Raw genomic sequence first — 56,403 nt, forward strand, 5'->3', positions numbered from 1 at the left:
TGACGCCCTAGTCAGCGTCCAGCTTTGGGCCGATCCGCACGCCAGGCGGCGGTGAGCTCTCCCGGATGCGCAGCTCCGGTTCAATGACAATCGGCTTGTTGGGAACACGGTCTCCGGCGATCTGCCGAAGCAGTGTCAGGGCCGCCAGCCGACCGATCTTCTCAGGCTGATTGGCAACCGTGGTGAGCGCCGGCGTACGCGCATCGGCTCCGTCGATGTCATCGTAACCGGTTATCGCGATATCGGGCCCCGGCTCGATGCCCGCCCGTCGCAACGTCGTCATCATGCCGAAAGCGACCAGGTCATTAAAACCGACGATGGCGGTGGGCCGGGGATCAGCTTCAAGGATCGTCGGCACGGCAGCCCGCCCGTCGGCCTGGGTCATGAGTTCCGGCAAATCGACCTGTCTGTCCGGATCCAGACCCGCTTCGTTCAACGCCTTGCGCCACCCTTCGTTGCGCAAGCGGCCCGTGGAACTGTCCCGGCGACCGCCGATCATGGCAATGTCGGTATGGCCCTGCTCGATCAGATGCTTGGTGGCAAGATAGGTTCCGTTCATGTCGTCGCCGCGCACGCAAGGCGCCCACACACCCGGCAACTCTCTGGCGACCAGGGTGACCGGAATTCCCTGATCCACCAGCCTGTTGATCTCCTCCACGGTCGTCCCAACGGACGGACACAGGATCAGACCGTCCGCACGGTGCTGCAGCAGCGTATTCACAAAAGCGCGCTGACGCTTGGCGTCGTCCCTGTGGTTGCAGATGAAAATCATCTGCCCCTGTTCTTCCAGAACATCTTCGAGCGCGGAGAAGACCTCGGCGAAATAGGGATTGAGAATGTCGTGAACAGCGACGCCCACAATCTGGCTGCGCGAGGTGCGCAACGAGGCTGCGGAACGGTTGTAGATGTAACCGATTTCCTGCGCCGTCTGCTTGACCTTTTCCCGGGTTTCCTCTGCAACCAGAGGACTGTCTCTGAGAGCGAGAGAGACTGTGGCGGTGGAAATACCCAGTTGATCGGCAATGTGCCCGAGCGTCAGCCGTTTTCCGGGTTTGGAGGGCAATTCCGGTGACGGTGGCTTGGGTCCGTTGTCTTCAGACATTCACTATTCTCAATACCGCGGCGCGACAGGAGCACTCGTTATAGCTCTCTCCCATCGAGGTAAACAGATAATTGTTTTTGTCCAAACCGATACGTTGATTGGATCAGACTGAAATCAGCGTTGCTGCGGAGCAGATTCGTCGAACTCTTCCCGCAGATTGACCACCACTCGGCGGTTCTGGGACTGACAGGTGATATCGTCGCAATCCGTAACCGGACGTTCGATGCCATAGCCCTTGACCCACATCCGGTTGGGGCTCACGCCAAGGGTTATCAGTTCTGTCATGACAGCATTGGCCCGTTGCGTGGACAACGATTTCGCAGCAGCTTCACTGCCGCCATCGTCCGCGTGGCCTTGAACCTTGACCAGCCATTTCTTGTTGTCCTTCAGCCACTTCGCCTGATTTTCGATGGTCATGCGGGCTTCGTCGGTTACGACGGCAGAGCCTTTTTCAAAATAGACGCGTCGTCCGACGTCAATGATGAATTCCTCCTCAGATCCCGGACCGACATTGACGAACCCCGCCGCGGTCGCGTTGGTCACGTCCGGCGTGGTCAGCCCACCAGCACTGTTACAGGACGCAAGTCCCATCCCACAGATGAGCGCGACACCCACGCCCTGGCCAATCCGGCCGAATATATTACCCAAGGAATCCCCCAATTACCTTATGTGGCATATCCAGGGCACCGGCCTTACCCGGCGCTGGCGCCCAGATGCTCCAGAACCAGCACTGCCGTGCCTTTCGGGCAGCGTTGATAAAGGTCGATGACGTCTTCAGGCAGCATTCGGATACAACCGCTGGATACGTCATGACCGATACTCCACGGCTCAAGCGTACCGTGCAGCCTGTAGCCGAGGTCGCGTCCGTCCCTGTAGAGATATAGCGCTCTCGGCCCCAACGGATTGTTCGCAGCCCCGCCCTCAACTTTGCGCGGCAAATCGGGTTGGCGTTGCAACATTTCCGGCGGCGGCACCCAACGTGGCCAGAGCGCCTTTCGATCGATCCGCGCCCGGCCGTACCATTTGAAACCCTCACGACCGACACCGACACCGTATCTGAGCGCCGTGTTGTTTTCCCAGATCCAGTAGAGAAAATGATTGCTCGTATCGACCACAACCGTTCCCGGCCGCTCCGGGCTGAAATACTTCACCATCTGCCGGTGCCATACCGGCTTTATCCGGTTCAGGTTGGTGCGGCGGTACTGAAATCCGTTGTCCGGCTGATAGCCATTGAAATACGCATCCGCAGCCGCGCTGGCCTTTGCCACATGAGGCAATGCAAGCGTACCGGCAACAGCGGCTGCTCCTCCCAAAAACTTGCGGCGATCAAGTTCCATCCCATTCCTCCTAAACAGGTTGGCGACCAAAAAACTGAGGCGGCCCGACGCCAGGCGGTATTAAGACTGAAAGTCGCCCGGCCCGTCAACAGCTGTCCAGGCATTGTCATGAGAAACACCCTTCCAGAACAAATTCCGCCGCCACAGGGTCTAAACTCCGCGCACCCGCTCCCGATAAAGGATGTAAAGGCCTGAACTGACGACAATCGCTGCCCCGATCAGCGTGGTCATTGTCGGCACATCGGCAAAGATCAGGAAACCGAGCGCAATCATCCAGACAATCTGAGTGTAGATGAAGGGAGCCAGGACAGGAGCCGGAACCATCCGGTGCGCCATGATGAACAGGAAATGCCCACCACCACCGAATGCGCCGGTCGCGAAAAGGAGCCCCCAGGTCCAAAGGTCCTGAGGCATTACCCAGACCGAAAGCCCGGCAGGCGCCATGGCGATGGCGGCAACGATCCCGGAAATGATCAACATGCCGGCTGAACTGTCAGTCGCCGTCAGCTGGCGGGTCAAAAGTGCATAGATGGCGTAAAAGGTCATTGCGGCAACGGAATATATCGCCGCCCAATGCATCCCGCCCATGCCCGGCTGCGTCACGACGAGCACGCCGGCAAATCCGACGATGATGGCAATCCAGCGCCTGAGTCCCGCCCATTCTCCCAGCATCGGTCCGGCAAGTGCGGTAATCACGAAGGGGGCGGCAAACATGATCGACATTGTTTCGGCCAATTGCAGGTAGCGAACCGCCAGGAAGTTGAAAATCGTCGTGCCCAGCAGACAGAGCGCCCGAATCCCTTGAAGAAACGGACGTCTGGTTTTCAGCAGAGAAGGCGTCTTCCAGACCTGGAACAGAACAAACGCCAGCAAAACGTGACTGACAAAGCGCATCCAGACAATCTGCAGCGTTGGCAGGCTTGCAGAAAGGTACTTTGCAATAGCATCCAGCACCGAGAAGCACAGGCATGCCAGAACGATAAGTGCGATACCAGCAAAGGGAGCCACCGAAACGGTGGGCCCCGCGGCCGGGCGTTCCCGACTGTACTGCGCCATTGGCGACGGCCCTTTTCCAAGATCATCCGCGGATGAATGGATTGAGAATTGGACTTTTCCGGCTGAAAATGTCCGGTTGCGATAAGATTGACCACCCGCTACTGATGACACAGGAAGGCAGGGACAAAGATGCCAGTTGCAGAGATTGAAACGTGGCTGGGGCGCCTGACCATCCATGAAACGGAAGGCGCAATTACCCAATTACAATGGAACGGGCCGTCAGGCCAAGAAGAAACGCCATTGCTACAGGAAGCCATAGCGCAACTCCAGGCCTATCTCGATGGCCGACTGAAGGAATTCGACCTGCCCCTGGCACCGAAAGGCGGAAAGCTTCATCAAGCCGTTTTCCAGGCGATGCTCGCAATTCCTTATGGTGAAACCAGAACTTACGGCGATGTCGCAAAGGAGCTGAACACCTACGGCCAGCCCGTCGGGCAGGCCTGCGGTGCCAATCCGATCCCGATCATCATTCCCTGTCACAGGATTCTTTCGGCAAACGGACTGGGCGGTTATTCCGGCGACGGAGGAACCGATACGAAAATCGCCCTCCTGAAAATGGAAGGCGGCTTCCCGTTTCTGCTTTGACGATCAATGTCGAGTTTCGACCGTCTTGAGCCCTGTCAGGTATCGTCGCTCTCAGGATCCGGCAGTTTTTTCGCCCATTCCTTGGCCCACGCTCCCAATGGCACAAGCTGGTCGTGAAGCTCTTTCCCGAGCGGTGTGGACACGTAGCCATCCGAACTGCGCTCGATCAATTGTGCCAGTCTTAGTTCCTTGATCCTCTGGTTCAGGACAGCGGGTGAGATCGTTTCGCATTTTTCCTGAAGCTCTCGAAACGTGCACGGCTCGTTTTCACGCAACGTCCACAGCACACCCATGGCCCATCTGCGCCCCAGCAGGTCGAATAGGGCCATGATCGGCGCACCGGTCCTGGACCCGCGAACCGGTTGGCCGGGATATGGGATTTTCGTCATGTCGTCCTTGCTATGTTTTTTATAGCGATCATTCATCAGATCTGCTATGCATTGAATAGCACGCTTTTCGCACCCGGGGAATTGGTGATGAATCTTGAACTTTGGATTGCCTTTGTTGCTGCAAGTGCTGCCCTGCTTGCAATCCCGGGACCGACCATAACCATCGTGGTCGGATACGCACTCGGCAGTGGCAGGTCCGCGGCCTGGGCGACAGTTCCCGGTGTTGTCCTGGGTGACTTCACCGCAATGACCGCATCCTTGCTGGGGGCAGGCGCGGTCCTGGCAACATCCGCGACACTTTTTACATGCCTCAAGCTTGCCGGCGCCATCTATCTGGTCTGGCTCGGCGTCAAGCTCTGGCGCGCAAAGCCACGCCTGAACACGGAGGCAAACTCAGGCGCGCCGCAATCAAAGCGGTCGATTTTCTGGAACTGTTTTCTTGTGACCGCCCTGAACCCGAAGGACATCATGTTCTTCATTGCTTTTGTTCCGCAATTCATCAACGTCAGTGAATCGGTTCTCCCGCAGCTCCTCATCCTTGAGTTCACGTTCTTGGCGATGGTCGCCGCAAACATTGCACTCTGGACGGTGTCCGTCGGTCATCTGCGGTCGAGCATTGTCACACCGCGCCGCATGAGCCTGATGAACAGGATAGGAGGAAGTTTTCTGATTGGTGCCGGCGTTCTGACGACCGCCGCACGCTAGGGTGCGGAGGCACCCTTATCAAGTGGCGCAGCGTGGCGCCACTTTGAAGATACATGATTGAAGCAACTCCGCTCCGGAGGCGCCTCTCTTAGAAAATGATGAACCCGAAGAAGACCACGATAGCCGCCATGGCACTCCAGATCAGGAACTCCCTGAACTGCGCCTGACGCGACTTGATTTCCACCCAGCTGCGCTGCCGCGTGGAAGGCCACAAGCCGAACTGCGGACGATTGAAGGATACCTTTGACGCCTGCCGAAACCGGCGACGTAGCTCAGCCGCCTTTTGGGCACCACGTTCCTCGTTAATCGTCTGATACCTCGTAACCATCTCAAACATCTCCATTCTTGCTGTTTGGGATGCCAAAAGAGGTAGTTTGCCCCTACGTCCATTACAAATGAGCAATTTGTAATCTTCCGGCAATGCAATTGCAGATGGCAGTACCGGGGAAGGAAACCCGTCTTGCAGCATTCACAAAGACCACGTAGGAAACAGGGTCTTCTGAAAGCGGTTTTTCTTAATGCAAGCACCACAGGCCTCGAACGAAACCGTCCTGGACGGGGAAAGCGCCCAGCCTTCTCTCACTGAAATGACCAAAGTCTCACTGAAGGTCGGCCTTTTGTCCTTTGGCGGACCTGCAGCACAGATTTCAGTCATGCACCAGGAATTCGTCGAAAACCGCAAGTGGCTTTCGGAAGACCGGTTCCTGCACGCCTTGAACTACTGCATGCTGCTTCCCGGACCGGAGGCTCAGCAGCTCGCAACCTATTGCGGATGGCTAAGCGGCCGCACGCTTGGCGGACTGATTGCGGGACTGTTGTTTATCCTGCCCGGTGCGCTTGCCATGGGTATTGTCAGCTACGTCTACGCAGCTTTTGGCGACACTACCATCATTTCGGCAATCTTTTACGGTGTGAAGGCCGGTGTCCTGGCAATCGTGCTTCAGGCCCTGTCGAAGATTGGCCGGAAGGCTCTCAAGACCAGACTTTCTTGGCTGATCTGCGGTCTTTCCTTCTGCGCCCTGTTTTTCTTTTCCATCCCGTTTCCCTTCGTCATCATCGGCGCGGCGCTGATCGGTCTCTTTTTTGCCCGCGCACCGGAAAGCGCACCTGAAGAGACCGCGTCACATGCAAAGCGCGCCTCGCTCAAAGGAACGATCCGGACACTCCTCACAGGTGCTGTTATCTGGGGAACGCCACCGCTTGCCGCTGTTCTGCTTCTGGCTCCCGGCAATGTGTTTGCCGACGTTGCCGAGTTCTTCTCCTTACTGGCGGTCGTCAGCTTTGGTGGTGCCTATGCGCTTCTCAGCTACATGGCCCAGGTCGCAGTCGAAACGAAGTCATGGCTTAGCGCGGGTGAAATGCTCGACGGACTCGGCCTTGCCGAAACCACTCCCGGTCCACTCATCCTCGTGACACAGTTTGTCGGCTTTCTTGCCGGGTGGCGCGACCCCGCACCGTTTTCGGCACCCACCGGCGCCCTATTGGCGGCTGCAATAACGACGTGGGTAACCTTCACTCCGAGCTTTCTTTTTGTTCTGGCCGGTGCTCCCTGGATGGAGAAGCTGCGCGGCAACAAAAGGCTGGCCAAAGCGCTGTCAGCGATCACCGCTGCAATCGCGGGAACCATCCTGAACCTCGCAATCTGGTTCGCGATCAATGTCTTGTTTGCAGAGACAAACACGCTTCAAGTCGGGATGCTCGACCTTCTTTGGCCAAATCCCCAAAGCCTCGATCCGATCCTTGCCGGCATCGCGATACTCGCAGCCGTGCTGGTGTTTGTTGCCGGACGCGGCATGGCAACGGTGCTGATAACAACAGCCATACTCGGGTTTCTGGTCAAGATGCTCCCGCTCTTGACGTAAATTGATTTCTGAAGGGAACGTGGAGCCCCTGTCTTAAGCTCCGCTCAGGCAGCAGTGAGTTCTTTTTCCTTGCCGCTCGCCTCGACGGCATCCTCCTCAAGATCGGCTTCATGCTCCGGATCGTCATCAACTGCGATCGAAAGGTTTTTCTCCACCTGCCGCAACAACTTCCGCAGCTTCTTGCGGTCCTTGTCATCGAGGCCGGACATGGCCTCTCGCTCCAGCCGCTTCCAGGCCTTGTCTACGGAGGTCACCAGATCACGGCCTTCATCGGTTAGGTAAACACGCGCCAGACGACCGTCAGTATCGGAAACGCGGCGACTGACATAGCCCTGACTGGACAGCCGTGTCACCATTTTGGTGACGGTTGGCGGCTGAACACCAAGTGCCAGTGCGAGCTGGCTCATTGTCCGTCCGTCGGAATCTGCCAGCACCTTCAGCACCAGTTCCTGCCCCGGGTGCAATCCGATCCGCATCAGGTGCGCTCCCGAACGGGCACGTTGCGCCTTGGCCGCCTGCACCAGACGAAAAGTAATGCTCTTCTTGTAGTTAAAAGCCATGGCCCTTACCCGTACCCAATTCAATTCGAATCAAAAACTTCTTTAATGTGGCGCAACCCTAGCGGGGTTATTTAACCGTCAAATGACAGTTCGCGGAAAATGCTCGATTTTTGAAACCTGCCTTCGGCCTGAAGACATTTTCCCATCTAAGAAACCCGGAAAGAATGACGTTCAGGCTCGCACTTTCAGCGCAGACGCCAGGAATGGCAACGCCAAGGTCAACAATGCGACCACGCCGAAGGATACCCGGAGCGAAAACGCGTCCCCGACGAAACCCAGCACAGGCGGCCCGAACAGGAAGGCTCCGTAGCCAAGCGTCGCGACAGAGGCGAGCGCCACCCCTTTCGACATGTGCTGATCACTTGCCGCGCGAGACATGGCCAAGGGAAACAGAACCGCATAACCGAGCCCCATGATGAAGCACCCGGCCCAGACCGCCCAGATATTGATGCCGGAGATCAGCAGCAAACATCCTGCAAACGCGACCACACCACTGATGCGGGCAACGGGAACCGGACCAAAACGGGCGATCACCTTGTCACCCGACAATCGCATGATCACCATGGCAATGGAAAAGACGGTGAACGCCGTCGGAGCGATCGCTTCGGAGTAGCCAAGGTCTTCTATCTGGTAGAGCGCTGCCCAATCGGTGACTGCCCCTTCGCCAAGAGCAGCGCACAAGGCCATGAGCCCGACCAGAACAAGTGCGCCCTTGGGTACCGCAAAAAGCGGCGCCTTTTTCTTTGTTTCGCTTGCCGTCTCTGCTTTCGGCCAGGGCTGACGGTAAAACCAGACCAGAAACGGAGTGGAACAGGCAGCCCACAGGCTGAAATGCTCAGAAACGGTGAGACCGAATTCAATTGCAAAGCCACCCGCGGCTGCCGCAAGCCCGGCCCCAAGGCTGTAAAGTCCGTGAAACGACGACATGATCGGACGGCTGAGGCTCGTTTCAACTTCCGCCCCCCAACCGTTCATGGAAACATCCAGACCGCCAAAGGAAAATCCGGCCAGGAAAAGCGTGAAGGTCAGGAGCGGTGTTGTCGGAGCCAGCCCGACGGCCAGGAAACTGGCAGCGGTAGCGGCCGCCAGGAACTTGGCAACAGGAGCCGCCCCCAGACGATCGACCCAATGCCCTGTAAATGGAAATGCGACAAACGCACCGCAAGCCATTACGAGCAGCAACACCCCGAATCCGCTTTCATCCAGGCCGGTCGCTGCCTTGATGTCCGGAATGCGGGAGGCCCAGAGACCCACGAAGGTTCCGCACATGAAAAAGATCGCCGAGACGACCCGGCGTGCGGCTTTAGCTTGCATGTCATGACCTGAATTCAGGGGCACTCGGAGCCCGGTAAGGCGTTCCTTTTGTCATGCCTTTCCGGCTTTCTCAAGCGCAATCAGGCGACAAGGGTGTTCAGCAGAGACTCGGCGTCGCCTTCACTGTTCGCAGCTTCCCGGTAGGCAGCGATCGCATTTGATCTTTTCAGGGACTCGTCGGATTTGCCTTCTTCGGAGGAAGCCGACGAACTTGTGGAAGCGCCTTCTTCTGCCTCGCCGTTTTTGGCTTGCGCCTCGGACCCATCATCAACCGGCTTTCCTCCAGCCTCCGGCGAGGCCGGGACGGCGCTGTTCTCGTCTTCGCCTTTCAGCTCCCTGGCTTTTTGCTGTCGCAGTTCAGCTTGCGCCTCGCTCAGCTGCGACCGGGCCTGCTGAGCCACCTTCAGGTCCTGGGAGGAAGGTTCGGCCGGTGCCGTTGCCGCCCGTATGACGATCTGCATCTTGCGGATCGTTGCCTCTGGCGTCCGCTCCTTAGCGGTATCTATCTGCACTTCTCCGCCAATCGCGTAGCGCTTGCCGTCCGGCCCCTGTTGGAACGTGTAAGTGGGCGCACTGGCATAGGCGCCCCCCACACGCGCATGCGCCTGCTCATGTGCACGGACTTCGCGGTCCCGCTTTGCAAGTTCCTTGACCTGCTTTTCCTCGGCCTCGTTCAGACCATCACCATCGGAGTCCTCTTCCTGGTCAGAGCCCCCCTCTTGCGCAGACTGAGCAGCAGCCGCACTCTGGCCACCACCGCCTCCGGCGACACCGGAGGCCGGTTTCTGCTCTGAACCCGCGTCTTCAGCATTGTCATTGTCAGATTGTGCTTCGGCTCCCGAAGCAGCCGAACGGCCTTTGGAAGTTTCCGATTGGTCGGCTTCCTGAAGTGCCAGCACGGCTTGAGGCGTCAGAACCGGAACATTGCTTGCCTGACGAGCAGAGTTGCGCGGACTGGCCAGGCTTTCGCGCGCACTTGTCCCTTCCCGGGCAGAGGAAGTTTCTCCAGCACCAGGTTCCGTCTCACCGGCAACACCGCTGCCTCTCAACAGGTTGGCCGGTGTATTGGACAAGAGTGCGCCAATCATCTCCGGCATTTTCGGGAAAAGACGTCAGCAATTTCTTAACGTTGATTAAGACATCCCTATCATATGTTCGTGATCATGCACCGCAGCTGCAGGTCGATCGCTCCTCTTGTCAGTGACCCGCTGCTGTGCCAAGCAAATCCTGAAAACGCTCCCAAGACAGGATCAAGCAATGCTGCCCAAGCGCTTCTGGCACGACATGACGACAACCGACTTTCAGGACCCGTCCCGCGAGAACTGGATCGCGGTCCTGCCGGTGGCAGCAATCGAACAGCACGGTCCGCATCTGCCTCTCTCAACCGACACCGCGATTGCGGAAGGTCAGATCAACCGCGTACTTGAGTTGCTTCCCGAAAACCTGCCTGCCACTTTTCTTCCTGTTCAGGCTGTCGGAAAATCGGATGAACACATCTCCTCCCCGGGTACACTTACCCTGTCCTGGGACACTGTCACCCGCTGCTGGATCGAAATCGGCGAAAGCGTCCGCCGCGCCGGACTCCGCAAGATGGTGCTGATCAATTCCCATGGTGGCAACGTGCCCATTCTCGACATTGTCGCCAGGGAACTCCGGGTCAAGCACGACATGCTGGTCACGGCGACAAACTGGCTGCGTTTCGGCCAGCCTGAAGGATTGTACCCGGAAGAAGAGTTTTCCTACGGAATTCACGGCGGGGACATAGAAACTTCCTTGATGCTGCACCTGCGCCCGGATCTCGTCCGCATGGATCTTGCGGATGACTTTGTATCCGAGCAGCAGCGGTTCCTGGAGGAATTCAGACACCTTCGGGGCCACGGCAAAGCGCAATTCGGCTGGAAGGCGCAGGACCTAAACCCGACCGGAGCTCTCGGCAACGCAGCCTTGGCAACCGCGGAAAAGGGACGCAAATCGCTGGACCATGCCGCAAAAGGCTTCATAGAGCTGCTTGAGGATGTTGCAGCTTATGATCTGGACCGGCTCTGGCAGGAAGAATAGCGCAACAATTGACCGGATGGACAAAATAAATTCTGCTCCCAACGATGCAAGCTTACCGAAACGTAAGCAGAAAAACGCATCACACTCGCAACAGAACAGAAATGAACGCAGTAAAAAACGACCGATTGTCGCTTTATTCTGCATCAGACCAAATCCTATATTTCACGCAGTTGACCTCGCCTCGATTAAGAGACACAGTATTCACGATTTTTTCCGGAGAACGGCTCTCGTCCAACAATGAATTTGTCAATTCGGCAACTGGCGACTTTTCGCGAGGTGATGCGCAGTGGATCGATTTCTGAGGCAGCCCGCACTTTGGGCCGGACCCAACCGGCTGTCAGCTCGACCATTGCCGGGCTGGAGACCGAGCTTGAGCTGAAGCTGTTTGTCCGCGAGCAAGGCCGCCTGGTTCCGACGCCGGAAGCTGAGTTTTTCCTGGAAGAAGCCGAAGCGATCCTGCGGCGGCTCGAAATTTCGAAACGCACGCTGCGTGGACTGGCCAATCGCGAACACGGACAGTTGCGGATCGTTGGCACTCCGGAAGCGGTTGTCAGTTTTCTGCCCGATAGCCTGTCTCGATTCCTCGCCGACAAACCGAACGTAAAGGTTGCTCTGGTCAGCCGGGCGCCGTCCGAAATCGAAGAACTCATCGCCGCCAGACAGTTTGATATCGGGTTTTCCGAAACGCCCCTGGTCCGCAACTCCTTTGACCAGATCGATTTCGACCTGGAATGCATGTGCGCGGTTCCCGCGACCGATCCACTGGCATCAAAAGAAGTCATTACCCCTGCAGACCTCGACGGCTATCCACTGGCAATGCTCCATTCCGAACACAGGAGCCACAAGCAGGCACTGGCCCGCTTTCACGATGCCGGGGCGAATTTTAACCAGCGTTTCGAGTTGCGCTCCGCCTATCCGGGCCTCAGGTTTGTGGAGGCAGGTCAATGCGCGCTCATCTGTGACATGATCACTGCCTACAAGGCGCAGGAAGCTGCAAGAAACGGCAACGGGCCTCCCATGATCGTCTTTCGGCCATTTCGCCCACGCATTCAAAACAGTTTCTCCATCCTGACACCGGCACACCGGCCGAGCTCCATCGTTGCCAAGGACTTTTGCGATTTCCTGTCGAGCGAAGTTGCGGAAATCCGTTCGGCCATGATCACCAACGGCCTGTAAGGCTCCCGCCAGCTTCCAGTTGTTGACGTCCATAATTCGCAGCCTGACGGCTCAATGCTCTTGAATTTGCGGCTCCCGGCATCGGAAACCAGTGCCGGGAGCCGCCCCTGACCGCTTCACTGCCTTCATCAAAGCAAGAGTACAGGTTCAGGGGCCCGACTTATGTTCCGCCTAGATAGGCTGCCTGCACGGCCGGATCGTTCAGCATTGCTTCTGCGGAGTTTTCTCCGGTGATAACACCATTTTCGATCAGGTATCCACGGCCGGCAATCGCAAGGCTCTGCTTGGCATTTTGTTCGATCAACAGCACACCCATGCCGCTTTCCTTGATATGGGAAAGACTTTGGAACATTTCCTGACACAGCAGTGGTGACAGACCCAGCGAAGGTTCGTCCAGCATGAGGATCTTCGGATCCGACATGATCGCCCGGCCGATCGCGACCATCTGCTGCTCGCCGCCCGACATGGTCCGGGCAACCTGGTTCCGTCGCTCTGCGAGCTTGGGAAAAAGCTCAAGCACGGTTTTCAGGTTCCTGTCCTGTTTTTCTCTTGCTCTTGGAAGATAGGCCCCGAGCAGCAGGTTTTCCCACACAGTCAGGTCACCGAAAATACCGCGCCCTTCCGGCACAAAGGCAATGCCGGCCTCCACAATCCTATCGGATTTCAACGCCCGCAGATCGCGACCATCAAGACTGATGTCGCCGTCCACCTTGCCTTCGCTGATCCCGGCGATTGCCCGCAGAAGCGAACTTTTGCCCGCGCCATTTGCGCCAAGCATGACCACGATTTCACTAAGATCCACTTTCAGGCTGACACCATGAAGAGCTTGATGCAGACCATAGGCCACGGTTAAGTTGCGTATTTCCAGCATCAGCCCTCTCCCAGATATGCCCGGATGACAGCCGCATCCGAAAGAACCTCAACCGGTGTACCTTCGGCGATCTTCTTGCCCGAATTGATCACGACGCACCGGTCGCACAGCGACCGGATCGCATCCATAACGTGTTCCACGAGAATGATTGTCCGGCCCTCCGAGCGGAGCGATCCGATAAGATCAATTCCGGTGCGCAGTTCGGTCGGATTCAGTCCGGCAAGCCACTCGTCCAGCAGAAGGACCTCCGGCTCCCCGGCAAGCGCACGTGCGAGTTCGAGACGCTTCTGATCAATGTAAGTCAGGCTGTCGACGCTCGCGCCGATCTTGTCTGCTAGCCCAACACGCTCCAACAGGCTTTCGGCAAACTCCGTGACCTCTCGGCCCCAGCGTTTCTTGTGGCCGAAAACACCGCCTGCAATGACGTTCTCGCTCAAACTCAATCCCGGCAGGATCCGCACAAGCTGAAAGGTTCGTGACACACCGAACCTGGCATTTTCAAATGTCTTTGCCCTCGTCAGCTCGTGGCCATTGAGAACTATTGAGCCGGACGTCGCCTTCAGGGCACCGGAAATGAGGTTCATCGTGGTTGATTTCCCGGACCCGTTCGGCCCGATCAACCCCATGACTTCATGCTCTCTCACGTCGAATGAAACAGCGTCCACCGCAACCAGACCGCCAAAGCGCTTGGTCACATCCCGGACAAAAAGAATAGGTTCGCCCGGGGTCATACCTCACCTCGCTTCAAGAACTTTTCCGCCAGACCGACAACACCGTGCGGAATGAAATAGACAATCAGCAGGAAAGCGATCCCCAGCGCCATTGTGGTGGCATTCGGGAGATAGACCGTGATGACCTCCCATAAGAGCGTGAACGGAATGACACCGAGGAGAGGCCCCCATAGGCGGTGAATTCCCCCCAGAAGCGCCATGATCACGACCAGGAAGCTGAGTTCCGGAGAAAAGACTACATTCGGTTCGATGTAGTAGTAGCGAGGAGCAACCACGGCACCGACCAGAGCGGCAAAGAAACCGGTTGTCATGAACAGGATGACCTTGGCTCGCGCAGTGTCGATGCCGACATGCTGGGCAACCTGCTCGTCATTGCCGAGAATGCGCAGGGCAAACCCCAGCCGCGACCGGCCCAGCAGCCACCCGAACAGAAAAACGGCGACCGTGATCGCAAGCAGCATCCAATAGATATGCTCCTCGGTCAGATCCGTCAGAACGTAAAGACCACGGGAACCGAGGAAATTGTTCTGCACCCAGCTGACGAGATTGCGGATCATCTCCGCAAGGCCAAGCGTGAAGATGACGAAATAGACGCCGGAAAGACGCAATGTGACGAGACCGATCAGAGCGGCCAGGATGGTCGCGACGATCGGTGCGATCACCAGCATGGTCCAGTAGCTCTGCTCATAGTCGCTCATGCCTGTTCCCACCAGATATCCTCCGACACCGAAGAAGGCACCCGTGGACAGGGCGATGTATCGCGTCGGCCCGGAAAACAACGCCCAGCTGGTGGAAAGCGCGGTATACATCAGGACATAGACGGCCACCGACAGCCAGTAGCCATCGACCAAGAACGGCAGCACAGCCGCAACCCCGACAACTGGCACGCCCAGAACAAGCGGCAGGTAGTTCGACTGCGTCATGCGGCCCTCCGCCCGAACAGGCCCTGCGGGCGGAACAGTAGTATGAGCAGGAAGATCAAATAGGCTGAAGCCAGTGTCAGGCCCGGGTCGATCAGCGTTGCAACCGCGGACTCCACCATTCCCAGGATAAGCGCGGCAATGATGGAACCGCGGATATCACCGACACCGCCCATGATCACTATTATCAGCGCTTTCATGGTAAAGATCACACCGACGGAAGCGTCGAGTGTGATGAAAGTCGAGACCAGAACGCCGGCAACTCCCGTGACCATGCCGCCAACTGCAAAGGCCAGGGCCGATACCCGGTCGACATTGATCCCCACCAGACCGGCCGCCTCGGGGCTGACCGCAACCGCACGCACCGCCAATCCGGCTCTCGTCCGATTGAGCCAAAGATAAAGCCCGCCACCGATCAGCACCGCAAAACAGAACGCGACCAGCCGGTTCAGGGCAACCGTGGTACCGAGCAGCGCAACCGGCGAGGCCAGAAACGAGTAGGTGAAATACTCCGAGTGGATGGACACCATCACGCCAACGAGAAAGAAACTCATGCCGAAAGTGGCCAGGATCGAATCCACCTCCAATTGCCCCTGGTTTGCGGAGCGGCGCACCAGCGGAGCGAGAAAGATCCTGTAGACCGCCCAACTGCCCGCAAAACCCAGTATGGCGACAGCAAACAACGTCACCAGCGGACTCATGCCAGTGGTGGTGAAAACCCAGAACGCGGCCAAGGCCCCAAGCACCAGAAGCTCCCCATTGGCAAGGTTCATGATGCGGGCGACCCCATATTGCAGATTAAGCCCCATGGCGATGAGCGCGTAGGAGCCCCCCAGCAACAAGCCAGAGATCACGATGTCCATCGTGCTTTTACCTTTCTCGGAATTGAACGGGCCGGCTGGTATTGCCGGCCCTTCGGGAACCGTTAGTTCCAGCCTTCTTTGGCGACCGGGTCGGCGCTGTCGCCCATCCCGGTATCGGCAACTGCGCGGAATTGACCGTCACGCCATTGGCCGACCGACCAGTAGCGGTCGGAATTGTTGTGCTTGTCGAATTTGACAGGACCGATGACCGTGTCGAATTCATTCGCCTTGATGTAGTCGATCACTGCAGCCTGATCGATTTCACCGACGCCTTCAATCGCCTGCTCCAGGATCTGCAATTGTGCGTAGTAGGTTGCCGATGCCCAGTAGTCGGGAATCTTTCCGGTCACCTCCTCATGCGCACTGCGATACTCCTTCATCGCTGACGTGTCGGGATTGATGCCACCGGCTCCCAGTACGCCTTCAATCTTGCCGCCAAATTTCTTGGAGAACGCCGGGAAAGCGGTCGCGACTGCGGAATAATAGGCCCCGACATCGAGATCCTCGATGATCGACTGTTCGGCAAGAGCGAACGTGTCCGGCGGGTACGACCAAGCGACAAAAGCGTCCGGCGAAGCAGCCTTTGCTCCCTTGACGACCGGAGACAGATCCGGCGTGCCCAGCGGATAGGACTTGTCATAGACAATCTCGAATCCCGCCTCGACAAATTTCGGTCGGGCCGCGTCCGCCAGCTCGATACCGAAGGCGTCAGCTACGTTGACCATCGCGACCTTGTTTCCGATCGCGCCCTGGTCCCGCAACTTCGCCAGCGTTGCAACCGCTCCTTCAACAAATCCGGTCGTGCTTCCGAGGGTAAAGAACATGTTCGGAAACTTCTCCGTCAGTTCTTCGATTTCGTCGGTGATCGACGTAACCGCGATCAGCGGGTAGTTGTATTTCGCGTAGATCGGCGCGGCAGCCAGGTTGAAGCCGGTCCCGTAAGGCGACAGCATGAAATCCACCTTGTCCTGCGTCGCAAGCCGCTGAACCGCTTTGATGTGCTCCGCCGGATTGGTCTTGTCGTCGTAAGTCACGATCTCGATCGGGCGCTTTTCACCGCCCACGGACAGGCCACCCCGGTCGTTCACCTGCTGCACCCACAATTCGATATTCGGAATGTGCGTTACGGCCTCTCCCCCGGCCAACGGCCCGGTCAGATGCGAAACCACACCGAACTTGATCGGATCCGCAGCCAGTGCCGAAGTGGACATCAGGCCTGCGGTCAAAAGACCTGCAAGTGCAAGGAAATTACGTCGCTTCATCTGGTCCTCCCATTAGGTCAGAGAAATCAGCATCTCGTTCATGAACACTAACTTTGTATCCATAATTTTTCAATATTGGCAAGAAAAATCCTTTATCAGCCAAAAAAATGCTGCTATTTCGAAAATATGGATACATAAATGAGTGCTTCGAAAGGGTGGCGATCTGCTAAAAATGGATACGAAAATCATCAGACAGGTCCCAGGTATGGAAAACGCTCAATCGGACAAACGGCTAGTGACAGTGCTGCACAGCATGATCATGGATGGCAGATTGAAACCCGGAGAGAAGATCAGTGAAGTTGGCGTCGCCAACATGTTCGACGTCTCCCGGACACCCGCACGTCTTGCCCTGCGCGCTCTGGAGGTCGAAGGCCTCATAAAGAAACGGGAAGGCCGCGGGTTCACCGTGCAGGAATTCAATCTCGGCGACATTAAGCGGGCCTACGAGGTGCGCGGCGTGCTGGAAGGACTGGGGGCCTCCACGCTGGCCAAGTCAGGCATGTCGGACGAGATCAATGCATTGCTCCTCAATGTCATCGAGGAAATGGACAACGCCCTGACTGGTGACATGAGCCTGAACGCCAGGATTGAGCGTTACCAGGATGGCAACATCACCTTTCACGAAACGATCATGCGCCAGTGCGGCAACCCCTATGTCAGCTTCGCCTTCGACCGCATGGAAACACTGCCAATGATCAAGTTGGGCTCGGTTGTCTTCAAGGAAGAAAACGCCGAGCAGGAACTGATGCGCCTGCGTTTCGGCAACATGCAGCACCGTCTGATCCATGACGCGATTTCCAAGCGCGATAGCCAGCGGGCCGAGGCAATGATGCGCGAACACGCCAATCAGACCCTCGTCTACACGGAACTTTTCAACGAAACCTAGCTCACACGAACCCCACGGAAGGGACGCTTCGATGGAAACTGGACTGCTCATCGACAACAAGAACATACCTGCTGCGGAAGGTGGAACCTTCGATCGCCTGAACCCGATGACAGGCGATCTGGCGACACGTGCCGCAGCTGCCCGCAAGGCGGATGTCGACAAAGCAGTTGCCTCTTGCGCTGAGGCTTTCAGCACCTGGTCGAAGACGCTGCCTTCTGAACGGCGCACGATCTTGAACCGGGCTGCCGATGTTCTGGATGCAAACGCTGGTCGCTTTGTCGAAGCCGGTATGTCCGAAACCGGCGGCACACGCGCCTGGATCGGTTTCAACGTCAAGCTGGCCGCCAACATCCTGCGTGATGCAGCAGCCATGGTGACTCAAATCAAGGGCGAAATCCTGCCGTCCGACAAGCCCGGCACGTTCTCCATGGCCCAGCGCCGCCCGATCGGTGTTCTCGTTGGAATGGCGCCCTGGAACGCGCCGGTCATTCTTGCAGTCCGTTCCTTTGCCATGGCAGTTGCCTGCGGCAACACGGTGATACTGAAAGCATCGGAAAAATGCCCGGCAATGCATCGCCTCATCGGTGACTGCATGGTCGAGGCCGGTTTACCGTCCGGCGTCCTCAACATTCTTACCCACACATCGGAAGACGCTCCTGAAGTCGTCAATGCGCTGGTGGATCATCCGTTGACCCGTCGCATCAACTTCACCGGCTCCACCCGGGTCGGCAGGATCATCGCAAAACGTGCCGCTGAGCATCTGAAACCGTGCCTGCTGGAACTTGGTGGAAAAGCACCCTTCATCGTGCTGGAAGACGCCGACCTTCCGAAGGCCGTGGATGGAGCAATTTTCAGCGCCTTCATGAACCAGGGCCAGATTTGCATGTCGACAGAGAAAGTCGTGGTCGTCGATGAAATCGCCGACGAGTTCGCGAAAGCCTTTGCCGACCGGGCCAAGGCGCTGGTGCCCGGCCGCCCGACGGAAGAAGTGGATCTGGGATCGGTGGTTGATCGCGAAACCGTTGATCATGTCAGTCACCTGATCGATGACGCCGTTTCCAAGGGAGCGGAACTCCTGTGCGGAGGTGCACCCGACGACGGCACAATCATGCCGGCCAGCATCGTTGACCGGGTCACCCCGAAGATGGAGCTTTTCAGCGCCGAGAGTTTCGGTCCGGTAACGGCCATGATCCGGGCGCGGGACGCGGACCATGCGGTCGAAATCGCAAATGACACCCAATATGGCCTGTCTTCGGCAATTTTCAGTCAGGACACGCGCCGGGCCATGCAATTGGCCGACAGAATCCAAAGCGGCATTTGTCACATCAACGGCCCGACGGTTGGCGACGAAGCCCATATTCCCTTTGGCGGAGTGAAGGCATCGGGATACGGACGTTTTGGTGGCTCCTATGGCCTGAATGAGTTCACGGAAGTGCGTTGGATCACCATTGAAGACCCCGGCCAGCATTACCCGATCTGATCCGCCCCCAATAGAAAATTCGAGACCTGATCAATGAAACAGTTCTTCCGAAGAGCGGCCGCCGGCATGGTTTTGTCGGTGGCAATCATCTGCGCAGGCGCTCCGGTTGCTCTCGCTCACCAGGCGCCGCTCCATGTACACACGGAACTCGTTCCGATCCCGAATTATGACCTGCCATACGGGCCTGCGGGAGGAACAGCCGCCCTCCAGGCAGCAAACGCCTTTCTCGCCAGTTTCGATGAGACCGTCAAAGCGCAGTTCATGTTCGACCTCGATGCTCAAGAGCGGTCAGAATGGTCCAATCTGCCTGCGGGCATCGTGAACCGGGTGGGCATTTCGGTCGGTGAACTCTCCGACGACCAGCGGAAACTGTTGTTCGAGTTCCTGGCGTCGTCCCTGAGCGAGGACGGTTACCGGCGGGTTATGGACGTTATGGCCGCCGAAGCCTTTCTCAGCACCGACAAGCGCGCAAAACGTCTGAAGTGGAACCCGGAGAACTACTGGCTGTCATTCTACGGCACCCCCTCGGCAGATACTCCCTGGGGCTGGCAGTTTGGCGGACACCACCTTGGCCTCAACCTGTCCATTGACGGCGGCAAGGTGGAGACCATGTCGCCCAGCTTCGTCGGCACGGAACCGGCGGTCTTCACGTTGAACGGAATTGACTACGAAGCAGTCGTCGACATGCATCATGCTGGCCATGCCGTGTTTGCCTCACTAAACGCCGATCAGCAGGCATCGGCCGATGCAGTATCCGTTCCGGAGGATATTCGAACCGGCCCGGGCAAGGACGGCTTCGTACCCCCGATTGTAGGGTTGAGCACGACTGGAATGACCGACGAGCAGAAAGACCTGTTGCTCGATGCCATTGCCAAGTGGGTCACGATCCAGCCGAATGAAAATGCAGTGCTTCGCATGTCCGAGATCGAGGCTGAACTGGATCAGATCAGTTTTGCCTGGACCGGAGGAAATGACGTCAACTCACCGGTCTACATGCGTATTCAGGGCCCAACGCTGATCATCGAACTGCTGTCCACAGGTGGCAATGTGGGTCAAAGTGCCAGCGGACTGGGGCACTACCACACCATTTATCGCAATCCGACGCGGGAATACGGCAGGTAAGATCCAAAAAACAGCCTTATGAAAAGGGCGCTGGTTGCAAAGGCGGCGCTTCTTTCACATTGGACAGGTGCGCGACAACACCGCAGGGCCGTCTACAAATATGGCCGACCGTAACGCAGAATGCTATCAATCAAAGCATTGTCAGCCCCAGCCCAAAGCCACTACTGATCAATGTTATCCGTTCTTGCTCATCGTACATACCGGCATCTTTTCGCCGCCCAGGTTATCGCCTTGTTCGGAACCGGTCTGATGACCGTCGCACTGGCGTTGCTCGCCTATGACCTTGCAGGTGCCGACGCAGGTGCCGTTCTCGGCACAGCCCTGGCGATCAAGATGATCGTCTATGTCACCCTGTCGCCCGTTGCCGCAGGATTTGCTGCCCGTTTTCCCCGCAGAACCTACCTGGTCGTTCTGGATCTGGTACGTGCTGGCACGGCAATCGCGTTGCCGTTTGTCGATGCGGTCTGGCAGATCTACGTCCTGATTGCGCTGCTGCAATCGGCCTCCGCCGCCTTCACTCCGGCGTTCCAGGCCACAATCCCCGACATCCTGCCCGAGGAAGACGACTACACCAATGCCTTGTCGCTTTCGCGCATGGCCTATGATCTTGAAAACCTCTTGAGCCCGATAATTGCAGCCGCGCTCATCGGCCTGATCGGATTTCATTGGCTCTTCAGCGGCACAGTTGCAGGATTTGTGCTGTCTGCCTTGTTTGTGGTTTCGGTCACACTGCCGTCGCCAAAGGAAATCGGAACCGCGTCTCCCTTCAGACGCACGCTGAACGGGATGCGGATCTATGTGCGCACCCCTCGCCTTCGAGGGTTGCTCGCACTCAATCTCACAATTGCCGGTTCCGGCGCCATTGTCATTGTCAACACGATTGTCATCGTCAAATCCTATCTTGGCCTGACCGATTCCGACCTCGCCCTGGCAATGGCGGCCTATGGCGGCGGATCAATGGTAATGGCCATTGCCTTGCCGCGACTTCTGTCCAATCTGAACGATCGCCCGGTCATGCTGATCGCCGCTGCTTCCCTGCCCTTCTGGCTGCTCTGCTTTGCCATGCTGGTTGCTTCCGTTGCCAAGACTGAACTCTGGCCTTTGCTTCTTGGCACCTGGTTCCTGATGGGGCTTGGAACATCGGCAGTCCTGGTGCCGTCCGGCAGGCTGCTGCGCAATTCAGCCCATCCGGAAGACCGGCCCATGGTCTTCGCCGCGCAATTTGCCCTGTCGCATGGATGCTGGCTGATCACCTATCCGCTTGCCGGATGGCTTGGCAGTGTCGCCAGCCTGTCCACCACGCTGATCACACTTGCCGGAATTGCCGTTGTCGGCGTTGTATCAGCGGCACGTCTCTGGCCGGCTGACGACAAGAAAGTTCTCTTCCACGAACATCCGGAACTGCCGCGCGATCATCCGCACCTGGCGAACGCTTCAGGCAAACGACATGCCCACCCCTATGTGATTGACAGTTTGCATGCGACCTGGCCCGACGGGCGGCTCTGAATGGATCTTCTGGTCTCCCTTCAGCGCTGGATCAATGACGCGGTTCGAGCGTATCTGATCGAATTCGGTCAATCGGGAGACTGGACTGTTCTTGTGAGCATGACCCTGGCGGGCATCATGTTCGGGGCTATACACGCCCTGACGCCCGGCCACAGCAAAACCATTCTGGTTTCCTACCTTGCAGGATCCCGTCACGGTGCCTTTCGGGCACTTGCCGTTTCGTCGCTCCTTGCAACCACACATGTGTTGATGGCGGTTTTCATTGCGCTGTTCGCTTCTCAGCTGATGGAACGCTCTCTCACCCAAGCCGGACGGGCGCCCGATCTGGAAATATTGAGCAGATCCCTGCTGATCGTCATCGGCTTCTGGCTGCTGTTCCGTGCTTTCAGAAAGCGCCGCCAACACTCGGAACGGGAAGGCCTCGGCGTCGCGGTGACAGCCGGTCTCGTCCCTTGCCCGCTGACGCTTTTTGTGATGGTGCTGGCAATGTCACGCGGCATCCCAGAAGCCGGTCTCATGTTTGCGGCCTCCATGCTGACCGGAATCGCACTCACTCTCGGCACGATTGCCATTCTGACAGTTGCCGCCAGAAAACTTCTTGTCTCCCTGATGGCCCGCGGCGGCTCTGCGTTCGGCACGATCTCGCGCGTCCTCGATGGCCTTGCGGGAAGTTTCATCATGCTTTTTGCCGCTCTCGACCTGTTCAAATCCTGAATCGCGCGCCGTCATGGCAGACGCATTCGGTTTGTTCGTTGGAAATCAGCTGTTCGTTACTTGCCGCCGGGCGTCGTTTGGCCATATTTGGCGACTAGCAACCTGCCGATTGGATTTGGCAATCTGATTCTGATGACAGGATTTCTTACCGGACGGGACATGAGCGGAAGCCTTCAACGCATCTGCAGCAAATTCGCACCTGGCAGACGGCTGCTGGCCGCTCTGGTCTGCCTGTCGATTGCCGTCTGGTCCGTTTCACCTACCGTGGCACATACGCCGAAATTTCTGGAGACAGTCCAGGAACAGTTGCAGATGATCGAAGACCACGGTCACTCTCATGGAGAGGAAATCGACATTCTGTGGGCCATGCATGGCCATCAGCACGATGTTGCAGATCATGATCATCATTCGGTTGACCTGACCCGCCTTGCTGGCGGACCGGCAACACAATTCGGCCGGGACGACTGGCTGATCACGCCGTCCGACGGCGGACCGGCGCGTATTTACCTGTTGGAACGACCTCCCCGGGTCTGACGGAACTGCCCCCACGGGCATCCGCAATTAAATTCAACAATATGGAAATACGTTATGAATCTCGTCTTTCGGGACGGGTGGAGCACGCTGGCCTTGCGCCAGGTGGTTCGCCTGTCACTGATCATGCTTGCGCTTGGCCTGAGTGCCACACTTGCGCAAGCTCACAATGTGACGGCAGGGGATGCCGGCTACATTCAGGAAATCTGGGGGGTCAAGATCATCCCCTTCATGTATCTGGGCGCCAAGCACATGGTCACTGGATACGACCACATCCTGTTTCTCTTCGGTGTCGTGTTCTTTCTGTACCGGATGCAGCACGTTGCCATCTATGTCAGCCTGTTTGCCATCGGCCACTCGACCACCATGCTGCTGGGGGTCTATTACGGCTGGAACGTCAATCCCTACATCATCGATACGCTGATCGGGCTGTCCGTTGTCTACAAGGCACTCGACAATCTGGGCGCCTATCAGCGCTGGTTCGGATTTCAGCCCGACACAAAGGCCGCAACGCTGATCTTCGGCCTGATTCACGGCATCGGCCTGGCAACCAAGATCCTTGACTACGAAATTGCAGAAGAAGGTCTGATCCCGAACCTGCTTGCCTTCAACATCGGCGTCGAGATCGGCCAGCTTCTGGCCCTGGCCGCGATCCTGATCGTCATGGGTTACTGGCGGCGTACGCACAGCTTCTGGCGCCACGCCTACACGGCAAACGTCGTGATGATGTCCATGGGGTTCCTGCTCATGGGCTACCAGCTCACCGGCCTCTTCGTTACCTCCTGAATCTGAAAGATCAAAATCATGTACAACGCACAAAAACCGACCCGCGACGAGCTGCCGAGCTCGGCCCAGCTTTTCCGCTCCACCATTCTCGCTTTGGTGGCCGCGCTCGTCATTCTTGTGACGATCGTCATGCCGGCCGAATACAACATCGACCCGACAGGCATAGGCCGTATCATCGGCCTGGCGGAGATGGGCGAGATCAAGACCGAGCTCGCCAGGGAAGCCGAACAGGACCGCTTGCGCTCCGAAGCCGAGGACCAGCAGTCAGGCGTGATTGACGGCCTCCTCGGCCTGTTCGTCTCTTCCGCCCAGGCACAAGAAGCCTGGAAGGACGATTTCAGTTTCACGCTGGCGCCGGGCGAAGGCATCGAATGGAAACTGGTCATGGAAGAGGGCGCGACAGCGGAGTTCTCCTGGAGCACCGATGCCGGTCGCGTCAACTTCGATCTTCATGGTGACAGTGGAGGCCAGAATATCACCTACGAGAAAGGTCGTGGAACCACCGGAGAGACAGGCGCTCTCACCGCAGCCTTCACTGGCAACCACGGCTGGTTCTGGCGCAACCGCGACAGCTCGGACATTACTGTCCGTGTTCAGCTTCGCGGCGACTACAGCGCCCTGAAACAGACCTACTAAACCAAAGAGCCTGCGGAGCGAACGCCGCTCCGCAGGCACAATCTTTTGGTTTGCTGGTGACCGCAAGCCTCGGCAGACGAGTGAAAGCCTATTCCGCAGCCGTTTTCAGGCTGGCCATCAGGTTGTGAAATTTCTCGCCCTGAACGGCGACGTGCTCGCGAAGTGCCTTGGCTGCCGCCTCCGGCTCTCCATTGGACAGGGCCTCGACGATGGCTTCATGTTCTGCCATCGACTGGGCCATGCGCCCGCGAAATTTTAGTTGCTGGCGACGGAACGGCTTCAAACGCTTGTGCAGCTTTGATGCTTCCTGCGCCAGAAAACCATTTCCTGATTGCTGGTAAATGGTTCTGTGGAACCGTTCATTTTCCGCGTAGTAATTGTCCGGGTCCTGGGCATCGACGGCGGACTGACATTTCGCGTTGGCATCGCGAAGATCTTCGAGCGCCGCTTCCGATATCCGCATAGCGGCAAGCCGTCCGCACACGGCCTCAAGCTCGGCCATGACTTCGAACATCTCCATCAGCTCGATCGGTCCCGGTTGCCGGACGAAGGCGCCTCTGCGAGGAATGAGTTCGACCAGACCTGAGAGCGCAAGCCTCTGAAAAGCTTCCCGAAGCGGCGTTCTGGAAACGCCGAATTGCTCAGCAAGCCGCACTTCATCCAGTCGGTCGCCATCCATATAGACGCCGCTGAAAATCTGTTCTTCAAGCGCTTCGGCAATGTTGTCTGCACGACGTTGTTCCATGTCCCTATTTTTAGCTGGAGCAGATGTGAAACGCAATCTTGAACTTTTTGTATACAAGAATGTTGACTTGAAAAACAAAAACGCATTACTCTGAACCATCCCCTCAGGCATGCTGAGGTGGAGACTTCGGGAGGAAATTATGAAATCCATTTTGAAAGGTGCAGTGGCCGCCCTTGCCATCACATGTGCTGGCACCTACGCCAACGCCACGGAATTGCGGCTGTCTCACCAATGGTCCAACAAGGATATTCGCCATCAGGTCGCACAGATTGTTGCCGATGAAGTTGCAGCGGCAGATGTCGATCTGAACATCAAGATCTTCGGCTCCAAATCCCTGTTCAAACCGCGTGAGCAGTACAAACCGCTGAGCCGCGGTCAGCTCGACATGACCGTGTTTCCGTTGAGCTACGCTGGTGGCCAGCAGCCGGCCTACAACCTCACTCTGATGCCCGGACTGGTGAAGAACCACGACCATGCAGCCCGTCTCAGCAGCTCGCCCTTCATGGAAGCGCTTGAAGCCAAAATGGCCGATGACGACGTCATGGTGCTGGTTCACGGTTATCTTGCCGGTGGGTTCGCCGGTACCGACAAATGCATCACCAATCCGGAAGACGTTAAGGGATTGCAGACCCGAGCTGCCGGAAAATCCTTCGAGCAAATGCTGGCGGGCGCAGGTGCCTCCATCGCCTCCATGGCCTCTTCTGAAATCTACAACGCCATGCAGACCGGCGTCCTTCAGGCCGCCAACACATCGTCCTCCTCATTCGTCTCCTATCGGATTTACGAGCAGGTGAAGTGTTACACACCGGCAGGCGATGTTGCCCTGTGGTTCATGTATCAGCCGCTCCTGATGAACATATCGACTTTCGAAGGCCTGACCGAAGACCAGCAGAAAGCCCTTTTGGCAGCCGCTGAAAAGGCCGAGGCGTATTATCTGGAGGAAGCCAAGAAACAGGATGCCGCTTCCGCAGCCGTCTTTGCCGAAGCCGGTGTTGAAATCGCCGAAATGAGCCCGGAAGATTTCGAAGCCTGGCGCAAGCTGGCCATGGAAACGTCTTACCAGAAGTTCGTTGAGGAAGTGCCGGACGGACAGGACCTGCTCGACAAGGCACTGGCGGTCGAATAAGCCAGAAACTTGCGGCTAGCGGGGCAGCAACATGCTGCCCCACCCTTTTCAATTGAACCAATCTTTCAGGGAGACGGTTATGGCCGGCCATAGCTCCGCTGTTGTCGCTCGCACGGGAGACAACCCCTTCCTTCGCGCCGTCGCGGTCCTCTCAAATCTGGCTGGCTGGTGCTCGGCCGGAATGATCGTCGCGGCTGTCGCAATCACGTGCCAGATGATCATCGTCCGCTTCGTCCTGAACGGTTCCACCGTCTGGCAGACCGAAGCCGTGATCTATCTTGTTATTGCAGCGACGCTGGTCGGTCTGCCCTACGTCCAGCGTCTGCGTGGTCACGTGAATGTGGATCTGATCCCGCTCTCGCTCGCCCCGCGCCCGAGGTTCCTGCTGGCGATGCTGACGTCGCTCCTGTCCATCGTCATCGTTTCGATAATGCTCTGGTACGGCTTCGAGTACTGGCACTTCGCCTGGGACCGCGGCTGGCGGTCCGACACGGTGTGGGGTGTACGGCTGTGGATCCCCTATCTGTCCATTCCTGTCGGCTTTGGCCTTCTTCTGCTGCAGCTGATCGCCGATCTGGTGGCGGTCGTCACCGGCACCGACAAACCCTTTGGCCTGGAGTAACGCTGATGGATCCCCTCCTCCTTGGCGCGATCGTCGCCATCGCGACGATCCTGGTTCTCTTTTCCGGCGTGTCCGTTGCCATCGGGCTGCTGATCGTCTCGGCCGGCTTCCTGATCATTTTCGACGGCCCGCGCTCGCTGGAACTGATGCCTGAAATCCTGTTTGGCAAGCTCGACAATTTCGCACTGCTGTCGATACCGATGTTCATCATCATGGGGGCTTCCATCGCCTCCACCCGCGCGGGCGCTGACCTTTATGAAGCGTTGGAACGCTGGCTGACCCGGGTTCCTGGCGGTCTGGTCGTCTCGAACCTCGGAGCCTGCGCGCTGTTCGCCGCCATGTCCGGCTCCTCGCCCGCAACCTGTGCGGCCATCGGCAAGATGGGCATTCCGGAAATGCGCAAGCGCGGCTACCCGGACGGTGTCGCGGCCGGTTCCATCGCCGCCGGTGGCACGCTCGGCATTCTCATTCCGCCTTCCGTCACCATGATCGTCTACGGCATCGCGACCGAGACCTCCATCGGCCGGCTGTTTCTGGCGGGTGTCATTCCGGGATTGCTTTTGGTCGGCCTGTTCATGGCCTGGTCGCTCTATTCAACATGGCGCTCCGGCGACGGAGCAAGGCTCAGCTCTGGTTCCTACAGCTGGGCTGAGAGATTTGAAATCCTGCCGCGTGTGCTGCCGTTCCTGGCAATCATTCTCGGCGTCCTCTACGCCATGTATGGCGGCATTGCGACACCTTCGGAAACCGCCGCGGTCGGCGCTCTCCTGTGTCTTCTGATCGCTGTCATCATCTACAAGCTCTGGCAACCGCAGGCGATCTGGATCGTCCTGCGCGACAGCACCAAGGAATCGGTGATGATCCTCTTCATCATCGCAGCAGCCGGTGTCTTTTCCTACATGCTCAGCTCGCTGTTCATCACCCAGTCGATTGCCGAATGGATCGGCACGCTGGACGTCAACCGCTGGGTCCTGATGGGCGCCGTCAACGTCTTCCTGCTGATCGCCGGATTCTTTCTGCCACCGGTCGCGGTGATCCTGATGGCGGCGCCTATCCTGCTGCCGATCATCACCACCGCGGGCTTCGATCCGATCTGGTTTGCCGTCGTGCTGACCATCAACATGGAAATCGGCCTGATTTCACCGCCGGTCGGCCTGAACCTTTATGTCATCAACGGCATTGCCCCGGACATTTCCCTCAAGACCATCCTGACCGGCTCACTGCCCTTCGTCGGCTGCATGGTACTGGCAATTGTCCTGCTGTGCCTGTTCCCGGAATTGGCAACCTGGCTGCCCGACGTCATCATGGGGAAAGCGGTATGACACTCCTTGCCGACCTGCTGTCGACCGTTTTCGAGCGGCGCTACAGACAGCCTCTTCGCCGAAAACAGGCGAACCGACCACTCGATGAGCTGGCCAATGACTTGGTCGGCTCGGCGGGGGAGACTTCCGGCCTTGCGATTGCGCAGGATATTCTGTCCGGCTTCGATGAACTGGAAGACCAGGACAAGATTGCGTTCTTCCATAAGATCGCCACCGCGCTGAGCATTGACCCCGCAAAGGTGCGCGAAGCCCTGGATGACTATGAGAAGGACCCATCAAAAACCAGCTACCGGAACTTCATGTCCGCTGCCGAGCCTCGCCGGCAGGAGCTCTTCCGACGACTGAACCGCGTTCCGGGCGCGACCGGCACCCTGGTGCAAATGCGCGCGGATCTACTGCGGCTTCGCGACCAGAAGCCTGAACTGGAAGCATTGGACCTCGATCTCCGGCACCTGTTTTCTTCCTGGTTCAATCGGGGTTTTCTGGTCCTGCGGCCGATCAACTGGGAGAGCCCGGCGCATATCCTGGAAAAAATAATCGCCTATGAAGCGGTGCATGCCATCGACAGCTGGGATGACCTTCGCAGGCGCCTGGAACCGGCCGACCGCAGGTGCTTTGCCTTTTTTCATCCGTCAATGCCCGATGAACCGCTGATTTTTGTCGAAGTCGCCCTGACCAAGGGTATTCCGGACTCCGTGCAGGTACTGCTAGCGGAGGACCGCGCTGCAATGCCGGCCGAAGACGCGGACACAGCCGTATTTTATTCGATCTCCAATTGCCAGAGCGGTCTTGCCAGCATCTCGTTCGGCAATTCCCTGATCAAGCAGGTGGCAACTGACCTTTCCGGAGAACTACCGGGGCTTAAAACCTTTGTGACCCTATCTCCCATTCCAGGGTTCACACGTTGGCTGAAGAAGGAAGGTCACGAATGGGACAGTAGAGCCACCAACGAAATGAAGTCGGATGCCGCCTACTATCTGTTGAACGCCAAGACATCGAAGGGCCTCCCGGTCGATCCTGTAGCCCGCTTTCACCTTGGCAACGGAGCCATCGTGCATGCCGTGCATGCCGACGCCGACATTTCCGACAAGGGCCGCGCCCAATCGAGTGGCACGATGGTCAACTATCTCTACGACCTGCCCCGTGTCGCGCAAAACCATGAAAACTTTGCCACCACACAGGAAGTGGTAGCCTCGGACCAGGTGCGCTCGCTCGCCAGATCCTCCGCCCTCTCGCAGACCAGGAAAGGTAGCTCCAATGGCTAACCCGCTCTACGATAGCCTGTTTGGCAAACATGCCGGCAAGTCGACGCCGTTCTTGCATCTTCCTGACGGCAGCAACATCACGCATGAAGACTTTCTCGCCATGGCTGCCCAAATCGCCCATGTGATGACCCGGATCGGGCTGAAACCGGGTGACCGTGTCGCCGCCCAGGTTCAAAAATCACCTCAAGCCCTGGCGCTCTATGCTGCCTGCGTTCAAGCCGGTCTCGTCTTCCTGCCGCTCAACACGGCCTATACCGTGGATGAACTGTCCTACTTCATCGAAAACAGCGGTGCATCGCTGATTGTCTGCGATGCAGGTAGTGAACCAGCCCTGGCTCCGATTGCAGAAGATCTCGAAGCCCGGATCAAAACCCTCAACGGGGATGGAAGCGGCAGCCTGGCGGACCAGGCAATGCGGATGCCCACGACCTTCACCACCATTGACCGGAGCGCGGACGATCTGGCCGCCTTTCTCTACACATCCGGCACCACAGGCCGCTCCAAGGGCGCGATGCTGACCCAGGGCAACCTGCTTTCCAACGCACAGACGCTTGTAAAGGAATGGCGCTTTACCTCCGACGACGTGCTGCTGCACGCCTTGCCCATCTTCCACACGCACGGCCTGTTCGTTGCCTCCAACGTCACTCTGGCTGCGGGTGGTTGCATGATCTTCCTGCCAAAATTTGACATTGAAGAGGTCATTGCCCGGTTGCCCCTGGCAACGGCCATGATGGGTGTTCCCACCTTTTATACGAGACTCCTGGACGATGACCGTTTCACCCGGGACCTGAGCGCGCATATGCGCCTCTTCGTCTCCGGCTCCGCTCCCTTGCTGGCCGAAACCCACGTTCAATTCGAAGAGCGCACCGGTCATCGCATTCTCGAGCGCTACGGCATGACCGAAACCAACATGAACACGTCGAACCCATATGATGGCGAGCGCCGACCCGGAACGGTCGGCTTTCCCTTGCCGGGTGTGGAAGTCAAGATCACCAATCCTGAAAGCGGGAAAACTCTGCCAGACGGTGAAGTCGGCCAGATCGAAGTGCGCGGACCGAATGTCTTCAAGGGGTACTGGCAAATGCCGGAAAAGACCGCCGCCGAACTACGCGCCGACGGCTTCTTCATCACTGGCGATCTGGGAAAGATCGACGAAGACGGCTACATCCATATTGTCGGCCGCAACAAGGATCTGATCATCTCCGGTGGCTACAACATCTACCCCAAGGAAATCGAGCTGGTGCTTGATGACCAGCCTGGTGTTCTGGAAAGCGCCGTCATCGGCGTGCCCCACCCTGACTTCGGCGAGACCGTGCTTGGTGTCGTTGTTCCCGAAAAAGGAGGAAAGCCGGACCTTGAAGAGATTCAAGACGCGGTCAAGACCTCGCTTGCCCGCTTCAAACATCCACGAAAACTCATCCTTCTTGATGAACTGCCGCGCAACACGATGGGCAAGGTCCAGAAGAACATCCTGCGGGACAAATACCAGACGATGTTCACCCACCCATAACACTTGGCCTTCACTACGCACCGGCAGGAAGGACGCTCCGGACTGCCGGTCTTTTTCGGATAGATGTCATGTATAATAACATTCTGGTACCCGTTTCTTTCGAAACCGGGCGCGACGCCCGTCAGGCCCTCGAAGTTGCCCAAGCCCTGCGCGCGAAGGATGGCGTCATAACCGTGCTGCACGTGCTCGAGCATTTGCCCCAATATGCAAGTGATCTCCTGCCGAAGGATCATTTCGACACGGCCCGCAAGACCGTTATCGAAAAGCTCGGCCCATTGGTTGATGGCTTGAGCGATGCGAGTGTCGTTGTCATGGAAGGGCATTCGGCACGCACCATTCTCGATGTTTCAGAAGCACAGAAGAACGACTGCATCGTCATTGCAAGCCATCGCCCGGGCATGCAGGACCTGTTTCTCGGATCAACAGCTGCACGCGTTGTCCGCCACGCCAAATGCGCGGTTCACGTGGTCCGGTGATATCCGAAGAGGGGTGCAAGCGAGCGGAAATCAATGCCCTCCCGGTTTGTCCGCCACTGCCGAGCCTGACGCGGCACCCTGCCCCGGACCTGAACCGGGGTCGATGGCGTAACCTTTCAGATCTTGTTCGCCCGTCTAAATGAGGCGACACGGCATGGATTGCGGGACCTGACCCGATGATGCCTGCTTTAACTCCAATTGAAACAATCAGGTATTTGAAAGACTTAACTATTGCCATCCCTGCGAATGCAGGGATCCGGTAAACGCAAGGGTTTGCGTTCAACTAGATACCGGGGTTACTGGATCCCGGTCATCCGCTACGCTTCCGCCGGGATGACAAATACTGAAAGCTGGCGCCGAGTTTCACAGACTTTTCAAATCAACTATCCGACTGACATTTGAAGGTTGGAGAGGCGGGTTCATTAAAGCCGGACAACAGTGCTTCATATCCGGCAATGACGACTGAGAGATAAAAAGAACCTCTGCGTCATCCCGACCTAAGTGCCCGCGTCTTGCGACCTTGGCAAACGCGACATCATTGCATTCAGCGATCGCAATCAACAGTTCATCCGCCCACTTGTTCAATCACCTGAAGTCGTAGAAATTCGCTTCGGCTGGATACATCTGTCAAAAATTTTTCTCAGCAAAACATCCCCGATTCCAATCATTTACAACGCTCGAAAGCGCAGAATTCCACGCGTTCGCAAGATTCAATACATTAATGGTCGACAAATCGTCGACCGATAGTGTATTTACCGTTCCCCAAGTTAGGAGGAACCATGTTTCAGATCAATCTGACGCCCGATTGCTACGCGGACCTTCCCGTGCTGGGAACCTTCGACATTGTCGTACTGGGAGGGGGGCCTGCCGGTATTGCCGCAGCAACCTGCGCGGCAGAGGCCGGTCGCTCGGTGCTGCTGATCGAAAGGCTTGCCTATTGCGGGGGAGCGGCGGTGTCAGGCATGTCCGGCACCATCTGCGGTCTCTACATGACCGTTGAAGACCCGCATGCAAGGAACGCGCAGCCTGAACAGATCATCAGTGGTTTCACCGAACGTTTCCGCTCGGCGCTCTACGAAGACGGCGGACTGACCGAGCCGCAGATCTACGGCAAGACCTGGGTCGCGACCCATGACTGCGCCAGCTACAAGAAGGTGGCCACCGACTTCCTGAGACAGGCAGGTGTCGACGTGCTCTACCACACCCAGATGATGGACGTGGAAAAGGACGGTGACACGATCACGGGACTGGTCCTCAACACCAAGTCCGGTTTCACCAAGGTTTCCGCCAGGCGTTTCATCGACGCATCCGGTGATGGCGACATTGTCTTCAAGTCCGGTTTCCACACGACAAAGGGCAACAACGGCGTGATCCAGAATCCGTCGATGATGTTCAAGATCGGCAACGTGGATCTGGATGCCTACAACGCCTATTGGGGCGCCGACACCATCTGCCCACCCAAGGTGGTCGAAAAACTGGAAGCGCGCGACGAACTGGTGCGCAAGAAAGTCTGGCTGTTTCCGACCGTCAATCCCGGCGAGGTTCTGGTCAACGGCACCAAGATCACGGGTTTTGACGGCCGCGCCCTGGATGTCACCAATCCGATCGACCACTCCGAAGCCGAGCAGTTCTCGATCTATCAGGCAAAAGCCTTCTTCAAGTTTCTCAAGGAGGAGATTCCTGGATGCGAGGAGGCCTACTTCATCGACTACGGCGCTGAAGTCGGCGTACGCCAGACCCGGTCCATCGATGGTCTCAAGCGCCTCATGAATGAGGATGTCACCGGCAAGGCCAAGGCATCCGACAGCATCGCCCGGTCCAGTTGGCCGATCGAGCTTCACTATGGCGCCAAGCCGAAGACCGAATGGCTGGTCGACGACTATTACGACGTTCCGTTCGGCACTCTTGTGCCGAAGGAGGGCTCGAACGTCATCGTCGCCGGCAGATGCCTGGCGGCCGAACATGAAGCCCTGGCCTCGGCCCGGGTCACGGCGCAGTGCTTTGAATATGGCCGGGCAGCGGCCATCGCAGCTGACTTGTCCATCAAGGAAAGCAACACGTTCCAAGAGATCTCGGGAGACGAGATCGCGCAGCTGATGCGCAACTGAACAGGGAAAGGGAGGAGCATGTCTGTTCAAGCTGAAACGCGCGGGGTGGTAACCGATACCCGCACGCTGGGAATCTCCATCACCATCATTGCGGCCATCGCGATGATGCTGATCGTCTTCCCGGACGGATCGAAGACCAGTATCGGCGGGATCTTCGAATGGATGACCAACACATTCGATTTTGCCTTTCTGGGCATCGGCTTCACCGCGCTGGTCTTTCTGATCGTTCTGGCCGCCTCCGATGCCGGCAAGATCAAGATGGGAGCTGCCGATCAGGCCCCGGAATTCACGTGGTCTGCGTGGGGCGCCATGGTGTTTCTGGCCGGTATTGCCTCTGGCCTTGTTCTGTGGGGCGGCACCGAATGGGCTTATCACTATGCCTGGACACCGTTCGGGATCGAACCCAAGACCCCCGAGATGTTCACCGTGGCTCAGGGTTACGGCATCTTCCACTGGGGTCCTACGGCCTGGGCGCTCTATTGCGTACCCGCCATTGCCATGAGCTACATCTACTACGTCCGCAAGAAGCACATCTACAACGTGTCCGAAAGCTGCCGTGGCGCTCTTGGCGACCTTGTTGACGGCCCGGTCGGCTCGATCATCAACTACCTGTTTATCTTCGGCATTCTGGGAGCAGCGGCAACGTCTCTCGGACTCGGCACGCCGATGATCGGTGGCGCGGTCGCCTCCGTACTGGGGATCGAACCGTCCACATATCTGGATGTCTTCATCATCCTGAGCTGTACCGCCGTCTTCACCGCGTCTTCCGGTCTTGGACTGGACCAGGGCATCAAGCGCCTGTCCTATGCCGGCACGCTGATCTCGCTGGCAATCGTGGTCTATATCTTTGTGGTCGGCCCAACCGGTTTCATTCTGGGCCTCGGTCTCGATGCCGTCGGCTATACTGTCGACAACTACATCAAGATGTCGACCTGGACCGACAGCATCAACAAGTCCGGTTTCCCGCAGGCCTGGACGGTGTTCTACTGGGCATGGTGGGTTGCGTATGCACCGTTCATGGGCATGTTCGTCACCCGCATTTCCATGGGCCGCACCATCCGTGAAATCGTGGTTGGCATGCTGGTCTTCGGTAGCGCCGGTTGCACACTTTTCTACCTGGTTCTGGGCGGCTACGGCATCAGCCTGGAAATGCAGGGTGCCCTGCCGATGGTGGATCTGGTCAACAATGACGGTGTCGCACCTGCCATCATCGAGATGTTCAAGACGCTGCCGCTGGCCAAGCTTGTTCTGATCGCCGTCGCAATCTCCGGCATTGTGCTGCTGGCCACGACCTTCGACTCCGCAGCCTATGTCATGGCCTGCGCGTCGACCAAGGAACTGGACGAAGGCCAGGAGCCCAACCGCGGCAACCGCCTGTTCTGGTGCGGCGCGATTGCGATCCTGCCGCTGACCCTGCTCTTCCTCGGCGGCTTGAAAACCATGCAGACCGCTTCGGTCCTCGTTGGCCTGCCGGTCATGCTCATTCTGATCTTCATGATGATCACCACGGTGAAGTTCATCAGGGAAGACCGGTCGCAATAGGCCTTGAAGGGGGCGGAGGTGCGACAGCGCATCACCGCCCCTTTTGCGTAAGTAGAGCACTTTTTAGGAACACGGAGCCGCTTGAGCGCGTGTTCGCAAAAAATGCCCTAGCCAGGATTGGGAGTATGATCATGGCAAATCGCGTGGAAAAGATCGAACTTCTGGCCATCGGACCGGATGTGGAACGGGTCACCTGGTCTGCCATGCTGGGTGAAATGTACGAAGCCCTGCTAATCGCACGGCTGACCCTTACCGATGGTACCGAAGGCATCGCGGGTCTGACAGCCTATACCGAACACGAATTCGACCGCACCGGTTTTCACGCAGCCAGTCTGATGGCTCCCTTTGTTCTGGGCAAAGACGTGATGGATATTCCTCAGATATACGCGGACATGCGCGCACGTTATGTCCCGCTTGGTCACCTGGCGACATCGTTGTTCGACATCGCCCTGCACGATGCCAAGGGCAAATTGCTCGGATTGCCCGTCTATCAGCTGCTGGGTGCCGCGCGAGACAAGATCCGCGCTTACGCTTCCAGCCCGCTGCTGCCGGACGACGATGCCTATGTCGCCTATTGCAGGGAGATGCTGTCCCAGGGTTTTACCGCCATCAAGGTGCATCCCTATTGCAGGTTCGAGGACGACTATCGCCTCGTCACCCGCCTGCAAACGGAATTTGACGGCATTCCGATCGGCTGGAGCCTGGACGCGGATGCCAATTACACAGTCGAACAGACCCTGCGCATGGGCCGCCTGCTCGACGTGGCCGGTTGGGAGTTCTTCGAAGCGCCGATCCCCGACAGCGATTTGCGCGGCTACAAGCGACTGGCCGATACGCTCGATGTCGACGTGATCTGCGGCGGCAATTCCCTGCCGAACCTGCATCTCATTGACCTTGCCCTGTCCATGGGGGCGTGGGACCGGTCCCGCTTCGACGTGACGGGAATGGGCGGTTTTACCGGAGCCAACGCCGGCATGGCCATGACCCGCGCACATGGCATGAAATGTGAAGTGCAAAGCTGGGGCTACACGCTGACGCAGGCTGCAAACCTGCACCTGATGCTGGCCCACGACAATTGCGATTACTTCGAACAGGCCGCGCCTTACGAAAAGTACGAGTTCGGGGCAAGGCAGGTGATCCGCCCGGATGCGGAAGGTTACGTCCACCCGTCAGGTCTGCCCGGTCTGGGTATCGAAATGGACTGGGAAGCCCTCGCCCCCTTCATCTACGACAGCCGTATCTTCAAGGTCTGAGCCGTGAAAATCGCCGCAGTTCGAGCGCATATCCTGCGCGACCCGCAAGCAGGCGATCATCGCTTTGAAGGGTCTTATCAGAATGTCCTGGTCGAGGTGGAAAGCGACACCGGCCTGATCGGTATCGGCGAAAGCGACGCACCGCCGGCGTTGGTGAAGGCGGCAATCGAAATGCCGGACTACAATCATCTGTCGCGAGGCCTCGCCGGAGTTCTCATCGGCCAGACACTGGACGACCCATCGCGCCTGTGGGACGACATGTTCGAGGCAACCCAATGGCACGGGCGGCATGGCACGGTGATCCATGCCATATCCGCGCTCGACATCGCGCTGTGGGATCTGTTTGCCAAAGGGCTGGAAGCCCCGGTCTGGGCCTGTCTGGGCGAAAAACACCATGATCGCCTGCCTGCCTATGCTACGATCTATCCTCTCGCCGAAACGCTTGAAGGCATTGAGAGACAGGCGAAAGGCTTTCTGACGCAAGGCTTCAAACACCTGAAAATCTGCGTCCACTCCTGGTGGAACAATCGGGACCTGATGGAACAAAACCTGCGCTTTTTGCGTGACTTCGTCGGACCGGATATTTCACTGATGTTGGATGTGGCGCTTGAATGGACAACCCTCGACCAGCTGCGCCCCGCCTTGCCGCTGCTTGAAGAGCTGAATTTCAAGTGGATTGAAGCGCCCTTCCCGCTGAATGACCTGAACAGCCACGTGACACTCAGGGGACTGACCCGCATTCCCATCGGTATCGGCGATCTGGGACTGACAACCTGCCGGGAATTCGAACCCTATATGGCGGCCGGCGCATTCGACATTGCCCAGCCGGACATCACAATGTTCGGCGGTCTGACGGAGGCACGTCGTCTTGCAGCCAAGCTTGAGAGCAGCGGCGCGCGGATCGTTCCGCATGGCTACAACACCAACATCACCGTGGCAGCCAACCTGCAGTTCCTGGCCACCTGTCGCCAGGCCAGTCTTGTGGAATATTCCACAAGTTCATCCTTGCTTCGTCAGAGGCTTGCCACCGGTCTCGCCCCGTTGGATAAAGACGGCATGATGGAAGTCCCGTCCGGCGCTGGCCTTGGGGTCTCTATCGACCCGGAAGTATTCCAGCGCGTAAGGCAGGACATATGAACCTCACTTCGGTGACGAAAAAGACCAAGGCCGAACAGGCTCACGACATCATCGAACTGGCAATCGTCAATTGCGAACTCGCCCCAGGCGCCGTCTATTCAGAAGCGGATCTTGCAGAAATCCTGGACATGGGCCGCACACCGGTGCGCGAAGCGCTGGTGAAGCTGTCGAGTGAAAATCTTGTCAGACTGACCCGTGCCGGAGTGGTCATTCCCGAGATCAACCCGCTGACCATGCTGAAACTTCTGGAGCTGCGCGAACCGATCGAGCGCCTCTGTATCCAGAAAGCCTGCGAATACCAGACCCCCTCGGACCGCGCCCGCTTCGAGCAGATCCTGAACCAGCTGAAACCGTTGCCCGACGACGACCGGCGCGGTTTCATGGAACTGCTCAGGGAAATCCATCTGGCGACGGCCGATGCTTCTAAAAACGAGTTCCTGCACTTCACCCTGAAATCCACCCAAGGCCTGTCCCGGCGCTTCTGGTTCCACTTTGCCGAAGACACAGACCAGGCCTTCTGCCGGGAAATCTACTCGGACCTGCTCGATGCCCTCATTCAGGGCCAGAGTGACAAGGCCATCGAGAAATCTCAGGCCCTGATGGTCTACCTCAGGGATTTTTCAAGGCAGCGATAACACGCCCTGCGCGGCAGGTTAGGTTGACAGAAATCCGCCGATACTCGCGTCATCGTCAGGTCGATGGCCGCCTTGTTCGCCCACACGACAACGATTGATTGCTCGAGATCATGGGCCGGATATTGGACCAAGGCCTCCAGTGCGACCTTGGCGACATCCAGGACACGAAATCCCGGAATGTCCTTTTCTTCGCCAAGATTGTTCACGCAGGAAGCCCTTCTTTTTGCTTTTCCTCTTTGCGGAACGGGGAAAAAGAGAACGCGATTCTGTAGAGAGTCGGCACATAGAACAGGGTCAGGACGGACGCCAACCCGAGACCGCCAGCCATGAGCGTTGCCATCGGCTCCCACAAGGCACCCCCGGCATAGGCCATCGGAAAGAGACCGATCACCGTCGTCATCGAAGTCAGCAATATGGGCCGTATCCGCTTCCGGCACGCTTCCACGATTGCCTCGTTGAGCGAATAGGTTTGCCGTTCGATGTCGATCTGGTCGATCATCACGATCGCGTTGTTGATGATGATCCCGGACAGCGCGATCATCCCGAGCGTTCCGAAGAAGCTCATTGGTTGATTGAACAAGGTCAACGCCAAAGGCACGCCAAACACCACCAGCGGAATGCACAGGAAGGTAATTCCCACCCTCCGAAACGAATTGAATTGGATGATCAAGGCGAACAGCATGACCGTGAGAGCTGCGGGAAAACCTCCACCCAGTTTTTCCCGGACATCGCCTGCCTGCTCGACTTCACCGCCGATCTCGACCCTGTAGGCCGGGCCCAGTTCTTGCAACAAAGTGTCGAGCGTCGGCTGAATAAAATCCACGAGCTCGTATGCGGTAAGGTCCGTCGAAACGACTTTGACAGTCACCGTGCGCCGTTGATCGATCCGGCGGATCGAATAGAACTCCAGCTCGGGCCGCAGGCTTGCAACATGATCGAGCGAAACCATGCCATTGGGCGTGGCGAGCACGACATTGGAGAGATCCTCGAAACTGTCCCTCGCATCCGCCTGGCCTCGAACGATAATCGGAATTTGCCGATCGTCCTCCCGGAAGGCTGACACTTGCAGCCCATCGAAAAAGCCTTCGAGCGCATCTGAAATATCTTTGGAGGTGAGATTGTATTCACGCGCTCGATCTTGCGCGACATGTACTTCACCACGTACTTCGCGATTGCCCCAGTCGCCCTGGTTCTCGACCAGTCCGGGTACAGCCTTCAGATCTCGCTCGATCCGGTAGGCTGCGGCAAGCAACCTGTCTGCATCAGGACCGGAAACCTCGATTTCGATGCCCGGCTCTCGCCCGGCCATGGCCAGTCTTTTCAGTCTTGCGCGTGCATTGGGAAAGGAGGATGCCAGTTCCTGTTCGGCCCGGGCGACCACATCGGCGGATGACCGATAACCGGTGGTATTGACCACCAGAAATGCGGACGCCGGATCAATATCCGCCGGATCAAGCGTCAACACGAACCGCGGACCTCCAAAGCCAACGAACGTGGTGACATTCAGAACTTCGGGATTGATGCTATCGTCGCTCAACCATTCGCTCAGTCGCAGCGCTTCAGATCGGGTGGAAGAAATGTCACTGCCTTTGGGAAGATCCAGATAAATGAGGAACTGTGCACGTTCGCTGAGCGGAAAGAGTTGCTGCCGGACTTTTGGCATCTGGCTCATGGATCCCGCACCGACCAGCAGCACCAGCATAAGTACGAGCCAGGGGACTTTCATGCCCCACGAAATGACCCTGGCATATCCATCCGCCAACCGGTCGAAAACACCATTTTTCTGCCCGGTTCCGGGTGAAGGGAGGAACCAGACAGCGAGCGTCGGCAGCAGATAGATCGCTGCGATAAACGACCCGGTCAGCATCAAAGCCACGACAGCACCCAGCGAATAGCCGTACTGCCCCTCCGTGCCATCGACCATGAACAGAGGCAGAAAGGCGGCAACGGTGGTAACCGATGCAATGAGAAGCGGGCCGGTATACTGGGATCCGGCGGCGATGGCCGCCTCGTGACGCTCGACACCCTGGCGGATCCGCCTGTCCATGTCCTCGATGATGACAACGCCGTTGTCGACGAGCATGCCCAACGAAATGATAATCGCGGCAACGGATACCTGCTGCAGCTCGACGCCGAGAACCGGCATCAACGCAAATGAAAAGGCGACGGCAATCGGTACGATGGAAGAAATGACCAGAGCCTGCCGCAGTCCCAGAAATGCGAACATGACCAGCAGGACCACAAGGAATGTCTGCAGCATGTTCGACATGGCATTGCTGACCGATTCATCGACAACTTCCGGCTGATAGGTGGAAAATTCTGCTTCGATGCCCCAGGGTTGCTCGGCATTGAACCGGACAACCAGATCCTTGAGCTGTTCACCGATGGCGATGATGTCTTCACCCGTGTGCATTTCAACCGCTGCAAGGACCGCCGGTTTGCCGTCGAAATAGACCGGCCGCTCGACGGGATCGGCATAACCGCGACGAACATTCACGAGATCGCCAAGCCGCAGCAATCCGACACCTGCCACCTCTACAAGCGTGTTTTCTATATCCACTATACGGGTATAGTCCCCGGTGGTTTCCAATGAGATGCGGCTTCCGTCCGATTGAAACGAGCCGGACGGCAATCGAACATTCTGGTTCTGCAGCGCATTGATGATTGGTTGGAGCGCAATACCCATGGAAGCAAGGCGGCTCCGGTCGACTTCAAGCCAGATAACCTCGTCCTGCGTGCCATAAAGAGTGACTGCGGAGATCGCTTCGACTGCGTAAAGCCTGTCTCTCAACGTTTCCGTTGCACGCTCCAATTCTCGCAAAGAGAAGCCATCACCGGTTACTGCGATGGTCGCAATTGCCACGTCGCCAAAGTCAGTGTTCACGATCGGTCCGAGCGTTCCGTCAGGCATCTCGCCCGTAAGATCCTTCATGTCGTCACGAATGTCGTCGAAAACGCTTTCGACTTCATCTTCCGGAACTGCGGTTTCGATATCTATCTCCAGGATCGCGGCACCGCTGATCAATTGGGTGCGGACCTCATCAACCCCATTGATCGCACGAGCGGTTTCTTCAAGGGGTCTGGCAACCAGTTCTTCCAGCTGAAAGAGGGAAAGACCCGGATTGATCGCCGAGACGATTGCTGTTCGAACCGTAACCTCAGGATCCTCCCGTTTCGGAAAACCGACATATGTCGCGGTTCCCGCGATCAGGATCAGCAACATGACGAAGATCGTAACGCGTGTGTGCCGGATGCCGAGTTCGGTCAAGGTGGTCATGATTGCCTCCCGTGATCGGCAGACGTCCATTGTCTGACCCGTTGTCCGGGTTGGAGAAACGGCACACCCGCAGTGACGATCTGGTCGCCTGGACTGATGCCACCGACAACGACCATCTCGAAATCATTCATGCCGCTGATAACAACTGATCTCAAAGACAGTGTTTCAGTAGCAGGCTCGAATACGAAGACCTTGCCCGTTCGGTGCTGTTTCCCGGTAGACGCGACACCCAGCTCCGCTTCCAGGTGGGTCACAAGTGCCGAAAGCGGTAATGCGATTGCACTGACTGCGTCGGTGACCGGAACCTCAACCTCGATTTCAACCGAAACTCCGGATCGCAGAAACGGCTCGGCTTCTCCAATCGTGACGATTACCGGAAACGCGGAAACGGACGGTGCCCGATGGGCAATTTCCGTAATCTTTCCGGACAGTTGAATATAGGGGCGACCGGACACTGCGACACTTACTGGCTGATCGACCGACAGATTCTGCACGACGTCGAGATTCACCAGAATTTCAGCCTGAAGACCATCATCACGATAGAGCGTCAGGGCGGTCGTGCCCGGCTGAACGGATTGGAAGCTTTCGATGTCGATGGAGTTGATGAAGCCGTCGAAGGGCGCCGTGAGTTTCGTATCCCCCAGACTTTCTTCAATCAGCTCCTTCGATTTGGCGGCCTGCTCCACGCGGGCAACGGCGAGCGTCAGATCTGTTTCCGCTTCATCCAGGCTGGCTTGCGAAACCACACCTCTTTCAAAGAGGCGGCGGCGGCGCTTCACATCTCTTTGGGCGTTTTCCAGTGTGCTTCTGGCTTCCTGCAAGGCTGCGGCTGCCTGTTGAAGTTGAAGCTCATAGTCCTTCGGCTCAATAGCCATTAGCCTGTCACCTTCGGATACCATCTGCCCGATCTGCAGATCCACGAGCCCGACGCGACCTCCGACCTCGAATGCCAGCGGTGTAATCTGACGTGGCTCGAGAACTGCAGGATAGGCGCGCAGCCTGTAGGCGGATGCAGCTTCCGCTGTCACCGTTTTGACGGCACGAACTGGAGCTTCGTTTGATCTGGTCGAAGCGTCGGATGACGGGTTGCAACCCGATATCAAAACGGCAGCCAAAATCGAAAAAACTGGAACGATATGCTTCATGGGAGTCTTGCCTGTTCACCAATGGTACTAATCAGTACCAACTTGACACCCTATATGGTACTGAATAGTACCAAGTCAACATCCATTTGGAGACGGTGGTCTGTAATGGCAGCATCCCAACGGCGCGCACCAGAAGAAAGACGCCAGCAAATCATTGATGTCGCAAAGAAACTCTTCTCCGAGCGCGGCTACTCAAAAACGTCACTGGAAGCGATCCTTTCTCAGACCGGCGGTTCCAGGCGTGACATCTATGATTTCTTCAAGGACAAACAGGGTCTGTTCGATGCGGTCATGCACGACCTGATTTCGACAATCGTCACGGGAAGTCAGGTGCCGAAGGAAACTGAATTCACCGACGACATTCAATCCGAACTGGAACGGATGGGAGAAACCTTTCTCACCAATATGCTGAGCCCGATCGTGGTCACCACAATGCGCCAGTTCATCGCCGTCGCCACGGAACGACAGGACCTGGGCAAGGCGGCCTATCAGGCTGGGCCGGCAGTTCTTTATGAAAGGTTCAAGACCTATCTCGACGAGCGTGTCAGGCGCGGTGACCTGGAGCTACAGGACACCGGGACGGCAGCCAGGATGTTCATTGAAATGCTGAAAGGGGATTATCAGACCCGCGCGCTCATGACCGGCGACAGCGGCATGACACCGGAATTGCGGAAAAAGCATGTGCGGGAGATCGTCAGAATATTCCTCTATGGAGCTCTACCCAGAAGCTAGAAGCCCGCGGGCACCGACCCGGATGATGTTGTTTCCAGGCAATCTTTCCGCTGGGATTGCTTTGTCGCTCTAGGTCTCCGAAAAACATGACAGAAGCAAATCCAGCGCCCGCCCCAATTCTTCTTCCGTGCTTCCGCAAAATCCCAGAATCAGCCCGTTGTGAGACAGATCCCCGGTCGAATAATACGACAAGGGTTGCACCGACATGCCTTTGTCAGCTGCATGCTGGGAAATGCGAAAATCTTCAAACCGGCTGTTCAAATGCAAAACGACCTGCATGCCTGCCTGATGGTCCTTGAACGACCCGAAATCCGTAAAGTCCCGTTCCAACCTGTTGAGCAGGAACTTCCGCCGCTCCCCGTACGTGCGGCGAACACGGCGCAAGTGCCGATGAAACTCACCGGACTTCATGAATTCCGCCAGCGCGGGCTGCGGCATGTAACTGGCTTTCACACCGATTTGCTTCATGGCCGAGTGGAAATTCTCCACCAGGCCTTCCGGTGCAATCATGTAGCCAAGGCGCAACGAATTAGAGAAAGTCTTCGAAAAGCTGCCGATGTAAATAGTCCGCTTCAGGCAATCGAACCCCGCCATTGCCGGTATTGGTCGCCCCGAATACCGAAACTCGCTGTCATAGTCATCTTCTACGACCCAGGCGTTGTTTTCCTCCGCCCAGTGGATGAACTCCAGGCGCCGGCTTGGGGACATGGCACCCCCTAAGGGAAATTGTTGCGAAGGGGTCAAAACCACAAGCCGGGCGTGGTCACCCTGGCTCGGGAGTTCCGCACCGTTCCCGTCTATGTTCAGAAAGCTCGTAGCCAGCCCGTAATCTGATGCAAAACGGCGAACCGGAAGATAACCCGGTTCTTCCAATCCAATTGCATCGCCGGTTTTGCACACCGCGCGGACACAGATTTCAAGTGCGTCGGTGGAACCAGCGGTTATGATGACCTGGTGCGCCGAAGCATTTATCCCTCTCCATTCCGAAACATGGTCCGCAATCGCTTCTCGCAATTCGAAACACCCAAACAGCGAACCGCCAGCCAACATGGATTGAGGATTGGTTCTGCAGACCCGCTTTACGGTCGTTGCCCATTGCCGATGCGGAAACAGCCGCAAATCCGCCTGGCTGATTTCAAACGGCTTCGCAGGTTCGACCTTCGTTTCGGAAGTAGCGGACAATGTGCGGGTACCTTGACCCTGCAGCTCAACCTGACCCATGGCACAAACCGTGTAACCGGACCCCCGAAGACCTTGCAGATAGCCCTCGGCCTCAAGTTGCTCGTAAGCGGTAACCACCGTGGACCGGGAAATCCCGAGGTCGGTCGCGAAAACTCTGGTAGGCGGCAATCTGGTGCCTTCAGGCAACTCACCTGAGATTGCCTGCTCGCGAATGAACCCACAGATCTGCTCAAAGATCGGTGTCTTAGAGGTTCGATCGATTGAGAATGCCAGCCAGGATGTGAGTTTCATATTTTGGTATGGTCATTTTTTCGATTTTTGGACATTAATGGACAACCAAATTCGTGACAAGCGTAGGTGACTGATCACTAGGGCGGGAACCAGCCCTGTCAAAGGAACTCATGTATGTCGCGTTCAACCACTTTGATCCTGTTTTACCTTGCCAACTTTCTGCAAGCCGGAGCCTACGGGCTTACATTCATGCTGCCGCGATTGTTCGAAGGGCTCTCCGCCGACGAAAAGGTGGTCGGTCTCATGCTCTTCGTCACCGCGGTTTCCACCTTGCTGACAGTTTACTACGCAGGACATCTGTCTGACCGGTTTGGCCGGGTGCGCACGTTGGGCATCGCCTGCCTGCTCATTGCCGGGTCTCTAACTTCATATGGATTGGCCGAAAGTGTCGGCGCTCTGCTTGTTCTGGCCAGCGCCTCGCTCGGGGCTGGGTGGGGCCTGACCTATGCCCTCGCACCGATCGTGCTGACGCGCCTTGTGCCCGGCGAAGAGCGCGTGCGTTTTTTCGCCCTGCTGTCGGTCGCAATAATGGCCGGATTCGGCTTGTCTCCGGTCCTTGCCTCCGCGCTGGAAAACGCCCAATTCACCGTAAACGACGCGTTTTTCCTGACAGGAGCCTTGTGCCTGATTGCCGCGTTGATGTTTTTCGCTCTGGTCACTCCCGTACACCGGCATTCACAAGCGGCGGGATATGAAACGCGTTCCAGCCTGTCGTTGGGCACCGTTGCAGCAATCCTGCGTTCACCAGCACGACTTCCCGTCGTTTTGGTTTGCCTGGGGGCAAGTGTCTTTGCCGGTATGAACAACTTCCAGACAGTTTTCGCCGATGAACGCGGGCTTGATTATGCAGACTACTTTCTTGCCTATACGGTGACAGTGGTGTTGTTTCGCCTGGCGCTAGCGCGCTTCAAGGGAGGAAGCAATCCGTATTTGACGATCGCAGCCTTGCAGTATGTGATGTTCGCGTCCGTTGTCCTGTTTCTTGGCGCCGGCAACGATGATCTGCTTTATCTGCTGGTCGCGTTCCTCTTCGGCATCGGCTACGGCGTCAGTTATCCGATTCTTGCCGCCATGGCTGCCAACGACGCCGAAGCATCCCTGATACCGCAAACCTTGCAGTTCTTCGCCCTGAGCTATTTCGTGGGAATATTCGGTTTCCCGCTGATAGCCGGATGGATGATCGTGGAAACAGGGTCTTTTGCCTTGCTGATCCTGGTTGCGGGACTGGCCGGGATTGAAGCAACAATGGCCGCCTGGAGAGGGTTACGGGACCGCGTTTCGGCAGGAATGACAAGTTCTTCTTGAGAGCGGCGGCGAACAGGTGACGGTCTGCATGAAAGCTGAGTCGTCACCTGTGGGATGCCGGAGTTCGACGCAGTTATGCGGCCAGGTTGAGACCGCTCTGGCCATCGAACAGATGGCATTTTTCCAGCGAGATCTGGAACTCCAGCTTTTCGCCGGAGGAAACGGGGCGAGGGTTGAACATCACGGACTGCACCTGTCCACCACCGAGATCGGCAAACAGGGCAGCTTCTGCGCCCAGGTCTTCCGACAACATGACCGGCATGGAAAGGGAAGCGCTTTCCCCTTCGACCGGCAGTCCATGGCCTGCAGGTGAAATTGCGTCGGGCCGAATCCCAAGCTTCAGATCCCTGTTTTGTGGCAGCTTGCCGACAAGCCGTTTCGGTACCGAGATCTGCGCGCCACCAGGAAGCGTCAGGACCGGTGCGCCGTCCCGGCTCCCAACCTCGGTGTTGATCAGGTTCATCGGCGGTGATCCGATGAAGGTCGCCACAAAGGTGTTCACAGGATATTCGAACACTTCCCGCGGGGTTCCGATCTGTTCAATGTAACCGTCTTTCATGATGACGATCCGGTCCGCGAGGGTCATTGCCTCGATCTGATCATGAGTGACATAGACGATTGTGTTGCCGACGCGCTGGTGCAGTTTCTTGATCTCGATACGCATCTGCGTCCGCAGCTTGGCGTCCAGGTTCGACAGCGGTTCGTCGAACAGATAGACATCCGGATGGCGCACGATCGCCCGGCCCATCGCAACACGTTGGCGTTGACCGCCCGAAAGCTGACCGGGTTTGCGGCCAAGATAATCCGTCAGCCCCAAGATGTCGGCGGCTTCGGCAACGCGCCGGTCGATTTCCGCCTTCGGCGTCCCGGATATCTTGAGGCTGAAACCGAGATTGCCGGCGACGCTCATATGCGGATAAAGCGCATAATCCTGAAACACCATCGCAATGTTGCGGTCTCGCGGCGGAAGGTCATTCACCACCCTGTCGCCAATGGACAATGTACCGCCGCTGATTTCCTCGAGACCCGCGATCATGCGCAAGGTGGTGGATTTTCCGCAGCCCGAGGGACCGACCAGAACGACGAATTCCTTGTCCGCAATGTCGATATCGATGCCATGAACGACCTCGACCTTGCCATAGGCCTTGACGATTTTGTTCAACGCTACGCGTGCCATGATTGTCCGTCCCTGTCCTATTCGCCAAGCTCGACCCAGACCGGCAGATGATCTGAACCACGGGCGTTTTCGTCGATATGCATGCTGCGGATGCGATGGCGGAGAGACGCGCCGACCAGAATGTGGTCGATCCTGTCGTCGGAAAAATGCGACGTCCTGCCGGAAGTTTCCTCATTGCCAAGCCAGACCCACGGATCGACAAACCCGTCAATCGTCTGAACCCGGCCGCCCTCCATCGATTTCGGCCCGACAAACGTCTCGTAGACCGGAGTTTCGACGTTGCTGTTCAGGTCTCCCATCAAGATAACGTCACGTGGCATCGGCGGCACGGGAGAATCATTCTGCCAGTGCGCATCGATCAACTCCGGATCGCCGCACCAGGCACCTCCTTCTCCGGGAGCCACCAGGATGCGATCCCGGACGAAACGGGCCTGTGTCACGGCAAAGTCCGGCGACCAATAAAAGAGATGCGTGTTGTACACACGGATCGCTCCACCCGGCGCGTCAATCACCGCTTCCAGCAGCGCCGCCTGCACGGCGTGGCGTGTGATCGACCCCATTTTCGGCAACGGGTATGTGCGGGTGGAAAGGATCGGATAGCGTGACAGGATCATCTCGCCATGCTGGCGGCGGCGATTGACGAGCCGGCCGTCGTCGTCGCGATAGCTCCCGTCGGTGTCCTGACCTGCTCCGTATACCCAATGATAGTCTCCGAGCAGTGCTGCAATTTCAGCTGCCTGATCCACGTCACCGCCCCGTTTGAAGAAGCGGTCCACCTCCTGCAGGCCGATGATGTCGGCGCCTTCCAGTTCACGTGCAATGCGAGGCAGATCCAGTTGATCGTCGATACCTACACCGTATCGGATGTTGTAGCTGACAAGTTTCATGTCCGGTTCAGTCTTTCTTCAGTCCAAGCGATCCACGCAGTTTGAAATCGCAATCAAGCGTCACGGTCCGCGGGGCGTCTATGTCGTTTTCCAGCCTGCTGATCGTCAGTTCGGCAAGGGATTGAGCCACTGCCTTGACGGGCTGCGCCACGGCGGTAATGCCGGGCGCCAGCAAGGAGAAATAGTCGGGGTCGTCGAAGGAGACGATGTGCATATCCTTGCCCGGCACCAGCGAGGCACCGCGCATGTATTCAAGTCCGCCAGTTGCCAGAATGTAGCTGCTGTAAAAGATCGCCGTCGGCGGATCGGTCCTTTCGCAAAACGCGCGAGTCGCGACGTGACCGTTGCTGCGGCTCCAGTCCTGTTTCCATATCAGCTCTTCTACAATGGGAAGGCCCAGCTCACGCATCGTGTCGAGGTAACCATCAAGGCGATTGCGTGCGGTGGACTCAAACAGGTCACCACTGACAAAACCGATCCGCTCGTGTCCGAACTCAACCATGCGGCGCACTGCTTGTGCTGTTCCGGCCCGGTCATTGACCAACACTCTGTCGGCGGCAACCTCGGGCAGGTCATTGTTGAACAGGGTAATCGGCAGGTCCCCGGCGACCTGCCGCTCGACCTCGGTCTGAATGCCTTCCGTGGCCGACAGGAGCAGGGCATCGATCCGGCGGGACGCGGCGGCCTCCAGCGCCTCGATCATCGCCTTGGCCTGATGGCCATGGTGAAAGGTCAGCAGGGAATAACCGTTCGCTTGAAGTTCATCGACAAGAACGGACAGGATCGCCGAGTTGAACTCGTCAAAAACCGGCACCAGCAATCCGATTGACTTCGTCCGTTCGGTCTTCATCGCCCGGGCCACAATGTTTGCCCGGAACCCGAGTTCGGAAATGGCAGCTTCTATCCGGTCGCGATTGGACTTTCGAATGTTCCGGCCATTCAGGAAACGGGAGACCGTGCCGACAGCGACATCAGCCTTCTTTGCAACGTCCAGAATGGTCGGATTGCGATGGTTCATCTGAAACTGTCTTTCTGCTGCTCCGCATGAATGACGAGAGCGGTATGAATATGAAATCTGGGAATAGACAGTAGTAGACGACCACGTTCGATGTCATGCGTCCATCGCACGTCCCGGCCCGTATGGGCACAGGTGACTTTGGCTGGAGCGGCATCAGTTCTGATCCAGGCAGTTGCGCCATCGACTTCAGGGGCATCCTCGATGATCTCAACCTGGCGCGTCTGACCGTCATTGTATTTCATTCCGGCCCCGCGCAGTTGAGTCGGAGCGTAGAGAACATGCAGGATCTGTCTGTGCTCGGCAGGCTGGTTCATCAGTGACAGCCGTGCCGCAGACGGCAGATCGGTTCCCATCAACCGTTCGCCGTAGACCCGGTTGATCATCCCGCGAAGCAGATACTTGTAGAGCACCTGCCCGGTCGCACCGTAGAGCCTGAAAAGCGGATAAGCGCAGAAGATAAGTCGGCCTTTTTGCAGGATCGCCGGACCAATATCCTCGGCCGTAACATCTTCCGGCGTATGCAGATGTGAGCAGAACCGGTCCCATTTCCGATTGAAGTAGGACGGCCTGACAGCCGCAAGCACGTCAGCGTCGTGAGCCTGAAGACCGAGAGGCTGCTCGTACATCACGATGGATGAGACCGGCAGGTCAGGATCAAGATTCGGATCGGCCCGCAGGTAACTGGGATCGAAGCAGATATCCGGCGCCAGAGAAGCACCAATATCCAGCATCAGGGCATTGCCTTCAGCATTCAGCCCCGATCGCCCTGTCGCCAGAACGGTGCCGCCCCCGGCAAGATATTCTTCAATCCTGACGGCAAGGTCATTGTCCAGCCGGATATCGTCCGGCAGCACGACCAGACGGTACTTCGACAGGTCCGCATCCCCTTCGATCACGTCAAACGGGATCTGCATTTCCAGCATCGTTCGGGCAGCGGCAGTGTCGCTTTCCGACGTCTGATGTCCAAGGTGGGCGGTCAGCCCCCCATTCTGGGATTCAAGCGAAAGCAGCGCAACGTCGGCCTGATATTCCGCTCCGACCGCGTAAGGCTCCAGCTCCCTCACCCGTTCATAGGCCGGGCGGATCAGGTCGTAGGTGGCCGGATCCATGGCGCCTCGCGGATGCAGCTGGTCGCCGATCGAGCAATGCGCTCCCATGGCAATCATCTGGCAGCACTCGAAAATCAAGGCTTCAGGCCGTTTGAAACCGCCGAATTCGCCCCAATGGGTGTGGAAGCGTCCGGTCATGCCGAGCATCGGCAGTCCAAGCCCGTCCGCATAGCGCGCTGATGCCGGAAAGTGATCGTAACCCCAGCCACCGGTTGGCAGGCTCTCCAGTTCAAGCTGGCCGTAATATTGATAGCGTTCCTTCTGACCTTTGAAGATATGGCCTGAATTGTAGAAGATCCGCACGTCCGGAAATTCACCGTTGATTTCACGGGTAAAACGCTCGAAGAACGCCATCAAAACGGCCTTGTCGTTGGCCTTGCGATCCGCGGCAACCAGCGGGTCGAGCCCTGCTTCGCGCATGGACTGGAGACAACTGTTACAGACGCAGTCGTAAGACCCCAGAATATCCATGAAAAGTGCCGGCGGAGCGTAAGCTTCACAGACCTCGCGCGTCATGGCGATCAGATGATCGACATATACAGAGTGGTTCAGACAAAGCGTGTGCCAGGTCGGCGTCAGCTGGTTCATGGCACTGGCTTCTGTACCGGGGTAGTTAGCTGCCCTGTTCTCTGCCTGCATGACCCGCCATTCCGGGTGTTCGCGCGCACTCAACTCGTCCCATTGCACGGTCATGTAGATCGGCGTTTCAATGTCCGCTTTCCTGCACGCCCTCACCATGTCGCCGAGCAGATCCGGACGGCTCAGATGCGGGTGAGGCTTGCCGACTTCGGTCGGATAGTAGGCCCAGCCGTGGTGACAACGGCCGAACAGCGTCACTGAAGACACTGCCCCGTCCTTGAGCGCCTGCACGAACTGTTCGGGATCGAAATCAGCGCCGACACCTTCAATATGTTCCGAGGTGTGAAAGTCCAGGTGGATCTGGCGAAAGCGGAAATTCTCCGGCTCTTGCTTCGGCATGCTTGTTATCCTTTTGCGCCGCTACGGTTCTTGCCGTCGGCCGAGAAATATTTCTGGAACACCAGGAAAATGATCAGGGGCAGCACCGAGGTGATGATGGTGGCCACCGCACGCTGATCCCAGTTGGGTTCGTAAGCGCCGGATATCGTGGAGAGCAGAACCGGCAGCGTGGCGTTTTCCCTGAGGAACAGCATCGGGATCAGCAGAGCGTTCCAGGTCCACATGAATTGCAGGATCGCGACGGCAGCCATCGCTGTCAGCGAATTGGGCAGAACGATGTAGAAGTAAGTTCTGAGATGGCCGCAACCGTCAACCTGCGCCGCATCGATGAGCGATCTGGGGAAATTGCGCAGAAAGTTCTTCACCAGAAGAACCGCCCAGGCGAAGGACAATCCGACAAACGGGATCACCACCGACAGGTAGCTGTCGATCAGCCCCAGTTCGCGCCACAGTTTGAACAGCGGAATGATGACAACCTGGTTGGGCACCACGAACGCGTTGACCAGGATGAGAAGCAGCACCTTGCTGAAGGGAAACTTCAGATAGTGGAACGCATAGGCGGCCGCCGGGGCGAACAGAACCGGCAGGATCGTGGCGAACAGAGCAATCAGAAGCGAGTTCACGAAAGCCTTGCCGAGCGGATAGGTCGTCCAGACTTCAATCCAGGCATCAAGCGTGAAGGTGAAGGGATCGAGCACCCACCAGCCAGACGTGATCTCGGCTTCCGGACGGATCGACATCATCACGATGCCCGCCAGCGGCACCAGCCAGAGGGCTGCAACAGCCCCCATGATGAAGACGGGCCATGTCGGGGTCTTGCGGATCATCTGGCTTCCGAGCTCCGTTTGAGGATCAGGGGCAGCGAACAGACCATGATGGCCAGAAGCAGCACGATGGTGCTGGCCGCACCGTAACCCTGTTTGAAGTAGACAACCGTCTCCTGGTACATGAAGTAGCCAACGGTCTCGGTTGCGCGGATTGGCCCCCCGGCGGTCAGGATCTGGATCATGTCGAAGGCTTTGAGGCTGTTCAGCAGATTGATGAAGATCGCGATGTTCACGCCCGGCAGACTGAGCGGCATCATGATGTAGCGCAGGATCTGCCAATTGGTTGCGCCATCGACATAGGCCGCTTCGATCTGACTGCGCGGAATCGCCTGGATAGCCGCAAAGCAGGTGAGAAGAGGCAGACCGGCCTGGGTCCAGACATAGGCTGCGATGACCCCCCAAAGGGCGGTGTCGGGATCTCCCAGCCAGGGATTGGTCCAGTTCTCAAGTCCCACGGCCCGCAGGACACCGTTCAAGAGGCCGAATTCAGGTTGCAGGATGCCAAGCCACATGAGACCGCTGGCCGTTTCCGAAATTCCATAGGCGGCAAAGATAACGATCCGGAAGGGAGCGGTTGCCTTGGGCGCAAGTCCTGACATCAACGCGAACGACCAACCGATCGCAACGGAAATGAATGTGCAGGACAATGTCCAGGTCAGCGTGACCCGGAGTGCATTGTGAAAGTTCGGGTCGGCAAACAGCTTGATGTAGTTCTCGAAACCTGCCGGTTTGGGCCGACTCAAACCTGTCCAGTCCAGAAAACTGACCCGAAACGTATCGAGCAGCGGATAGAGAACCCCCACTGCAAAGAAGAACAGGGTTGGCGCCAGCAAGGCGAACGCGACCCAGTCATATCTCCTGAGTTTCCCCGACAGAAGCCTTGCGGCCAGCCCCGAGAAGGGACTGGCCGGGGTCTGCCGGGAAGAGGAGGAATGAGACCCGTGCAGCATTATCAGTAGACTTCGCTAGCCTTGGCTTCGAGAGCCTGCGTGATCGCGTCAATATTGGCGTCGGACGGATCTTTCAGGAATTTCTGCAGGCTGACGCGGAACTCGCCGCTCAATTCCGCCGGCAGCAGATCATCAAGCACGAAGAAAACATCCGAGCTCTGCAACAGCGACGCGTACTTGGCGACAACCGGATCGTAATCCGACAGATCGCTGTTGGCGCTCGGCGTCGCCTGACCATATTCGGCAATGATCGCCGATCCTTCCGGGCTCAGGACATAGTCGATGAATTTTTCAGCAGCTTCCGGATTGGCGGCGCTTTCCATGACAACGAGGTTTTTGCCGTCAACGCTCATCGCCTCCGCATGAGCCGGATCGATGGTCGGGAACTGGACGAAGTCGTAGTCGACGCCCGGTTTCAGTGCGTACTCGTTGGAGGCCCGGCTGTTCACCCAGGTACCGATCAGCATGTAACCGGCCTTGCCGTCCTTCAGAACGGCATCTGCCGCATCAGTCCAGTGCGTGGACAACATGGTATCCGCGTCGGCACAGCAATTGGCCTGGAGCATGTCGCGCAGGTTGCGGAACGTGGCCTTGACCGGCTCATCGGTCCACTTTGCCTCGTGTCGTGCCAGCTTGCCGGCAAAATCCGTACCGGCCGTCTTCAGGAGAGCATTTTCGAACCATTCCGTCTGCGCCCAGCTGCGCGCACCGATAAAGACGGGAAGTTTTCCAGCCTCGCTCAAAGGTCCGAACGAGGCCAGGAAGCCGTCCCACTCGGTTGGCACGTTCGCAATGCCGGTGTCCTTCATCGTATCGGTGCGATGCCAGAGGCCTGATCTGTTTCCTGCAATGAAATAGGCGCCGTAGGTCTTACCCTCATGATTGCTGAGGTTTTTCCAGCTGTCGCTGAGAGCATTCGACCAACCATACTGCTCCCACGCACCATCCAGTGGCCTCAGCAGTCCGTTGTCGACCATTTCCTTTTCCAGTGACGGCCAGGTGTTGATCAGGATGTCGAACTTTTCGCCTGCCAGCAGTGCGGTACGAATTCCGCCGCGCGCATCGTCGCCACCGGCCGCTGGATTGATGTCCTTGACGTCGATGTTCGGATACTTTGCCTCGAATCCCTCTTCCAGCTTCACGATCATCTCGCGCTCGGAACCGCCGAGCCAGTTGAAGATGACAAGTTCCTGATCCGCAGCCTGCGCAGCTCCGCCAAACATCGCACTGGCGACCAAGGCAAGCGCCGACGTTCCAACCATGAATTTCATAACGTCCTCCCAAAATGAAACGTTTCAACTTCTTAATCTAATAATCTGACATGTTAGTTTGAATCAAGCGGAAATTTTCTGTTTTTATTTTGACAACGTTTTCAACTAACGCAGAAAAGACGTCAAAATCACTCTCCGGCAGGTGGTCACAGTTGCCACACAACCTTGCTCGAATGTCTTGGCTGGAAGCTTATTTTTTGTGGAGTTTCAGGAAAGTTATGAAGACGTGCATGCGCATGCCGGAGGTGACCCTTCATGTCTCCTCCGGCTCAAAAACGACCCGCGTCGCAGCAAGCGGAATGATCGTGAAATTTTATGTTCGCCTACCGGCCTTCCTTTCGCCCACCGGCAAAAGTAACGACACCGACGATGATCAGGCCTGTCAGAATCAGGCGCACGCCGGCAGCTGCCCCGAAGGTGTTGAGCATTGCCACCAGCAAAAAGAGAAACAGGGCCGACCCGTAAATGCCCGGCACGTTGGAATTGCCACCTGCGATGGACGATCCACCGATCACAACGACCGCAATCGAGGCAAGAAGATACTCTTCGCCCATATTCAGCGAAGACCCACCCGAGAAACCGGCCAGAAACACCCCGCAGACCGCCGCAAGCACCGCGGACAGCGTATAGGTCAGGTACCTAATACGCTCCACGGGGACGCCCGCAAGCCGTGCCGCACGAACATTTTGCCCGAAAGCCGTCACCGACCGGCCGTAAACAGTGCGGTTAAGCAGAACCGCCATGCCCAGCGCAAACACGACAACACCGAGCGACAGGATCGGCAGCCCCGCGACCTTCGCGGTCGACACCCACTCAAGAACCGGCGGCGGCTTGATCTTGACCCCGCGCCCCAGGGCAATCGCACTGGACTGCACCAGAAAACTGGACGACATGGTCGCTATGATCGGTGGAATGCTTAGGACACGGATAAGGCCGTAATTGAACAGCCCAACCACCCCTCCAACGACAATCGCCGCAAGAAAACCCGGCAGGATCATGGCGTTGTCGCCACCCATCACCATCATGGCAACCACAGCCGACAACGTGATCGTCGATGGAATGGACAGATCGACATTGCCCGGCCCAAGGGTGATGACGAACATCTGCCCGATCCCGACCATCACAAAGAAGGTCGCGAAGGACAGCGCGGTCGATGCCAAGGCCAGACCACCGCTTCCACTGATATAGGCCGCCGTGACGGCCCAGGTCAGAAACGCCGCCAGGAAAGACCAGCTCCAGGGACGATTGCGCGTGAGTGTATCGAGCACTTTCATCAGCGATTCTCCAGACGGTTGACGACAGCCCTCAGAGCCAGAACGATGATCAGGATTGCTCCCTGAGCACCGATTTGCCAGTCCGGCGAGATCCGCAGAAATGAAAGGAAGGAGGCGGTCAGGGTCAGTGTCATCGCACCAAGAACAGCACCGGCAGGCGACACCCGCCCTCCAACGAACTCACCTCCACCGAGAATGACCCCGGCGATCGACAACAAGGTATAGCGAAGCGCGATATTGGCATCCGCAGACGTCGCGAGACCGACCAGCGTGAGCCCGGCAAAAATGCCGAACAAGGCGGTCAGCGAATACATGACCATCTTGAGTTTCAGGATCGACCAGCCAGCCCGGGTGAGGGCTTTTTCGTTGCCGCCGACGCCACGCATCAAGACACCCCAGGACGTGCGCATCAGTCCGAAGTAGACGACCACTGCCAGAACCAGCGCAGCAATCAACGGCATGGGCACGTAAGGCGGCTTGAAGGAAACAAGCGCGCGAATCCAATCCGGCGCCGCACCGCCGGGCGTTGGCAGCAACAGGACTGCACAGCCTGACCAGACAAACGACATGCCCAGCGTGACAACAATGCTGGGCAACTGCCGCAGATGGATCAATGCCCCAAGAGCCGCATAAACAAGAACACACCCCGCCAGCGCCGCTATTCCCAGCAATGGCGTGTCATTGAGCCAGGTCGCCCCGATACAGGCGACCAGCGACACAAAGCTACCGATCGACAGATCCAGATCGTTCACGGCGATCACGAACATCTGGGCGATGGTCGCAAGTG

General features: G+C 57.5%; 54 protein-coding genes (1 of these 54 cut by a window edge). 26 read left to right on the forward strand and 28 right to left on the reverse strand.

Annotated elements, in window-relative coordinates:
- Positions 1-7: 7 nt before the first annotated feature.
- The 4 genes from ABLQ08_RS12265 to ABLQ08_RS12280 form a co-directional block, all read right to left on the reverse strand.
- On the reverse strand, positions 8-1,102 hold the full coding sequence (locus tag ABLQ08_RS12265; RefSeq protein WP_352942351.1) for a LacI family DNA-binding transcriptional regulator: 1,095 nt from the start codon (positions 1,100-1,102) through the stop codon (positions 8-10).
- Between the two features lie 114 nt (positions 1,103-1,216).
- Entirely contained in the window at positions 1,217-1,750 is a 534-nt protein-coding gene (locus ABLQ08_RS12270) for an OmpA family protein (RefSeq protein WP_352942353.1), read from the reverse strand.
- 44 nt (positions 1,751-1,794) lie between these two features.
- Positions 1,795-2,439, reverse strand: coding sequence for a L,D-transpeptidase (locus tag ABLQ08_RS12275; RefSeq protein WP_352942356.1), 645 nt, complete (start codon positions 2,437-2,439; stop codon positions 1,795-1,797).
- 150 nt (positions 2,440-2,589) lie between these two features.
- Positions 2,590-3,495 (reverse strand): DMT family transporter, encoded by a 906-nt coding sequence (locus ABLQ08_RS12280; RefSeq protein WP_352942358.1) that lies wholly within the window; start codon positions 3,493-3,495, stop codon positions 2,590-2,592.
- 129 nt (positions 3,496-3,624) lie between these two features.
- Here ABLQ08_RS12280 and ABLQ08_RS12285 point away from each other — a divergent pair, with 129 nt between their 5' ends.
- Positions 3,625-4,080 carry a methylated-DNA--[protein]-cysteine S-methyltransferase gene (locus ABLQ08_RS12285; protein WP_352942360.1) on the forward strand — a complete coding sequence of 152 codons (456 nt, stop codon included), beginning with the start codon at positions 3,625-3,627 and terminating at the stop codon, positions 4,078-4,080.
- A 35-nt stretch (positions 4,081-4,115) separates the two neighbouring features.
- Here ABLQ08_RS12285 and ABLQ08_RS12290 read toward each other — a convergent pair whose 3' ends face one another.
- Positions 4,116-4,469 (reverse strand): winged helix-turn-helix transcriptional regulator, encoded by a 354-nt coding sequence (locus ABLQ08_RS12290; protein WP_352942363.1) that lies wholly within the window; start codon positions 4,467-4,469, stop codon positions 4,116-4,118.
- Between the two features lie 87 nt (positions 4,470-4,556).
- On the opposite strand from ABLQ08_RS12290, the gene ABLQ08_RS12295 reads away from it, so the two are divergent.
- Positions 4,557-5,174 carry a LysE family translocator gene (locus ABLQ08_RS12295; RefSeq protein WP_352942366.1) on the forward strand — a complete coding sequence of 206 codons (618 nt, stop codon included), beginning with the start codon at positions 4,557-4,559 and terminating at the stop codon, positions 5,172-5,174.
- 88 nt (positions 5,175-5,262) lie between these two features.
- Here the strand turns inward: ABLQ08_RS12295 and ABLQ08_RS12300 are convergent, their stop codons facing one another.
- Positions 5,263-5,502: a hypothetical protein gene (locus tag ABLQ08_RS12300; RefSeq protein WP_352942369.1), complete on the reverse strand. Its 240-nt coding sequence runs from the start codon at positions 5,500-5,502 to the stop codon at positions 5,263-5,265.
- 190 nt (positions 5,503-5,692) lie between these two features.
- Between ABLQ08_RS12300 and chrA the strand changes: the two genes are divergently transcribed.
- Positions 5,693-7,036 (forward strand): chromate efflux transporter, encoded by a 1,344-nt coding sequence (gene chrA / locus ABLQ08_RS12305; RefSeq protein ID WP_352942372.1) that lies wholly within the window; start codon positions 5,693-5,695, stop codon positions 7,034-7,036.
- Between the two features lie 44 nt (positions 7,037-7,080).
- Here chrA and ABLQ08_RS12310 read toward each other — a convergent pair whose 3' ends face one another.
- From ABLQ08_RS12310 to ABLQ08_RS12320, 3 genes are all read right to left on the reverse strand, one after another.
- A complete protein-coding gene (locus ABLQ08_RS12310; RefSeq protein WP_352942375.1) occupies positions 7,081-7,596 on the reverse strand; it encodes a MarR family winged helix-turn-helix transcriptional regulator in 516 nt (171 codons plus the stop codon).
- Positions 7,597-7,767: 171 nt separating this feature from the next.
- Positions 7,768-8,910, reverse strand: a complete 1,143-nt coding sequence (locus ABLQ08_RS12315; RefSeq protein ID WP_352942378.1) for an MFS transporter — start codon at positions 8,908-8,910, stop codon at positions 7,768-7,770.
- Positions 8,911-8,990: 80 nt separating this feature from the next.
- On the reverse strand, positions 8,991-9,998 hold the full coding sequence (locus ABLQ08_RS12320) for a putative metalloprotease CJM1_0395 family protein (RefSeq protein ID WP_352942381.1): 1,008 nt from the start codon (positions 9,996-9,998) through the stop codon (positions 8,991-8,993).
- Positions 9,999-10,167: 169 nt separating this feature from the next.
- Here ABLQ08_RS12320 and ABLQ08_RS12325 point away from each other — a divergent pair, with 169 nt between their 5' ends.
- Positions 10,168-10,968, forward strand: coding sequence for a creatininase family protein (locus tag ABLQ08_RS12325; protein WP_352942384.1), 801 nt, complete (start codon positions 10,168-10,170; stop codon positions 10,966-10,968).
- A gap of 237 nt (positions 10,969-11,205) precedes the next feature.
- On the forward strand, positions 11,206-12,144 hold the full coding sequence (locus ABLQ08_RS12330; protein ID WP_352942387.1) for a LysR substrate-binding domain-containing protein: 939 nt from the start codon (positions 11,206-11,208) through the stop codon (positions 12,142-12,144).
- Between the two features lie 160 nt (positions 12,145-12,304).
- Here ABLQ08_RS12330 and ABLQ08_RS12335 read toward each other — a convergent pair whose 3' ends face one another.
- The 5 genes from ABLQ08_RS12335 to ABLQ08_RS12355 all read right to left on the reverse strand — a co-directional run bounded on the left by ABLQ08_RS12335 (position 12,305) and on the right by ABLQ08_RS12355 (position 16,791).
- The gene (locus tag ABLQ08_RS12335) at positions 12,305-13,015 is read right to left on the reverse strand and encodes an ABC transporter ATP-binding protein (protein WP_352942390.1); all 711 of its coding nucleotides are present in this window, start codon (positions 13,013-13,015) and stop codon (positions 12,305-12,307) included.
- Entirely contained in the window at positions 13,015-13,746 is a 732-nt protein-coding gene (locus tag ABLQ08_RS12340; RefSeq protein WP_352942392.1) for an ABC transporter ATP-binding protein, read from the reverse strand. The genes ABLQ08_RS12335 and ABLQ08_RS12340 overlap by 1 nt, the downstream gene beginning before the upstream one ends.
- The gene (locus ABLQ08_RS12345; protein ID WP_352942395.1) at positions 13,743-14,669 is read right to left on the reverse strand and encodes a branched-chain amino acid ABC transporter permease; all 927 of its coding nucleotides are present in this window, start codon (positions 14,667-14,669) and stop codon (positions 13,743-13,745) included. The genes ABLQ08_RS12340 and ABLQ08_RS12345 overlap by 4 nt, the downstream gene beginning before the upstream one ends.
- On the reverse strand, positions 14,666-15,529 hold the full coding sequence (locus ABLQ08_RS12350) for a branched-chain amino acid ABC transporter permease (RefSeq protein WP_352942398.1): 864 nt from the start codon (positions 15,527-15,529) through the stop codon (positions 14,666-14,668). Before ABLQ08_RS12350 ends, ABLQ08_RS12345 begins: the two co-directional genes overlap by 4 nt.
- Positions 15,530-15,591: 62 nt before the next feature.
- On the reverse strand, positions 15,592-16,791 hold the full coding sequence (locus ABLQ08_RS12355) for an amino acid ABC transporter substrate-binding protein (RefSeq protein WP_352942401.1): 1,200 nt from the start codon (positions 16,789-16,791) through the stop codon (positions 15,592-15,594).
- 172 nt (positions 16,792-16,963) lie between these two features.
- Here ABLQ08_RS12355 and ABLQ08_RS12360 point away from each other — a divergent pair, with 172 nt between their 5' ends.
- From ABLQ08_RS12360 to ABLQ08_RS12395, 8 genes are all read left to right on the forward strand, one after another.
- Positions 16,964-17,677: a GntR family transcriptional regulator gene (locus tag ABLQ08_RS12360; RefSeq protein WP_352942403.1), complete on the forward strand. Its 714-nt coding sequence runs from the start codon at positions 16,964-16,966 to the stop codon at positions 17,675-17,677.
- Positions 17,678-17,708: 31 nt separating this feature from the next.
- Positions 17,709-19,157 carry an aldehyde dehydrogenase gene (locus ABLQ08_RS12365; RefSeq protein ID WP_352942406.1) on the forward strand — a complete coding sequence of 483 codons (1,449 nt, stop codon included), beginning with the start codon at positions 17,709-17,711 and terminating at the stop codon, positions 19,155-19,157.
- 33 nt (positions 19,158-19,190) lie between these two features.
- Entirely contained in the window at positions 19,191-20,279 is a 1,089-nt protein-coding gene (locus ABLQ08_RS12370) for a DUF3500 domain-containing protein (RefSeq protein WP_352942408.1), read from the forward strand.
- Positions 20,280-20,450: 171 nt separating this feature from the next.
- Positions 20,451-21,785, forward strand: coding sequence for an MFS transporter (locus ABLQ08_RS12375; RefSeq protein WP_352942411.1), 1,335 nt, complete (start codon positions 20,451-20,453; stop codon positions 21,783-21,785).
- Positions 21,786-22,499, forward strand: coding sequence for an ABC transporter permease (locus ABLQ08_RS12380; protein WP_352942414.1), 714 nt, complete (start codon positions 21,786-21,788; stop codon positions 22,497-22,499). It begins immediately after the preceding gene.
- A 159-nt stretch (positions 22,500-22,658) separates the two neighbouring features.
- Positions 22,659-23,033, forward strand: coding sequence for a hypothetical protein (locus ABLQ08_RS12385; RefSeq protein ID WP_352942416.1), 375 nt, complete (start codon positions 22,659-22,661; stop codon positions 23,031-23,033).
- A 123-nt stretch (positions 23,034-23,156) separates the two neighbouring features.
- Positions 23,157-23,816, forward strand: coding sequence for a HupE/UreJ family protein (locus tag ABLQ08_RS12390; protein ID WP_417714914.1), 660 nt, complete (start codon positions 23,157-23,159; stop codon positions 23,814-23,816).
- Between the two features lie 18 nt (positions 23,817-23,834).
- A complete protein-coding gene (locus ABLQ08_RS12395; protein WP_352942420.1) occupies positions 23,835-24,452 on the forward strand; it encodes a transmembrane anchor protein in 618 nt (205 codons plus the stop codon).
- Positions 24,453-24,540: 88 nt separating this feature from the next.
- Here ABLQ08_RS12395 and ABLQ08_RS12400 read toward each other — a convergent pair whose 3' ends face one another.
- On the reverse strand, positions 24,541-25,197 hold the full coding sequence (locus tag ABLQ08_RS12400) for a GntR family transcriptional regulator (protein WP_352942423.1): 657 nt from the start codon (positions 25,195-25,197) through the stop codon (positions 24,541-24,543).
- A gap of 139 nt (positions 25,198-25,336) precedes the next feature.
- Here ABLQ08_RS12400 and dctP point away from each other — a divergent pair, with 139 nt between their 5' ends.
- From dctP to ABLQ08_RS12455, 11 genes are all read left to right on the forward strand, one after another.
- Positions 25,337-26,323, forward strand: a complete 987-nt coding sequence (dctP, locus tag ABLQ08_RS12405) for a TRAP transporter substrate-binding protein DctP (protein WP_352942426.1) — start codon at positions 25,337-25,339, stop codon at positions 26,321-26,323.
- A gap of 79 nt (positions 26,324-26,402) precedes the next feature.
- The gene (locus ABLQ08_RS12410; protein WP_352942429.1) at positions 26,403-26,945 is read left to right on the forward strand and encodes a TRAP transporter small permease; all 543 of its coding nucleotides are present in this window, start codon (positions 26,403-26,405) and stop codon (positions 26,943-26,945) included.
- 5 nt (positions 26,946-26,950) lie between these two features.
- Complete coding sequence (locus tag ABLQ08_RS12415; protein ID WP_352942431.1) at positions 26,951-28,267, forward strand: TRAP transporter large permease; 1,317 nt, start codon at positions 26,951-26,953, stop codon at positions 28,265-28,267.
- Positions 28,264-29,532: a malonyl-CoA decarboxylase gene (locus tag ABLQ08_RS12420; protein ID WP_352942433.1), complete on the forward strand. Its 1,269-nt coding sequence runs from the start codon at positions 28,264-28,266 to the stop codon at positions 29,530-29,532. Before ABLQ08_RS12415 ends, ABLQ08_RS12420 begins: the two co-directional genes overlap by 4 nt.
- On the forward strand, positions 29,525-31,042 hold the full coding sequence (locus ABLQ08_RS12425; protein ID WP_352942435.1) for a malonate--CoA ligase: 1,518 nt from the start codon (positions 29,525-29,527) through the stop codon (positions 31,040-31,042). Before ABLQ08_RS12420 ends, ABLQ08_RS12425 begins: the two co-directional genes overlap by 8 nt.
- Positions 31,043-31,110: 68 nt before the next feature.
- The gene (locus tag ABLQ08_RS12430) at positions 31,111-31,518 is read left to right on the forward strand and encodes a universal stress protein (RefSeq protein WP_352942437.1); all 408 of its coding nucleotides are present in this window, start codon (positions 31,111-31,113) and stop codon (positions 31,516-31,518) included.
- A 779-nt stretch (positions 31,519-32,297) separates the two neighbouring features.
- Positions 32,298-33,626, forward strand: a complete 1,329-nt coding sequence (locus tag ABLQ08_RS12435; protein WP_352942440.1) for an FAD-dependent oxidoreductase — start codon at positions 32,298-32,300, stop codon at positions 33,624-33,626.
- 18 nt (positions 33,627-33,644) lie between these two features.
- Complete coding sequence (locus ABLQ08_RS12440) at positions 33,645-35,168, forward strand: BCCT family transporter (RefSeq protein WP_352942442.1); 1,524 nt, start codon at positions 33,645-33,647, stop codon at positions 35,166-35,168.
- A gap of 131 nt (positions 35,169-35,299) precedes the next feature.
- Entirely contained in the window at positions 35,300-36,421 is a 1,122-nt protein-coding gene (locus ABLQ08_RS12445) for a mandelate racemase/muconate lactonizing enzyme family protein (RefSeq protein WP_352942445.1), read from the forward strand.
- A gap of 3 nt (positions 36,422-36,424) precedes the next feature.
- A complete protein-coding gene (locus tag ABLQ08_RS12450; RefSeq protein ID WP_352942447.1) occupies positions 36,425-37,558 on the forward strand; it encodes a mandelate racemase/muconate lactonizing enzyme family protein in 1,134 nt (377 codons plus the stop codon).
- Positions 37,555-38,193, forward strand: coding sequence for a GntR family transcriptional regulator (locus tag ABLQ08_RS12455; RefSeq protein WP_352942449.1), 639 nt, complete (start codon positions 37,555-37,557; stop codon positions 38,191-38,193). The genes ABLQ08_RS12450 and ABLQ08_RS12455 overlap by 4 nt, the downstream gene beginning before the upstream one ends.
- Here ABLQ08_RS12455 and ABLQ08_RS12460 read toward each other — a convergent pair.
- From ABLQ08_RS12460 to ABLQ08_RS12470, 3 genes are read right to left on the reverse strand one after another with little or no spacing between them, the layout of a single operon-like run.
- Entirely contained in the window at positions 38,163-38,399 is a 237-nt protein-coding gene (locus ABLQ08_RS12460; RefSeq protein WP_352942451.1) for a hypothetical protein, read from the reverse strand. The two genes, ABLQ08_RS12455 and ABLQ08_RS12460, sit on opposite strands and share 31 nt — an antisense overlap.
- Positions 38,396-41,470, reverse strand: a complete 3,075-nt coding sequence (locus tag ABLQ08_RS12465; protein WP_352942454.1) for an efflux RND transporter permease subunit — start codon at positions 41,468-41,470, stop codon at positions 38,396-38,398. The genes ABLQ08_RS12460 and ABLQ08_RS12465 overlap by 4 nt, the downstream gene beginning before the upstream one ends.
- Complete coding sequence (locus tag ABLQ08_RS12470) at positions 41,467-42,615, reverse strand: efflux RND transporter periplasmic adaptor subunit (RefSeq protein WP_352942457.1); 1,149 nt, start codon at positions 42,613-42,615, stop codon at positions 41,467-41,469. Before ABLQ08_RS12470 ends, ABLQ08_RS12465 begins: the two co-directional genes overlap by 4 nt.
- 105 nt (positions 42,616-42,720) lie before the next feature.
- On the opposite strand from ABLQ08_RS12470, the gene ABLQ08_RS12475 reads away from it, so the two are divergent.
- On the forward strand, positions 42,721-43,347 hold the full coding sequence (locus tag ABLQ08_RS12475; RefSeq protein WP_352942460.1) for a TetR/AcrR family transcriptional regulator: 627 nt from the start codon (positions 42,721-42,723) through the stop codon (positions 43,345-43,347).
- A 69-nt stretch (positions 43,348-43,416) separates the two neighbouring features.
- Here ABLQ08_RS12475 and ABLQ08_RS12480 read toward each other — a convergent pair whose 3' ends face one another.
- Complete coding sequence (locus tag ABLQ08_RS12480; RefSeq protein ID WP_352942462.1) at positions 43,417-44,820, reverse strand: PLP-dependent aminotransferase family protein; 1,404 nt, start codon at positions 44,818-44,820, stop codon at positions 43,417-43,419.
- A gap of 114 nt (positions 44,821-44,934) precedes the next feature.
- Here ABLQ08_RS12480 and ABLQ08_RS12485 point away from each other — a divergent pair, with 114 nt between their 5' ends.
- Positions 44,935-46,125 (forward strand): MFS transporter, encoded by a 1,191-nt coding sequence (locus ABLQ08_RS12485; RefSeq protein ID WP_352942464.1) that lies wholly within the window; start codon positions 44,935-44,937, stop codon positions 46,123-46,125.
- A gap of 73 nt (positions 46,126-46,198) precedes the next feature.
- Here ABLQ08_RS12485 and ABLQ08_RS12490 read toward each other — a convergent pair whose 3' ends face one another.
- The 9 genes from ABLQ08_RS12490 to ABLQ08_RS12530 all read right to left on the reverse strand — a co-directional run.
- Positions 46,199-47,302, reverse strand: a complete 1,104-nt coding sequence (locus ABLQ08_RS12490; protein ID WP_352942467.1) for an ABC transporter ATP-binding protein — start codon at positions 47,300-47,302, stop codon at positions 46,199-46,201.
- Between the two features lie 17 nt (positions 47,303-47,319).
- A complete protein-coding gene (locus ABLQ08_RS12495; RefSeq protein WP_352942469.1) occupies positions 47,320-48,189 on the reverse strand; it encodes an endonuclease/exonuclease/phosphatase family protein in 870 nt (289 codons plus the stop codon).
- A gap of 7 nt (positions 48,190-48,196) precedes the next feature.
- Positions 48,197-49,207, reverse strand: coding sequence for a LacI family DNA-binding transcriptional regulator (locus ABLQ08_RS12500; RefSeq protein WP_352942472.1), 1,011 nt, complete (start codon positions 49,205-49,207; stop codon positions 48,197-48,199).
- Positions 49,204-51,294, reverse strand: a complete 2,091-nt coding sequence (locus tag ABLQ08_RS12505; protein WP_352942475.1) for a beta-galactosidase trimerization domain-containing protein — start codon at positions 51,292-51,294, stop codon at positions 49,204-49,206. The genes ABLQ08_RS12500 and ABLQ08_RS12505 overlap by 4 nt, the downstream gene beginning before the upstream one ends.
- A gap of 5 nt (positions 51,295-51,299) precedes the next feature.
- The gene (locus ABLQ08_RS12510) at positions 51,300-52,121 is read right to left on the reverse strand and encodes a carbohydrate ABC transporter permease (RefSeq protein WP_352942478.1); all 822 of its coding nucleotides are present in this window, start codon (positions 52,119-52,121) and stop codon (positions 51,300-51,302) included.
- Positions 52,118-53,071, reverse strand: a complete 954-nt coding sequence (locus ABLQ08_RS12515; RefSeq protein WP_352942480.1) for a carbohydrate ABC transporter permease — start codon at positions 53,069-53,071, stop codon at positions 52,118-52,120. The genes ABLQ08_RS12510 and ABLQ08_RS12515 overlap by 4 nt, the downstream gene beginning before the upstream one ends.
- A gap of 2 nt (positions 53,072-53,073) precedes the next feature.
- Positions 53,074-54,342, reverse strand: coding sequence for an ABC transporter substrate-binding protein (locus ABLQ08_RS12520; RefSeq protein WP_352942482.1), 1,269 nt, complete (start codon positions 54,340-54,342; stop codon positions 53,074-53,076).
- Positions 54,343-54,665: 323 nt separating this feature from the next.
- On the reverse strand, positions 54,666-55,616 hold the full coding sequence (locus ABLQ08_RS12525) for an ABC transporter permease (RefSeq protein WP_352942485.1): 951 nt from the start codon (positions 55,614-55,616) through the stop codon (positions 54,666-54,668).
- Positions 55,616-56,403, reverse strand: partial view of an ABC transporter permease gene (locus tag ABLQ08_RS12530; RefSeq protein WP_352942488.1) — the 3' portion only. 157 nt of this gene lie beyond the right edge of the window; only the last 788 of its 945 coding nucleotides appear in the window; its start codon lies off the right edge, out of view; its stop codon occupies positions 55,616-55,618. Before ABLQ08_RS12530 ends, ABLQ08_RS12525 begins: the two co-directional genes overlap by 1 nt.

The organism is Roseibium sp. SCP14, assembly GCF_040329475.1.
Taxonomy (GTDB): Bacteria; Pseudomonadota; Alphaproteobacteria; order Rhizobiales; family Stappiaceae; genus Roseibium.

What these genes read in the sequence shown, in the direction of transcription:
- ABLQ08_RS12265 (WP_352942351.1), bottom strand. Translation starts at nt 1,102, where the DNA reads ATGTCTGAAGACAACGGACCCAAGCCACCGTCACCGGAATTGCCCTCC.
- ABLQ08_RS12275 (WP_352942356.1), bottom strand. Translation starts at nt 2,439, where the DNA reads ATGGAACTTGATCGCCGCAAGTTTTTGGGAGGAGCAGCCGCTGTTGCC.
- ABLQ08_RS12280 (WP_352942358.1), bottom strand. Translation starts at nt 3,495, where the DNA reads ATGGCGCAGTACAGTCGGGAACGCCCGGCCGCGGGGCCCACCGTTTCG.
- ABLQ08_RS12285 (WP_352942360.1), top strand. Translation starts at nt 3,625, where the DNA reads ATGCCAGTTGCAGAGATTGAAACGTGGCTGGGGCGCCTGACCATCCAT.
- ABLQ08_RS12290 (WP_352942363.1), bottom strand. Translation starts at nt 4,469, where the DNA reads ATGACGAAAATCCCATATCCCGGCCAACCGGTTCGCGGGTCCAGGACC.
- ABLQ08_RS12295 (WP_352942366.1), top strand. Translation starts at nt 4,557, where the DNA reads ATGAATCTTGAACTTTGGATTGCCTTTGTTGCTGCAAGTGCTGCCCTG.
- ABLQ08_RS12300 (WP_352942369.1), bottom strand. Translation starts at nt 5,502, where the DNA reads ATGGTTACGAGGTATCAGACGATTAACGAGGAACGTGGTGCCCAAAAG.
- chrA (WP_352942372.1), top strand. Translation starts at nt 5,693, where the DNA reads ATGCAAGCACCACAGGCCTCGAACGAAACCGTCCTGGACGGGGAAAGC.
- ABLQ08_RS12310 (WP_352942375.1), bottom strand. Translation starts at nt 7,596, where the DNA reads ATGGCTTTTAACTACAAGAAGAGCATTACTTTTCGTCTGGTGCAGGCG.
- ABLQ08_RS12315 (WP_352942378.1), bottom strand. Translation starts at nt 8,910, where the DNA reads ATGCAAGCTAAAGCCGCACGCCGGGTCGTCTCGGCGATCTTTTTCATG.
- ABLQ08_RS12320 (WP_352942381.1), bottom strand. Translation starts at nt 9,998, where the DNA reads ATGATTGGCGCACTCTTGTCCAATACACCGGCCAACCTGTTGAGAGGC.
- ABLQ08_RS12325 (WP_352942384.1), top strand. Translation starts at nt 10,168, where the DNA reads ATGCTGCCCAAGCGCTTCTGGCACGACATGACGACAACCGACTTTCAG.
- ABLQ08_RS12330 (WP_352942387.1), top strand. Translation starts at nt 11,206, where the DNA reads ATGAATTTGTCAATTCGGCAACTGGCGACTTTTCGCGAGGTGATGCGC.
- ABLQ08_RS12335 (WP_352942390.1), bottom strand. Translation starts at nt 13,015, where the DNA reads ATGCTGGAAATACGCAACTTAACCGTGGCCTATGGTCTGCATCAAGCT.
- ABLQ08_RS12340 (WP_352942392.1), bottom strand. Translation starts at nt 13,746, where the DNA reads ATGACCCCGGGCGAACCTATTCTTTTTGTCCGGGATGTGACCAAGCGC.
- ABLQ08_RS12345 (WP_352942395.1), bottom strand. Translation starts at nt 14,669, where the DNA reads ATGACGCAGTCGAACTACCTGCCGCTTGTTCTGGGCGTGCCAGTTGTC.
- ABLQ08_RS12350 (WP_352942398.1), bottom strand. Translation starts at nt 15,529, where the DNA reads ATGGACATCGTGATCTCTGGCTTGTTGCTGGGGGGCTCCTACGCGCTC.
- ABLQ08_RS12355 (WP_352942401.1), bottom strand. Translation starts at nt 16,791, where the DNA reads ATGAAGCGACGTAATTTCCTTGCACTTGCAGGTCTTTTGACCGCAGGC.
- ABLQ08_RS12360 (WP_352942403.1), top strand. Translation starts at nt 16,964, where the DNA reads ATGGATACGAAAATCATCAGACAGGTCCCAGGTATGGAAAACGCTCAA.
- ABLQ08_RS12365 (WP_352942406.1), top strand. Translation starts at nt 17,709, where the DNA reads ATGGAAACTGGACTGCTCATCGACAACAAGAACATACCTGCTGCGGAA.
- ABLQ08_RS12370 (WP_352942408.1), top strand. Translation starts at nt 19,191, where the DNA reads ATGAAACAGTTCTTCCGAAGAGCGGCCGCCGGCATGGTTTTGTCGGTG.
- ABLQ08_RS12375 (WP_352942411.1), top strand. Translation starts at nt 20,451, where the DNA reads ATGTTATCCGTTCTTGCTCATCGTACATACCGGCATCTTTTCGCCGCC.
- ABLQ08_RS12380 (WP_352942414.1), top strand. Translation starts at nt 21,786, where the DNA reads ATGGATCTTCTGGTCTCCCTTCAGCGCTGGATCAATGACGCGGTTCGA.
- ABLQ08_RS12385 (WP_352942416.1), top strand. Translation starts at nt 22,659, where the DNA reads ATGAGCGGAAGCCTTCAACGCATCTGCAGCAAATTCGCACCTGGCAGA.
- ABLQ08_RS12390 (WP_417714914.1), top strand. Translation starts at nt 23,157, where the DNA reads ATGCTTGCGCTTGGCCTGAGTGCCACACTTGCGCAAGCTCACAATGTG.
- ABLQ08_RS12395 (WP_352942420.1), top strand. Translation starts at nt 23,835, where the DNA reads ATGTACAACGCACAAAAACCGACCCGCGACGAGCTGCCGAGCTCGGCC.
- ABLQ08_RS12400 (WP_352942423.1), bottom strand. Translation starts at nt 25,197, where the DNA reads ATGGAACAACGTCGTGCAGACAACATTGCCGAAGCGCTTGAAGAACAG.
- dctP (WP_352942426.1), top strand. Translation starts at nt 25,337, where the DNA reads ATGAAATCCATTTTGAAAGGTGCAGTGGCCGCCCTTGCCATCACATGT.
- ABLQ08_RS12410 (WP_352942429.1), top strand. Translation starts at nt 26,403, where the DNA reads ATGGCCGGCCATAGCTCCGCTGTTGTCGCTCGCACGGGAGACAACCCC.
- ABLQ08_RS12415 (WP_352942431.1), top strand. Translation starts at nt 26,951, where the DNA reads ATGGATCCCCTCCTCCTTGGCGCGATCGTCGCCATCGCGACGATCCTG.
- ABLQ08_RS12420 (WP_352942433.1), top strand. Translation starts at nt 28,264, where the DNA reads ATGACACTCCTTGCCGACCTGCTGTCGACCGTTTTCGAGCGGCGCTAC.
- ABLQ08_RS12425 (WP_352942435.1), top strand. Translation starts at nt 29,525, where the DNA reads ATGGCTAACCCGCTCTACGATAGCCTGTTTGGCAAACATGCCGGCAAG.
- ABLQ08_RS12430 (WP_352942437.1), top strand. Translation starts at nt 31,111, where the DNA reads ATGTATAATAACATTCTGGTACCCGTTTCTTTCGAAACCGGGCGCGAC.
- ABLQ08_RS12435 (WP_352942440.1), top strand. Translation starts at nt 32,298, where the DNA reads ATGTTTCAGATCAATCTGACGCCCGATTGCTACGCGGACCTTCCCGTG.
- ABLQ08_RS12440 (WP_352942442.1), top strand. Translation starts at nt 33,645, where the DNA reads ATGTCTGTTCAAGCTGAAACGCGCGGGGTGGTAACCGATACCCGCACG.
- ABLQ08_RS12445 (WP_352942445.1), top strand. Translation starts at nt 35,300, where the DNA reads ATGGCAAATCGCGTGGAAAAGATCGAACTTCTGGCCATCGGACCGGAT.
- ABLQ08_RS12455 (WP_352942449.1), top strand. Translation starts at nt 37,555, where the DNA reads ATGAACCTCACTTCGGTGACGAAAAAGACCAAGGCCGAACAGGCTCAC.
- ABLQ08_RS12465 (WP_352942454.1), bottom strand. Translation starts at nt 41,470, where the DNA reads ATGACCACCTTGACCGAACTCGGCATCCGGCACACACGCGTTACGATC.
- ABLQ08_RS12470 (WP_352942457.1), bottom strand. Translation starts at nt 42,615, where the DNA reads ATGAAGCATATCGTTCCAGTTTTTTCGATTTTGGCTGCCGTTTTGATA.
- ABLQ08_RS12475 (WP_352942460.1), top strand. Translation starts at nt 42,721, where the DNA reads ATGGCAGCATCCCAACGGCGCGCACCAGAAGAAAGACGCCAGCAAATC.
- ABLQ08_RS12480 (WP_352942462.1), bottom strand. Translation starts at nt 44,820, where the DNA reads ATGAAACTCACATCCTGGCTGGCATTCTCAATCGATCGAACCTCTAAG.
- ABLQ08_RS12485 (WP_352942464.1), top strand. Translation starts at nt 44,935, where the DNA reads ATGTCGCGTTCAACCACTTTGATCCTGTTTTACCTTGCCAACTTTCTG.
- ABLQ08_RS12490 (WP_352942467.1), bottom strand. Translation starts at nt 47,302, where the DNA reads ATGGCACGCGTAGCGTTGAACAAAATCGTCAAGGCCTATGGCAAGGTC.
- ABLQ08_RS12495 (WP_352942469.1), bottom strand. Translation starts at nt 48,189, where the DNA reads ATGAAACTTGTCAGCTACAACATCCGATACGGTGTAGGTATCGACGAT.
- ABLQ08_RS12500 (WP_352942472.1), bottom strand. Translation starts at nt 49,207, where the DNA reads ATGAACCATCGCAATCCGACCATTCTGGACGTTGCAAAGAAGGCTGAT.
- ABLQ08_RS12505 (WP_352942475.1), bottom strand. Translation starts at nt 51,294, where the DNA reads ATGCCGAAGCAAGAGCCGGAGAATTTCCGCTTTCGCCAGATCCACCTG.
- ABLQ08_RS12510 (WP_352942478.1), bottom strand. Translation starts at nt 52,121, where the DNA reads ATGATCCGCAAGACCCCGACATGGCCCGTCTTCATCATGGGGGCTGTT.
- ABLQ08_RS12515 (WP_352942480.1), bottom strand. Translation starts at nt 53,071, where the DNA reads ATGCTGCACGGGTCTCATTCCTCCTCTTCCCGGCAGACCCCGGCCAGT.
- ABLQ08_RS12520 (WP_352942482.1), bottom strand. Translation starts at nt 54,342, where the DNA reads ATGAAATTCATGGTTGGAACGTCGGCGCTTGCCTTGGTCGCCAGTGCG.
- ABLQ08_RS12525 (WP_352942485.1), bottom strand. Translation starts at nt 55,616, where the DNA reads ATGAAAGTGCTCGATACACTCACGCGCAATCGTCCCTGGAGCTGGTCT.